The sequence below is a fragment of the Methylobacterium tarhaniae genome (assembly GCF_001043955.1).
Taxonomy (GTDB): Bacteria; Pseudomonadota; Alphaproteobacteria; order Rhizobiales; family Beijerinckiaceae; genus Methylobacterium; species Methylobacterium tarhaniae.
On sequence record NZ_LABZ01000129.1, the window covers coordinates 1 to 54,606 of the forward strand.

Annotated in this window: 52 protein-coding genes and 1 pseudogene (1 of these 53 only partly in view); 28 read left to right on the top strand and 25 right to left on the bottom strand. The window is 71.6% G+C overall.

Annotated features, from left to right (window positions below; genetic code table 11):
* Both VQ03_RS18325 and VQ03_RS18330 read left to right on the top strand, forming a co-directional pair.
* The coding region (locus tag VQ03_RS18325; protein ID WP_048452335.1) for a glycosyltransferase at nucleotides 1-276 on the top strand (276 nt) is incomplete at its 5' end.
* Between the two features lie 177 nt (nucleotides 277-453).
* On the top strand, nucleotides 454-1,986 hold the full coding sequence (locus VQ03_RS18330) for an undecaprenyl-phosphate glucose phosphotransferase (protein WP_048452336.1): 1,533 nt from the start codon (nucleotides 454-456) through the stop codon (nucleotides 1,984-1,986).
* Between the two features lie 68 nt (nucleotides 1,987-2,054).
* Here VQ03_RS18330 and VQ03_RS18335 read toward each other — a convergent pair whose 3' ends face one another.
* Nucleotides 2,055-3,872 (bottom strand): hypothetical protein, encoded by a 1,818-nt coding sequence (locus VQ03_RS18335; RefSeq protein ID WP_053078648.1) that lies wholly within the window; start codon nucleotides 3,870-3,872, stop codon nucleotides 2,055-2,057.
* Nucleotides 3,873-3,919: 47 nt separating this feature from the next.
* A complete protein-coding gene (locus tag VQ03_RS18340) occupies nucleotides 3,920-4,246 on the bottom strand; it encodes a HesB/IscA family protein (RefSeq protein ID WP_048452337.1) in 327 nt (108 codons plus the stop codon).
* Between the two features lie 109 nt (nucleotides 4,247-4,355).
* Here VQ03_RS18340 and VQ03_RS18345 point away from each other — a divergent pair, with 109 nt between their 5' ends.
* Nucleotides 4,356-5,612, top strand: coding sequence for a deoxyguanosinetriphosphate triphosphohydrolase (locus VQ03_RS18345; RefSeq protein WP_048452338.1), 1,257 nt, complete (start codon nucleotides 4,356-4,358; stop codon nucleotides 5,610-5,612).
* A 10-nt stretch (nucleotides 5,613-5,622) separates the two neighbouring features.
* Here the strand turns inward: VQ03_RS18345 and VQ03_RS18350 are convergent, their stop codons facing one another.
* Complete coding sequence (locus tag VQ03_RS18350) at nucleotides 5,623-6,045, bottom strand: GNAT family acetyltransferase (RefSeq protein WP_048452339.1); 423 nt, start codon at nucleotides 6,043-6,045, stop codon at nucleotides 5,623-5,625.
* Nucleotides 6,046-6,323: 278 nt separating this feature from the next.
* On the opposite strand from VQ03_RS18350, the gene VQ03_RS18355 reads away from it, so the two are divergent.
* Nucleotides 6,324-6,857, top strand: coding sequence for a DUF3060 domain-containing protein (locus VQ03_RS18355; protein WP_048452340.1), 534 nt, complete (start codon nucleotides 6,324-6,326; stop codon nucleotides 6,855-6,857).
* 12 nt (nucleotides 6,858-6,869) lie between these two features.
* Here the strand turns inward: VQ03_RS18355 and VQ03_RS18360 are convergent, their stop codons facing one another.
* Nucleotides 6,870-7,790 (bottom strand): LysR family transcriptional regulator, encoded by a 921-nt coding sequence (locus tag VQ03_RS18360; protein WP_048452341.1) that lies wholly within the window; start codon nucleotides 7,788-7,790, stop codon nucleotides 6,870-6,872.
* Between the two features lie 94 nt (nucleotides 7,791-7,884).
* On the opposite strand from VQ03_RS18360, the gene VQ03_RS18365 reads away from it, so the two are divergent.
* Together VQ03_RS18365 and VQ03_RS18370 are read left to right on the top strand one after the other, a co-directional pair.
* The gene (locus VQ03_RS18365) at nucleotides 7,885-9,384 is read left to right on the top strand and encodes a CoA-acylating methylmalonate-semialdehyde dehydrogenase (RefSeq protein ID WP_048452342.1); all 1,500 of its coding nucleotides are present in this window, start codon (nucleotides 7,885-7,887) and stop codon (nucleotides 9,382-9,384) included.
* 363 nt (nucleotides 9,385-9,747) lie between these two features.
* Nucleotides 9,748-10,890 (top strand): acyl-CoA dehydrogenase family protein, encoded by a 1,143-nt coding sequence (locus VQ03_RS18370; RefSeq protein ID WP_048452343.1) that lies wholly within the window; start codon nucleotides 9,748-9,750, stop codon nucleotides 10,888-10,890.
* 42 nt (nucleotides 10,891-10,932) lie between these two features.
* Here VQ03_RS18370 and VQ03_RS18375 read toward each other — a convergent pair whose 3' ends face one another.
* Both VQ03_RS18375 and VQ03_RS18380 read right to left on the bottom strand, forming a co-directional pair.
* Nucleotides 10,933-11,325, bottom strand: coding sequence for a helix-turn-helix domain-containing protein (locus VQ03_RS18375; protein ID WP_425350078.1), 393 nt, complete (start codon nucleotides 11,323-11,325; stop codon nucleotides 10,933-10,935).
* Nucleotides 11,288-11,587: a BrnT family toxin gene (locus VQ03_RS18380; protein WP_048452345.1), complete on the bottom strand. Its 300-nt coding sequence runs from the start codon at nucleotides 11,585-11,587 to the stop codon at nucleotides 11,288-11,290. The genes VQ03_RS18375 and VQ03_RS18380 overlap by 38 nt, the downstream gene beginning before the upstream one ends.
* A gap of 59 nt (nucleotides 11,588-11,646) precedes the next feature.
* Here VQ03_RS18380 and mmsB point away from each other — a divergent pair, with 59 nt between their 5' ends.
* The 3 genes from mmsB (at nucleotide 11,647) to VQ03_RS18395 (ending at nucleotide 15,691) form a co-directional block, all read left to right on the top strand.
* Nucleotides 11,647-12,534: a 3-hydroxyisobutyrate dehydrogenase gene (gene mmsB / locus VQ03_RS18385; protein WP_048452346.1), complete on the top strand. Its 888-nt coding sequence runs from the start codon at nucleotides 11,647-11,649 to the stop codon at nucleotides 12,532-12,534.
* A 380-nt stretch (nucleotides 12,535-12,914) separates the two neighbouring features.
* Complete coding sequence (locus tag VQ03_RS31090) at nucleotides 12,915-15,332, top strand: PAS domain-containing sensor histidine kinase (RefSeq protein WP_053078649.1); 2,418 nt, start codon at nucleotides 12,915-12,917, stop codon at nucleotides 15,330-15,332.
* Nucleotides 15,329-15,691, top strand: a complete 363-nt coding sequence (locus tag VQ03_RS18395) for a response regulator (RefSeq protein WP_157064159.1) — start codon at nucleotides 15,329-15,331, stop codon at nucleotides 15,689-15,691. The genes VQ03_RS31090 and VQ03_RS18395 overlap by 4 nt, the downstream gene beginning before the upstream one ends.
* 121 nt (nucleotides 15,692-15,812) lie before the next feature.
* On the opposite strand, the gene VQ03_RS18400 is transcribed toward VQ03_RS18395, so the two are convergent.
* The gene (locus VQ03_RS18400; protein WP_048452347.1) at nucleotides 15,813-16,727 is read right to left on the bottom strand and encodes an outer membrane protein; all 915 of its coding nucleotides are present in this window, start codon (nucleotides 16,725-16,727) and stop codon (nucleotides 15,813-15,815) included.
* Nucleotides 16,728-16,953: 226 nt separating this feature from the next.
* On the opposite strand from VQ03_RS18400, the gene VQ03_RS18405 reads away from it, so the two are divergent.
* The 3 genes and pseudogenes from VQ03_RS18405 to VQ03_RS18410 all read left to right on the top strand — a co-directional run bounded on the left by VQ03_RS18405 (nucleotide 16,954) and on the right by VQ03_RS18410 (nucleotide 19,408).
* A complete protein-coding gene (locus VQ03_RS18405) occupies nucleotides 16,954-18,390 on the top strand; it encodes a cobyric acid synthase (protein WP_048452348.1) in 1,437 nt (478 codons plus the stop codon).
* An 87-nt stretch (nucleotides 18,391-18,477) separates the two neighbouring features.
* Nucleotides 18,478-18,729: pseudogene (locus tag VQ03_RS35310) on the top strand (DUF1800 family protein); the annotation flags it as partial.
* Between the two features lie 100 nt (nucleotides 18,730-18,829).
* The gene (locus tag VQ03_RS18410) at nucleotides 18,830-19,408 is read left to right on the top strand and encodes a GNAT family N-acetyltransferase (RefSeq protein ID WP_053078650.1); all 579 of its coding nucleotides are present in this window, start codon (nucleotides 18,830-18,832) and stop codon (nucleotides 19,406-19,408) included.
* On the opposite strand, the gene VQ03_RS18415 is transcribed toward VQ03_RS18410, so the two are convergent.
* The 3 genes from VQ03_RS18415 to VQ03_RS18425 form a co-directional block, all read right to left on the bottom strand.
* Nucleotides 19,371-20,258, bottom strand: coding sequence for a PCC domain-containing protein (locus VQ03_RS18415; RefSeq protein WP_245292126.1), 888 nt, complete (start codon nucleotides 20,256-20,258; stop codon nucleotides 19,371-19,373). The two genes, VQ03_RS18410 and VQ03_RS18415, sit on opposite strands and share 38 nt — an antisense overlap.
* Nucleotides 20,255-21,853 (bottom strand): acyl-CoA synthetase, encoded by a 1,599-nt coding sequence (locus VQ03_RS18420; RefSeq protein ID WP_048452349.1) that lies wholly within the window; start codon nucleotides 21,851-21,853, stop codon nucleotides 20,255-20,257. The genes VQ03_RS18415 and VQ03_RS18420 overlap by 4 nt, the downstream gene beginning before the upstream one ends.
* A gap of 134 nt (nucleotides 21,854-21,987) precedes the next feature.
* The gene (locus VQ03_RS18425) at nucleotides 21,988-22,584 is read right to left on the bottom strand and encodes a ribonuclease HII (RefSeq protein WP_157064161.1); all 597 of its coding nucleotides are present in this window, start codon (nucleotides 22,582-22,584) and stop codon (nucleotides 21,988-21,990) included.
* Nucleotides 22,585-22,822: 238 nt separating this feature from the next.
* Between VQ03_RS18425 and VQ03_RS18430 the strand changes: the two genes are divergently transcribed.
* The 4 genes from VQ03_RS18430 (at nucleotide 22,823) to VQ03_RS18440 (ending at nucleotide 24,850) form a co-directional block, all read left to right on the top strand.
* Nucleotides 22,823-23,068, top strand: a complete 246-nt coding sequence (locus VQ03_RS18430) for a hypothetical protein (RefSeq protein ID WP_048452351.1) — start codon at nucleotides 22,823-22,825, stop codon at nucleotides 23,066-23,068.
* A gap of 158 nt (nucleotides 23,069-23,226) precedes the next feature.
* Nucleotides 23,227-23,379 carry a hypothetical protein gene (locus VQ03_RS33145; protein WP_157064162.1) on the top strand — a complete coding sequence of 51 codons (153 nt, stop codon included), beginning with the start codon at nucleotides 23,227-23,229 and terminating at the stop codon, nucleotides 23,377-23,379.
* Nucleotides 23,380-23,770: 391 nt separating this feature from the next.
* On the top strand, nucleotides 23,771-24,133 hold the full coding sequence (locus VQ03_RS18435; protein WP_048452352.1) for a DUF2794 domain-containing protein: 363 nt from the start codon (nucleotides 23,771-23,773) through the stop codon (nucleotides 24,131-24,133).
* Between the two features lie 210 nt (nucleotides 24,134-24,343).
* Nucleotides 24,344-24,850: a L,D-transpeptidase gene (locus tag VQ03_RS18440; protein WP_048452353.1), complete on the top strand. Its 507-nt coding sequence runs from the start codon at nucleotides 24,344-24,346 to the stop codon at nucleotides 24,848-24,850.
* A gap of 154 nt (nucleotides 24,851-25,004) precedes the next feature.
* On the opposite strand, the gene VQ03_RS18445 is transcribed toward VQ03_RS18440, so the two are convergent.
* The 3 genes from VQ03_RS18445 to VQ03_RS18455 form a co-directional block, all read right to left on the bottom strand.
* Nucleotides 25,005-25,343 (bottom strand): cupin domain-containing protein, encoded by a 339-nt coding sequence (locus tag VQ03_RS18445; protein WP_048452354.1) that lies wholly within the window; start codon nucleotides 25,341-25,343, stop codon nucleotides 25,005-25,007.
* Between the two features lie 69 nt (nucleotides 25,344-25,412).
* On the bottom strand, nucleotides 25,413-25,787 hold the full coding sequence (locus tag VQ03_RS18450; RefSeq protein WP_048452355.1) for a PH domain-containing protein: 375 nt from the start codon (nucleotides 25,785-25,787) through the stop codon (nucleotides 25,413-25,415).
* Nucleotides 25,788-25,798: 11 nt separating this feature from the next.
* Nucleotides 25,799-26,026, bottom strand: a complete 228-nt coding sequence (locus VQ03_RS18455; RefSeq protein WP_208605523.1) for a DUF1674 domain-containing protein — start codon at nucleotides 26,024-26,026, stop codon at nucleotides 25,799-25,801.
* Nucleotides 26,027-26,219: 193 nt separating this feature from the next.
* Between VQ03_RS18455 and VQ03_RS18460 the strand changes: the two genes are divergently transcribed.
* The 5 genes from VQ03_RS18460 to VQ03_RS18480 all read left to right on the top strand — a co-directional run bounded on the left by VQ03_RS18460 (nucleotide 26,220) and on the right by VQ03_RS18480 (nucleotide 34,436).
* A complete protein-coding gene (locus VQ03_RS18460) occupies nucleotides 26,220-27,569 on the top strand; it encodes an RsmB/NOP family class I SAM-dependent RNA methyltransferase (RefSeq protein WP_048452356.1) in 1,350 nt (449 codons plus the stop codon).
* 185 nt (nucleotides 27,570-27,754) lie between these two features.
* Nucleotides 27,755-29,467: a heparinase II/III family protein gene (locus VQ03_RS18465; RefSeq protein ID WP_048452357.1), complete on the top strand. Its 1,713-nt coding sequence runs from the start codon at nucleotides 27,755-27,757 to the stop codon at nucleotides 29,465-29,467.
* Nucleotides 29,468-29,614: 147 nt separating this feature from the next.
* On the top strand, nucleotides 29,615-30,775 hold the full coding sequence (locus VQ03_RS18470; RefSeq protein WP_048452358.1) for a GGDEF domain-containing protein: 1,161 nt from the start codon (nucleotides 29,615-29,617) through the stop codon (nucleotides 30,773-30,775).
* A gap of 142 nt (nucleotides 30,776-30,917) precedes the next feature.
* Complete coding sequence (locus VQ03_RS18475) at nucleotides 30,918-31,946, top strand: aldo/keto reductase (RefSeq protein ID WP_048452359.1); 1,029 nt, start codon at nucleotides 30,918-30,920, stop codon at nucleotides 31,944-31,946.
* 168 nt (nucleotides 31,947-32,114) lie between these two features.
* Nucleotides 32,115-34,436 (top strand): MHYT domain-containing protein, encoded by a 2,322-nt coding sequence (locus tag VQ03_RS18480; RefSeq protein WP_048452360.1) that lies wholly within the window; start codon nucleotides 32,115-32,117, stop codon nucleotides 34,434-34,436.
* Between the two features lie 467 nt (nucleotides 34,437-34,903).
* On the opposite strand, the gene rnhA is transcribed toward VQ03_RS18480, so the two are convergent.
* Nucleotides 34,904-35,608, bottom strand: a complete 705-nt coding sequence (gene rnhA / locus VQ03_RS18485) for a ribonuclease HI (RefSeq protein WP_048452361.1) — start codon at nucleotides 35,606-35,608, stop codon at nucleotides 34,904-34,906.
* 265 nt (nucleotides 35,609-35,873) lie between these two features.
* Between rnhA and VQ03_RS18490 the strand changes: the two genes are divergently transcribed.
* Nucleotides 35,874-37,274 (top strand): nucleobase:cation symporter-2 family protein, encoded by a 1,401-nt coding sequence (locus VQ03_RS18490; RefSeq protein ID WP_048452362.1) that lies wholly within the window; start codon nucleotides 35,874-35,876, stop codon nucleotides 37,272-37,274.
* 25 nt (nucleotides 37,275-37,299) lie between these two features.
* Nucleotides 37,300-38,142 (top strand): factor-independent urate hydroxylase, encoded by an 843-nt coding sequence (gene pucL, locus VQ03_RS18495; protein WP_048452363.1) that lies wholly within the window; start codon nucleotides 37,300-37,302, stop codon nucleotides 38,140-38,142.
* A gap of 289 nt (nucleotides 38,143-38,431) precedes the next feature.
* Here the strand turns inward: pucL and VQ03_RS18500 are convergent, their stop codons facing one another.
* Both VQ03_RS18500 and VQ03_RS18505 read right to left on the bottom strand, forming a co-directional pair.
* Nucleotides 38,432-39,568, bottom strand: coding sequence for a carboxylate-amine ligase (locus VQ03_RS18500; protein WP_048452364.1), 1,137 nt, complete (start codon nucleotides 39,566-39,568; stop codon nucleotides 38,432-38,434).
* Nucleotides 39,569-39,743: 175 nt separating this feature from the next.
* Nucleotides 39,744-40,526: a 16S rRNA (uracil(1498)-N(3))-methyltransferase gene (locus VQ03_RS18505; protein ID WP_048452365.1), complete on the bottom strand. Its 783-nt coding sequence runs from the start codon at nucleotides 40,524-40,526 to the stop codon at nucleotides 39,744-39,746.
* Between the two features lie 274 nt (nucleotides 40,527-40,800).
* Here VQ03_RS18505 and VQ03_RS18510 point away from each other — a divergent pair, with 274 nt between their 5' ends.
* Together VQ03_RS18510 and ubiA are read left to right on the top strand one after the other, a co-directional pair.
* On the top strand, nucleotides 40,801-41,283 hold the full coding sequence (locus tag VQ03_RS18510; protein WP_048452366.1) for a hypothetical protein: 483 nt from the start codon (nucleotides 40,801-40,803) through the stop codon (nucleotides 41,281-41,283).
* Between the two features lie 55 nt (nucleotides 41,284-41,338).
* Complete coding sequence (ubiA, locus tag VQ03_RS18515) at nucleotides 41,339-42,280, top strand: 4-hydroxybenzoate octaprenyltransferase (RefSeq protein ID WP_048452367.1); 942 nt, start codon at nucleotides 41,339-41,341, stop codon at nucleotides 42,278-42,280.
* Nucleotides 42,281-42,290: 10 nt separating this feature from the next.
* Here the strand turns inward: ubiA and VQ03_RS18520 are convergent, their stop codons facing one another.
* Nucleotides 42,291-42,809 carry a DUF6101 family protein gene (locus VQ03_RS18520; protein WP_083468086.1) on the bottom strand — a complete coding sequence of 173 codons (519 nt, stop codon included), beginning with the start codon at nucleotides 42,807-42,809 and terminating at the stop codon, nucleotides 42,291-42,293.
* 411 nt (nucleotides 42,810-43,220) lie between these two features.
* Between VQ03_RS18520 and VQ03_RS18525 the strand changes: the two genes are divergently transcribed.
* Nucleotides 43,221-44,033 carry an inositol monophosphatase family protein gene (locus tag VQ03_RS18525; RefSeq protein ID WP_048452368.1) on the top strand — a complete coding sequence of 271 codons (813 nt, stop codon included), beginning with the start codon at nucleotides 43,221-43,223 and terminating at the stop codon, nucleotides 44,031-44,033.
* A gap of 121 nt (nucleotides 44,034-44,154) precedes the next feature.
* Nucleotides 44,155-44,697, top strand: a complete 543-nt coding sequence (locus VQ03_RS18530) for an RNA 2'-phosphotransferase (RefSeq protein ID WP_048452369.1) — start codon at nucleotides 44,155-44,157, stop codon at nucleotides 44,695-44,697.
* Between the two features lie 108 nt (nucleotides 44,698-44,805).
* On the opposite strand, the gene VQ03_RS18535 is transcribed toward VQ03_RS18530, so the two are convergent.
* From VQ03_RS18535 to VQ03_RS18550, 4 genes are all read right to left on the bottom strand, one after another.
* On the bottom strand, nucleotides 44,806-45,078 hold the full coding sequence (locus tag VQ03_RS18535) for a hypothetical protein (RefSeq protein WP_048452370.1): 273 nt from the start codon (nucleotides 45,076-45,078) through the stop codon (nucleotides 44,806-44,808).
* Nucleotides 45,079-45,290: 212 nt separating this feature from the next.
* A complete protein-coding gene (gene clpA, locus VQ03_RS18540) occupies nucleotides 45,291-47,768 on the bottom strand; it encodes an ATP-dependent Clp protease ATP-binding subunit ClpA (RefSeq protein WP_048452371.1) in 2,478 nt (825 codons plus the stop codon).
* Nucleotides 47,769-47,789: 21 nt separating this feature from the next.
* Nucleotides 47,790-48,167 carry an ATP-dependent Clp protease adapter ClpS gene (gene clpS / locus VQ03_RS18545; protein ID WP_048433572.1) on the bottom strand — a complete coding sequence of 126 codons (378 nt, stop codon included), beginning with the start codon at nucleotides 48,165-48,167 and terminating at the stop codon, nucleotides 47,790-47,792.
* A 341-nt stretch (nucleotides 48,168-48,508) separates the two neighbouring features.
* Nucleotides 48,509-48,949 carry a phasin family protein gene (locus VQ03_RS18550; RefSeq protein WP_083468087.1) on the bottom strand — a complete coding sequence of 147 codons (441 nt, stop codon included), beginning with the start codon at nucleotides 48,947-48,949 and terminating at the stop codon, nucleotides 48,509-48,511.
* Between the two features lie 306 nt (nucleotides 48,950-49,255).
* Here VQ03_RS18550 and VQ03_RS18555 point away from each other — a divergent pair, with 306 nt between their 5' ends.
* Nucleotides 49,256-50,743, top strand: coding sequence for a D-alanyl-D-alanine carboxypeptidase (locus VQ03_RS18555; RefSeq protein ID WP_048452401.1), 1,488 nt, complete (start codon nucleotides 49,256-49,258; stop codon nucleotides 50,741-50,743).
* 164 nt (nucleotides 50,744-50,907) lie between these two features.
* Here the strand turns inward: VQ03_RS18555 and VQ03_RS18560 are convergent, their stop codons facing one another.
* From VQ03_RS18560 to egtB, 4 genes are all read right to left on the bottom strand, one after another.
* Nucleotides 50,908-51,642 carry a DnaJ domain-containing protein gene (locus VQ03_RS18560; RefSeq protein WP_053078651.1) on the bottom strand — a complete coding sequence of 245 codons (735 nt, stop codon included), beginning with the start codon at nucleotides 51,640-51,642 and terminating at the stop codon, nucleotides 50,908-50,910.
* A 53-nt stretch (nucleotides 51,643-51,695) separates the two neighbouring features.
* Nucleotides 51,696-52,397, bottom strand: a complete 702-nt coding sequence (locus VQ03_RS18565; RefSeq protein ID WP_048452372.1) for a vWA domain-containing protein — start codon at nucleotides 52,395-52,397, stop codon at nucleotides 51,696-51,698.
* Nucleotides 52,398-52,405: 8 nt separating this feature from the next.
* Nucleotides 52,406-53,386, bottom strand: a complete 981-nt coding sequence (gene egtD, locus VQ03_RS18570) for an L-histidine N(alpha)-methyltransferase (protein ID WP_048452373.1) — start codon at nucleotides 53,384-53,386, stop codon at nucleotides 52,406-52,408.
* A 62-nt stretch (nucleotides 53,387-53,448) separates the two neighbouring features.
* Nucleotides 53,449-54,606, bottom strand: partial view of an ergothioneine biosynthesis protein EgtB gene (egtB, locus tag VQ03_RS18575; RefSeq protein ID WP_048452374.1) — the 3' portion only. The gene runs 96 nt beyond the window's last position; only the last 1,158 of its 1,254 coding nucleotides appear in the window; its start codon lies off the right edge, out of view — the gene reads right to left on this strand; the stop codon is at nucleotides 53,449-53,451.

Below are 54,606 nucleotides of genomic sequence, written 5' to 3' on the forward strand. Positions count from 1 at the left end.
CTGGAGGCGGCGGCCGCCGCCCAGCCCCTGGTCTCGACGGATGTCGGGGGCATCCCGGAGATCTTCGGGCCCGCCGCCCCGACCCTGGTGCCGCCGCGGGACGCCACCGCCCTGGCCCGGGCGATCCTGAGCAAGATCGACCAGGATCCGGAACAGCGCGCCGGCGAGGCCGCGGCGCTCAGCGCCTTCGTCCGCTGCCGCTTCTCGATGAACAAGATGGCCGAGGACGGGCTCGCCGGCTACGCCGCCGCGCGGGCCCACCGTGCGGGCGGCTGACGCGTCGGAGGCCCGTCACGCGAACGGCCGGGGCGACCCATCCGGATCCCGACGATTTTCGACGAACCCGTCGCGGTCGCCTTAAGCCTTCCGTCAGGCCTTCACGGCAGGTTCGCAATTCTAACCCCCGGTCGATGCGGGGTTTTCTCCGCCGCGACCGAGACCGGAAGCCGCAGCATGAGTGCGTTCGACGTCCGCGACATCCTCAAGACCGTGGCGGCCGACCAGGCCGCGCCCGCGGGCCGTCTGCCGGACCGCGAGGCCGTGCCGCCCGCCGAGACGATGGCTCCGGTGCGGTCGGACCCGGCGGTCTCGCCGGTGGTCTTCACCGGCTGCGTCCGGGCGTTCGAGTTCTGCCTCGTGGCCCTCGCCGGGCTGTGCGCCCAGCGCTGGCTGCTCGCCGGCGTGGTCCCGCTCCATCTCGGCTACGTCGCGGCCATCCTCGGCCTCGCCGGTCTCACCGTGCTGGTGCTGCAGGCGCTCGGCGCCTACGGCATCCGGGCGTTCCGGGCCTTCTTCAGCGTCGGCGCGCGGGTCGTGCTCGGCTGGTCGCTGGTGATGCTGCTCGCCGCCACGGCCTTGTTCCTCGCCAAGCTCGGCGACCACTACTCGCGGCTCTGGCTGGTGAGCGTCTATGGCGGCGGCCTGGCGCTGCTGGTGACGGGGCGCCTCGTCCTGTCGCTGGTGGTCAGCGCCCAGACGCGCCGCGGCCGCTTCGACCGGCGCGTGGCCATCGTGGGTGGGGGCGAGCCGGCCGAGGCGCTGATCCGGGCGATCGAGGCGCAGGGCGATTCCGGCCTCAAGGTGGTCGGCCTGTTCGACGACCGCAACGACGGCCGCTCGGCCGACGTCGTCGCCGGCTATCCCAAGCTCGGCAATGTCAGCGACCTCGTCACCTTCGCCCGCTGCACCAAGGTCGACCTGATCGTGTTCACCCTGCCGATCTCGGCCGAAGCGCGCATCCTGCAGATGCTGGCCAAGCTCTGGGTGCTGCCGGTCGATATCCGCCTCTCGGCCCATGCCTCGAAGCTGAGGCTTCGCCCGCGCAGCTATTCCTATCTCGGCTCGGTGCCGGTGCTCGACGTGTTCGACCGTCCGATCGCCGACTGGGATGTGGTGGTGAAGGGCGTGTTCGACCGCGTGGTCGGCGCCCTGCTGCTGCTGCTGCTCTCCCCCGTGATGCTGGCGGTGGGGCTTGCCGTGAAGCTCACCTCGCCGGGCCCGGTCTTCTTCCGGCAGAAGCGCCACGGCTTCAACAACGAGGTGATCGAGGTCTACAAGTTCCGCTCGATGTATACCGACCAGTGCGACTACAGTGCCGCCAAGGTCGTCACCAAGGGCGATCCGCGGGTGACCCCGGTCGGCCGCTTCCTCCGCAAGAGCTCGCTCGACGAGCTGCCCCAGCTCATCAACGTGGTGAAGGGCGACCTGTCCCTGGTGGGGCCGCGCCCGCACGCCCTGCAGGCCAAGGCCGCCAACACCCTCTACGACCAGGTCGTCGACGGCTACTTCGCGCGCCACAAGGTCAAGCCGGGGATGACCGGCTGGGCCCAGATCAACGGCTGGCGCGGCGAGACCGATACCAGCGAGAAGATCCAGCGCCGCGTCGAGCACGACCTGTACTACATCGAGAACTGGTCGGTGTTCTTCGACCTGCAGATCCTGGCGATGACCCCGCTGGCCCTGTTCAAGACCGAGAACGCGTATTGAGAGAGGGCAAGGGGAGGGCGGCCTTGCCGCGCTCTCCCCCGACAGGCCCTCACGCGATCCGCGGATCGTCACTCCGCCGTGGCGTTCACCGTCAGGCGGTCGAAGATCTTGCCCGGGCTCGGGGCGGTGCTGAAATCCATGAGGCCGAGACCGGCCGGATCCTTGGCGGCGGCGCTGACCGAGAGGCGGCCGGGCTTCACCACGAAGCGGGACACGGCCTGGCCGAGCGCCTTGGCGGAGGGCGAGCCGCCGAGCACGGCGGGGATCCCCAGCATCGCGGCGGTGCCATATTCGCGCTGCAGCTCCTCGGGCTTGAGGCTCTGGGCCTTGGCCTGCTGGTCGACGAAGCGCTGGAACAGCCCGCCATTCTCCAGGGTGAGGGCCAGGGACTTGGCGCTGGCACCGAGCAGCGCCAGGGAGGAGACCATCGGCTCGGGGTCGAACACCTCCTTGCCGATGCCGCCGATCGTGCCGGTGATCCGGGCGGTGCCCATATCCTTGCCGGTGAGCGTCACGTCCCGGAGCGTCACCTCCCGGGCGGCCTCGTCCCAGCGGGCATCGACCTGGCCGGACAGGTCGAGGGCGGTGTAGCCGAGGCCGGACAGGTCGGCGAGGACCGGTGCCGTGCTGTCGGGCGGGACCGCGCAGGTGAGGCCGTCGAAGGTCAGGCGCGAGGCGGTCGGCACGCCGTCACGCGGCTCGCTCATGGCGAGGGCGCCGCTGCGCAGGGCGAAGCGCAGGGGCCCCGAGGCGTTCAGCGGATCCTGCGGCGAGGCCTGCGCCGGCAGATCGACATCGAGGTTGTCCAGGGCGATCTGCCCCAGAGCCGGGGCGTAGCGGCGCATCTCGGCCTGATCGAGCGGGCCGGCGGCGGCGCGGCGCAGGCCTTCCAGCACCGGCTTGAGCGACAGGCCCGACAGGGTCAGCCCCTTCAGGGCGACGCGGCCGGCCGGGGCCTCGACCGCCAGGCCTTCGGCCTTCACCCGGCCTGCGCCCTCGACCTGGCCGGTGCCGTAGGTCAGGCGGGCGAGGCTCGCCTGGACCGGGCTCGGCTTCGGTCCGCCGCCCGGCGCCGCGAAGGTGATGCCGCTGATCTCGAGGCCGCCGATGTCGATCCCGTCGAGCAGGTCGGCGGCGAGGCCCGACAGGCGCGACCGCTCCGGACCCTCCGGCTTGGCGTTGCCGGCCCCCTCCGCGAGGGCCCGGACCGATTCGCCCCACGGGATCGTGGTCGGCCGGCCGGAGAGGTCGCGGGCGTCGATGCGGGCGATGCGGAGGGCCGCCCCGTCGGGGCCGGTGAGCGCGATGTCCTCGGCGGTCACCCCGCCATAGACCCGGATCGGCGCGGCATTGGGGCCGCCGGGCTCGGTGAACAGGCGCGCGAGGCCCGGAAGGTCGACCTCGCGGGCGCTCAGGCGGCCATAGGCGCCGGCCGCGTCGGGGCCCGGCCCCTCGACCGTCAGGGTGGCGCCGCCGGCCTCCAGCGTGCCGATCCGGCCCGCCGCCACGTCCCGGGCGACGACGTCGTGATAGACCGCGACCTGCACGCGCCCGCCGGCCGGCTGCTCGACCCGCAGCACCGGGATCACGATCTCGCGGGCGGAGAGCTTGTCGAGCCGGGTCCGCCAGGGGGCGGGACCGGCCGGATCCAGGATCGCCCGCGCCTCGTCCCGCGACAGGGCGGTGCCGCGCAGCTCGAGCTTCGGCGCCTTCAGGGTGACGGGGCCCAGGGGCAGCACCACCTCGTCGAGGGCGACCGACGCGTCCTGCGCCAGCGCCGGGCCGGCGAGCCACGGCATCGTCGCCGGCAGGGCGGCAGCCAGCGTGGCGCAGGCGACGGCGCCGAGCGCGGCCCGGGCCACGCCCGTTGTCAGAGAGCGGGTCATGGCGGAACGTCCCGGAGGGTTGGCAGGCGAAAGGTCGGCAGGCGAGGTTACAGCGAGAACGAGGTGCCGCAGCCGCAGGAGGCCGTGGCCTGCGGGTTCTCGATCTTGAACGACTGGCCGATCAGGTCGTTGACGAAGTCGATCGTCGCGCCCTCCATGTACGGGAGGGAGGTCGGGTCGACCAGCACCGTGGCGCCGTCCCGCTCCACCGCCAGGTCGTCGGCGGCGCGGTCCTTCGCGATGTCGAAGGCGTACTGGAACCCGGAGCAGCCGCCGCCATTCACGCTGATGCGCAGCATCGAGCCGGGGGGCTCGGCGCCCATGATCTCGTTGATGCGGCGGGCGGCGCGGGACGTCAGGGTGATCGGGGTCATCGACGGCTTCTCGGGTGGGGGTCCGACGTGCGATGGCAACATAAGAAGTGACGCCGTGCACCGCAACAGCGGGGCAGGGCCGGTCTGGGCGCCGAGCGCGGCGCTCGGGATGGCGGATGGGGGCTGGAACGTGAGACGGACAGGCGAGCGCTGGCGGGCCCCCTACGGCAGCGATCCGTTCGCGTCGCGCGGGCGGCTGATCCCGGAAAGCCCCTCGCCGACCCGCACCGACTTCCAGCGCGACCGCGACCGGATCGTGCATTCGGCCGCCTTCCGGCGGCTCAAGCACAAGACCCAGGTCTTCGTCCACCACGAGGGCGACCATTACCGCACCCGCCTGACCCATACCCTGGAGGTGAGCCAGATCGCCCGGGCGCTCGCCCGGGCGCTCGGCCTCGACGAGGACCTGGCCGAGGCCCTGGCGCTGGCCCACGACCTCGGCCACACCCCCTTCGGCCATACCGGCGAGGACGCGTTGCACGCCTGCATGGCCGAGCATGGCGGCTTCGACCACAACGCCCAGGCCCTGCGGCTGGTGACCCGTCTGGAGCGTCGCTACGCCACCTTCGACGGTCTCAACCTGACCTGGGAGACCCTGGAGGGGCTGGTCAAGCATAACGGGCCGCTCCTGACCCGGGACGGCCGGCCGACGCCGCATTACGCCGCGAGCGGCATCCCGGTGGCGATCACCGAGTACAACGCCGTCAACGACCTGGAGCTGGCGACCCTTGCCGGCCCCGAGGCCCAGGTGGCGGCCCTCGCCGACGACATCGCCTACGACGCCCACGACCTCGACGACGGGTTGCGCGCCGACCTCTTCCGCCTCGACGACCTGGCGGAGGTGCCGTTCCTCGCCGGGCTCCTCGACGAGATCCGCCGCACCTATCCGGGCCTGGAGCGCTCGCGGGTGGTGCACGAGCTCGCCCGCCGGGTCATCACCCGCTTCGTCGAGGACGTGATCGTCGAGGCCGAGCGGCGCCTCTCCGCCTTGCAACCCGCGGACGCCGTCGCGATCCGCCACGCATCGGCCCCGGTGGTGGCGTTCTCCGCGGCGATGGCGGCGGCCGACCGCGACATCAAGACCTTCCTGTTCGCCCGGATGTACCGGCATCCCGGCGTGATGGCGGTGCGCCGGCGCGCCGCCTCGATCGTCGAGGACCTGTTCGCCACCTTCCGGCGCGATCCCACCCGGATGCCCGAGGAGTGGAGCGCCGGCCTCTCCGGCTCCGACGACCCGCGCACCCCCCGCCGCGTCGCCGACTTCATCGCCGGCATGACCGACAACTACGCGGTGAGCCAGCACCGCCGGCTGTTTCCCGAGACGCCGGACCTGCACTGGGTGATCTGGCCGGGGTTGGAGGGGTAGGGGGAGTCGATCAACCCTTCGCGATCACCTTCTGCAAGCACACCGCATGGGTGTCGCGGTATCCCAGGTGATCGTAGAACCCGAGCACGCCCGCATTCTCCCGGCGCACCAGCAGCTGCACCTTCCACACGCCCCGCGCCGCCAGCCAGGCCTCGCCCGCCTCGACCATGAGCCGCCCGAGCCCGCTGCCCTGGTGCCCGGGCGCCACCGCCACGTAGTAGAGCCAGCCCCGGTGCCCGTCCTCGCCGGCCATCGCGCTGGCGACGACGCGGCCATCCAGCTCCGCCACCAGCACGGTGCCGTGCGGCTCGCGCCGGGCGAAGGCGATGTCGGTGGCCGGATCGTTCCAGGGCCGCGCCACCCCGGCTTCGTGCCACAGGGCGATCACCGCCGGCACGTCGGCCTCCTCGATCTCGCGGATCGTCGGACTCATGGTCGGGTTCTCGTCTCCGGTGCCGGCTTGCCGGGCGCGGCCCGGCGATCGAGGCGCTACACCATCGCAGGAGCGACCGGAATGCCCCGGCCGGTCGACCTCTCGATCGGGACCGACGTTCCGGCGGACCTGCCCTCCCGGTGCCCGACCGTCGACACGCGGCCCCCGGGCCTGACGCAGCGGATCGGACCGCCCGCCTCGCCGTCGACGCCCGCGATTTGACCGCTCACGGCCGATTTGCTTGTCTCCGGGTTCCTTCAACGACCACGGACGAGCCGATGATCCGTCTCCTGCCCCTCGCCCTCGCGGCTGTCCTGGCGCAAGCCGGCCTCGCACGGGCCGATGCCCTGACGATCGAGGGCGTCGCGATCAGCCGCGACGTGGAATGCGAGGGGAAGGACGTCGGGATCTACGGTGCGCAGAACGAGATCGCGCTCACCGGCCGGTGCGGTACCATCACCGTGCACGGCTCGGGCCACACGGTCAGATTCGAGGAGGGGGCGGGCCTCGCGGTTTCCGGCATCGACAACAGGGTGACGGGCGGCCGGGCCCGGGAGATCGCCGTGAGCGTGACCCAGAATACTGTCACGGCGACGCTCGTGGGTGGGGAGAGTCCGGGCCGGCTGACGACATCGGGCTCCGACAACCGGGTCTCCCTCGTCCTGGCCGGTCCGACGCAGCTTCGCGTGGCCGGCGCCGACCACAAGATAGAATGGGTCCGCGGCGAGGGCGCCCCCAGCCCCGAGGTGACGGCCTCGGGCGTCAAGAACGTCATCAAGGGCAAGCCGGAGGCGGCACGCCCGGCTCCGTGAGCCGCGACCGCCTCAGCCTCCCGGCGCGAACAGGTCGCGCTCCGCCTCGACAACCGCGTAGATGTGCTCGGCCACGGCGCGGATGCGGGCGAGGTCGCGGCTGTCGGCGTGCATCATCAGCCAGAAGCTGCGGATGAGCGACACCTCGTCCGGCAGCACGCAGGCGAGGTCTCGGCGCCGGGAGGCCATGAAGCAGGGCAGCACCGCAATCCCCAACCCCGCCACCGTCGCCTGGAGCTGGGCGTTGAGGTTGGCGCTGCGAAGCCTCGCGCTCGCCCCGGGCGCGACCTGGTGCAGGTAGTCGAGTTCCGGCGAGTAGAGCAGTTCGTCGATGTAGCCGATGAAGCGGTGGCCTTCGAGGTCGCGGCGCGTCCGGATCGGCGGGTGCTCCGCCAGGTAGGCGGGGGCGGCGTAGAGCTTGAGCGCGTAGTCGGTGAGCTTGCGCCCGACGATCCGCCCCTCCGGCGGCAGGCTCAGCCCGATGGCGATGTCGGCCTCGCGCTTCGACAGGCTGAACAGCCGCGCGGTCGCCACCAGCTCGATGTCGAGGTCGGGATGGCGCTCGATCAGCGCCGTCAGGCGGGGCGCCAGGAAGGCGCTGCCGAAGCCGTCCGGCGCGCCGATCCGCACCGTGCCGACGAGCCGCGAGGCCGCGCGGCCGATCGCCGCCTCGCCGTGGATGATCGCCGACTCGACCGCGTCGGCGGTCGCGACCAGGGCGAGTCCCGCTTGCGTCGCGGTGTAGCCGGAGGCGCGGCGGTGGAAGAGTTTTTCGCTTAAGCGCCGCTCCAGCCGGTCGATCCGCCGGATCACCGTGGCGTGGTCGACCCCGAGCCGGCGCGCCGCCGCCGAGACCGTGCCGGCCCGGTGCACCGCCAGCACGAAGCGGTAATCGTCCCAGACGTCACTTTTGGGCCCGTCCCGTTCCCGCATCCGCGCACACCCGTTCCGCTCTCCCGCCCCTTCCGCTATGTGGATCGCCAGGGCAAGGTGGCCCCAACACACGATCGATCCAGGGAGGATCCTCATGGCGCGCGAAGTCGGGCACTTCATCGGCGGCGAGCACGTTCCCGGCCGCTCGGGCCGCTATTCCGACATCTACCAGCCGATGACCGGCGAGGTGATCGGGCGCCTGGCGCTGGCGAGCCAGGCCGAGATGCGAAGTGCCATCGAGAACGCCGCCAAGGCGCAAGTGGCGTGGGCCGCCACCAACCCGCAGCGCCGCGCGCGGGTGATGATGCGCTTCCTCGACCTCGTCGCGCGCGAGATGGACAGCCTCGCCGACCTGCTCGCCCGCGAGCACGGCAAGACCATTCCCGACGCCAAGGGCGACATCCAGCGCGGCGTCGAGGTGGTGGAGTTCGCCTGCGGCATCCCGCATCTCCAGAAGGGCGAGTATACGGAAGGCGCCGGCCCCGGCATCGACATCTACTCGATGCGCCAGCCGCTCGGCGTGGTCGCCGGCATCACGCCGTTCAACTTCCCCGCCATGATCCCGATGTGGAAGTTCGCCCCGGCCATCGCCTGCGGCAACGCCTTCATCCTCAAGCCCTCGGAGCGCGATCCGGGCGTGCCGATGCGCCTCGCCGAGCTGATGATCGAGGCAGGACTTCCGGCCGGCATCCTCAACGTCGTCAACGGCGACAAGGAGGCGGTGGACGCGATCCTCGACGACGACATCATCCAGGCGGTCGGCTTCGTCGGCTCCTCCGACATCGCCCAGTACGTCTATGCAAGGGCGACCGCGAGCGGCAAGCGCGCCCAGTGCTTCGGCGGCGCCAAGAACCACATGATCATCATGCCGGACGCCGACATGGACCAGGCCGTCGACGCCCTGATGGGCGCCGGCTTCGGCTCGGCCGGCGAGCGCTGCATGGCGGTGTCGGTGGCGGTGCCGGTCGGCGAGAAGACCGCCGACGCGCTGATGAGCAAGCTGATCCCGCGGGTCGAGAGCCTGAAGATCGGCCCCTCCACCGATCCGAGCGCCGATTACGGCCCGCTCGTGACGAAGGCCGCGCTGGAGCGGGTGCGCAACTACGTGGAGATCGGCGTGAACGAGGGCGCCAAGCTCGCGGTCGACGGCCGGGCCTTCAAGATGCAGGGCTACGAGAACGGCTTCTACATGGGTGGCTGCCTGTTCGACCACGTGACGCCGGAGATGCGGATCTACAAGGAAGAGATCTTCGGCCCCGTGCTGTCGGTGGTGCGGGCCAAGGACTATGCCGAGGCGCTGCGGCTCCCCAACGAGCACGAATACGGCAACGGCGTCGCGATCTTCACCCGCGACGGCGACGCGGCCCGCGACTTCGCCGCCAAGGTGCAGGTCGGCATGGTCGGCATCAACGTGCCGATCCCGGTGCCGCTGGCCTACTACACCTTCGGCGGCTGGAAGCGCTCGGGCTTCGGCGACCTCAACCAGCACGGCCCGGACGCGGTGCGCTTCTACACCAAGACCAAGACGGTCACCCAGCGCTGGCCGTCGGGGGTGAAGGAAGGCGCGCAGTTCTCGATGCCGGTGATGCAGTAAGCGAGTCGGGCCACGCGGGCGCCATTCGGCGCCCGCAAAGGACGCGGGTTTTCCCTTCCCCAACGGAACTCGGGCTTGCCCGAGTTCCGCATCCCTGTGCCCAAGTCGGGCAAGCCCGACTTGGGTCGGGGGAGGGTAGCGAGCGGAGCGAGCCGGGAGAGGGGACGCCGCTTCCGGAAATGACGGAACCGTTCTGACGGGCGCTCCCTGGATCAGCGTCGCGCTGCCCCTCTCCCGCCCGGCGCACGAGTGCTTCGCACTCGCAGCCGTGCGCCCTCCCCCGCAGAGGGGGGAGGCGAAATCGTCGCCTTTTCCGGCTCCGGGCAGAGATAAAAATCGACACAGAACGGGAGGAACCGCCACATGACCCTGTTCACCCTCCCCGAGGACCAGATCGCCATTCGCGACATGGCGCGCAGCTTCGCGGCCGAGCGGATCGCGCCGCATGCCCTCGACTGGGACGAGCGCAAGCATTTCCCCCTCGACGTGCTGCGCGAGGCGGCGCAGCTCGGCATGGGCGGCATCTACATCTCGGAAGACCATGGCGGCTCCGGGCTGACCCGGCTCGACGCCGCCCTGATCTTCGAGGCCCTGAGCCTCGGCTGCCCGACGGTGGCGGCCTTCCTGTCGATCCACAACATGGCCGCCTGGATGATCGACAAGTTCGGCTCCACGGCCCAGCGCGAGCGCTTCCTGCCGCCGCTCTGCCGCATGGACGATGTCGCGGCCTATTGCCTGACGGAGCCCGGCTCGGGCTCCGACGCCGCGGCCTTGCGCACCGCCGCCCGCCGCGAGGGCGACCATTACGTCCTCAACGGCGCCAAGCAGTTCATCTCGGGGGCCGGCGCGGCCGATCTCTACGTCACCATGGTCCGCACCGGCGAGGCGGGCCCGAAGGGCATCTCGACCCTGGTGGTGCCGTCCGACGCGCCGGGCCTGTCCTTCGGGCCGAACGAGCGCAAGATGGGCTGGAACGCCCAGCCGACCCGGGCGGTGATCTTCGAGGAATGCCGCGTCCCGGTGGAGAACCGCCTCGGCGAGGAGGGGATCGGCTTTCGCATCGCCATGGCGGGGCTCGATGGCGGCCGGCTCAACATCGGCGCCTGCTCGCTGGGCGGCGCGCAAGCCGCCCTCGACAAGAGCCTCGCCTACATGGCCGAGCGCAAGGCCTTCGGGAAGCGCCTCGACGAATTCCAGGCGCTGCAATTCCGCCTCGCCGACATGGCGACGGAACTGGAGGCCGCCCGCGCGCTCCTCTACGGCGCCGCCGCCGCCCTCGACCGGAAGGATCCCGACGCCACCCAGCGCTCCGCCATGGCCAAGCGATTCGCGACCGATACCGGCTTCCGGGTCGCCAACGAGGCGCTGCAGCTTCACGGCGGCTACGGCTACCTGTCGGAATATGGCATCGAGAAGATCGTTCGCGACCTGCGGGTGCACCAGATCCTGGAGGGCACCAACGAGATCATGCGGGTGATCGTGGCGCGGGGCCTGGTGGGGAACTGAGACTTGGGGAACTGAGACGTGGGGAACTGAGACTTGGCCGCGTCACGCCGGGTGCGCCGCGAGGGCCCGACGGACCCCCTCGGGATCGTGCGCGATGACCGTGAGATATGCCTGGGCGGGCTGGTCGGGGACGGAGCGGCCCTGCTCCCAGTCCTGCACGGTATCGAGCGGGATGTGATAGCGCGCGGCGAATTCTTCCTGGGTCAGCGCGAGGGCCCGCCGCAAGGTTCGGATGCGAGGCAGGCGTCGGGCGCTGGCAAGGCCGTCCGGAGTGGTCGGGCGCGAATCCGGATCGGCCGCTGCAGCGACTGCGACCTCCTCGTCGGTCATCGAGCGCAGCGGAGCGGGCGCGAAAGCCGTCTCGCTTCCATCCGGCTGGCACCGCACGACGGTGCCGTCAGGACGAATTCTCGCGGAAATAATGCTCTCGCTCATGTCGCTCTGCCCGTCGCGCGGAGATCAAGCGGATCTCCTCACCCCGCTCCGTATAGGTCACGAACAGGATGACGCCGTCACACATGCCGAGCATGTTGATGCGCTCCTCTCCATAAGCTTCCCTGTCGTCGATCTGCTCGACGGCGAAGGGGTCGCGAAATGCTTTGGTGGCGGTCTCGAATGCGACGCCGTGACGGCGCAGATTCGAAGCCGCCTTCCGCTCATCCCAGGTGAATTCACTCCAGGTGAATTCACTCGCCATGGATGTACGGATTCCCCGCAACCGGTTCAACCAACCATAGGGCAACGAGGAAAACAATGATGACGCAGATCGCCTTCCTGGGCCTCGGCAACATGGGCGGCCCGATGGCCGCCAACCTCGTCGCGGCGGGCCACGTGGTGACGGGCTTCGACCTGATGCCGGAGGCGCTCGAGGCCGCCCGCGTGGCCGGGATCGCGGTGGCGGAGAGCGCCCAAGCCGCCGTGAAGGGAGCCGAGGTGGTGGTCACCATGTTGCCGGCCGGCAAGCACGTGCTCTCGGTCTACGACGCGGTGCTGCCGCACGTGGCCGCGGGCGCCCTGCTGATCGACTGCTCGACCATCGACGTCGCCAGCGCCCGGGCGGCGCATGACAAGGCGAAGGCCTGCGGTCTCGCGAGCCTCGACGCCCCGGTCTCCGGCGGGGTCGGCGGCGCCAAGGCCGCGACCCTGACCTTCATGGCCGGTGGCGCGCCGGAGGCGTTCGCCCGGGCCGAGCCGATCCTCGCGAAGATGGGCCGCAAGGTGGTGCATTGCGGCGAGGCGGGTGCCGGCCAGGCGGCCAAGATCTGCAACAACATGATCCTCGGCATCTCGATGATCGGCGTCGCCGAGGCCTTCGTGCTGGCGGAGAAGCTCGGCCTGTCGCATCAGGCCCTGTTCGACGTCGCCTCGACCTCGTCGGGCCAGTGCTGGTCGCTGACCACCTATTGCCCGGTCCCCGGCCCGGTGCCGGCCTCGCCGGCGAACAACGACTACAAGCCCGGCTTCGCCGCCGCCTTGATGCTGAAGGATCTGCGCCTCGCCCAGGAGGCTGCCGCAAGTGCCGGGGCGGCGACCCCGCTCGGCGCCCAGGCCGAGGCGATCTACGCCGCGTTCGAGGCGGCCGGGCAGGGCGGCACCGACTTCTCCGGCATCGTCCGGCACCTGCGGGAGGCGGGACGGGACTAAGCAGGGTTGCATGGCGCAACTCTGCTCGGGTTCCTGGTCTCGCATCGATGTCGCCGCCGGACCGGCGACCGCTTCAGTACCGGCCGTTCGCGGCCGGCGCACCGGAAGATGCCGGGCGGACGCATCGACGGATCGTCGCCGGCGCCAGGCCCGTGGGGCAGACGGCCCTGGGATAGACTTAACAGAGGACAGAGATCCTATCTTGCTTTCGGTATAGGGCTGGTCCCACAGAGTCGGGCGAAAGCGCGTCGATGTGTGGAGACGAACGGGGGCCGCCCACCGATTGGCGTTCTGAGACTTGGCTTTGCCATGCCGGGCCAGCCGGCGCATCGCCTGTCCGCGACCGTCCCCGCGAGGCGTGGCCCTTCGGCGCCGGGGAGATGGCGGGACGGATCCGCGCCCATGATTGGTCGAGCACGCCGCTCGGTGCCCGTGAATCGTGGTCGGACCGCCTCACGCTGATGGTCGAGCAGGTGCTCGCCAATCCCCTCGTCGCGACGCTTGCCTGCGGCCCCGCGCACGTCCTGATCTACAACGACGCCGCGTCCCGCCTCTACGGCGACCGGCACCCCTCCGCCCTGGGCCGCCCGCTTCCGGACAGCTTTCCGGAGGGCTGGGCCACCGTCGCCCCCTACTACGCGCGCGCCCTCGCCGGCGAGACCGTGCGCGTGGTCGGGCAGCCGCTCGATACCCGTGGCGAGGGAGCGGCGACCGAGGTCTTCGACGCCTTGCTCGTGCCGGTCCGGGAGGCGGATGGCCGGGTCGCCCACGTTCACATGACCGGCATCGAGATCGCCGGCGGCCTGCGCTCCGAGGTGAGGCGCCGCGAGAGCGAGGCGCTGCTGGCCGCCGCCTTCGAGAGCGTGCCGGCCGGGGTCGCCGCCATCGATACCGGGGGACGGGTCGTCCTCGCCAACGCCGAGTTCCGCCGCTTCCTGCCGACGGGCGTGATCCCGTCGCGCGATCCCGAGCGGGGGTCCCGCTGGCGGGCCTGGACGGGGCAGGGCGACAGGCTCGACCCGTGCGACTATCCCGGCGCGCGCGCCCTGCGCGGGGAGCGGGCGATCCCGGGACAGGACATGCTCTATACCGACGACGACGGTCGCGAGATCTGGACCAACGTCGTGGCGGTCCCGACCTTCGGCCGAGCCGGCCAGGTGAACGGCCTCGTCAGCGTGATCAGCGACATCGACGAGCGCAAGCGGAGCGCCGAGGCGCTCCGGCAGGGCGAGGCCTGGCTGGTCGGGCAGAAGGAGGCGTTCCAGGCCGCGATGAACGGCGCGCCGCTCGAGGCCTCGCTGGACATCCTGATCCGCACCGCCATCGAGCAGGCGGGCGACGGACGCCGTTGCGCCTTCTACATCGCCGATCTCGAGGGCAAGGCGCTGCGGCACGTGGTCGGCATGCCGGAGGCCTATGCCTTGTGCGTGGACGACTTCGCGATCTCGCCCGAGTCGCTGGCCTGCGGCCTCGCGGTGGCCCGGGGAGAGCCGGTGATCACCCCCGACGTCGCGGACGAGCCGCGCTGGGCGCCGTGGCTGCGGATGGCGCGGGACGTCGATGACCGCGGCTGCTGGTCGTTCCCGGTCGAGACGACGGCGGGCAAGCTCGTCGGCAGCTTCGCCATGTATTTCCGCGAGCCGCGCCAGCCGACCCGGCGCGACCGCGACATGGCCGCGGCCCTGACCCAGACCGCAGCGATCATCATCTCGCACCATCACGAGACCGAGGAACGCGCCCAGGCCGAGCAAGCCCTGCGCGCGAGCGAGGAGCGCCTGATCGGGTTCGGCGAGGCCTCCTCGGACGTGCTCTGGATCCGCCATGCCGAGACGCTGCAATGGGTCTACCTCACCCCCGCCTTCGAGGCGATCTACGGGCTCGGCCGCGAGGCGGCGTTGCGCGGCGACAACATGGCGGGCTGGCTCAACCTGATCCTGCCCGAGGACCGCGAGCACGCCCTTGCCAACATCCGGCGGGTGCTCGGGGGCGAGCGCGTCGATTTCGAGTACCGTATCCGGCGGCCCGGTGACGGCGCGGTGCGCCGCCTGCGCAACACCGACTTTCCCATGCGCGACGCCACGGGCGCGGTGCGCTGGCTCGGCGGCGTCGGCCGCGACATCACGGAGGAGCGCGAAACCGCCGAGCGCATGGAGGTGCTGGTCGCCGAGTTGCAGCACCGCACCCGCAACCTCCTCGGGGTCGTCAAGTCGCTCTTCCAGGAGACGATGCGCAGGAGTGACACGCTCGCCACCTTCAACGAGCGGTTCGGCGAGCGGCTGGACGCGCTCGCCCGGGTCAACGCCCTGCTCGCCCGCTCGGGCCAGCCGGGCATCACGATCGGCGAGCTGGTCCACGCCGCGCTGGACGCCCTCGGCGGGGGCACGATCGGGGAGCGCATCCGTCTCGAAGGCCCGGAGGTGAAGCTGCGCAGCTCGGTCGTCCAGACCCTGGCGCTGGCTCTGCACGAACTGGCCACCAACGCCCGCAAGTACGGCGCCCTCGCGACGGAGCGGGGACGCCTCGCGGTGACCTGGTCGGTGCGCGAGGCGGAGGAAGGGGCGCGGCTGGTCGTGGACTGGACCGAGCGCGGAGGCCCCCCGCTCGAGAGCCGGACCGAGCCGGGCGGCTACGGCCGGGAATTGATCGAGCAGGCGCTGCCCTACGCGCTCAAGGCCCGGACGCACTACACGCTGGGCGAGACCGGCGTGCATTGCTCCATCGACCTGCCGCTCGCCAAGGTGCCAATCGCCAAGATGTCACTCGCCGAGCGGCCGCCACGAGAGGGAGGGCGATCATGACCGTGCCGCAGACGCTGCCGGGCTACAGGGTGCTGCTGGTGGAGGACGAGTACTTCATCGCCATGGAATTGGCCGACCTGTTCCGGCGCCGCGGGGCCGACGTGGTCGGGCCGGTGCCGAGCGTCGACGAGGCGCTCGATCTCATCGCGGCCAATGCGCGGCTCGACGGCGCGGTGCTCGACATCAACCTGCACGGCGAGATGGCCTACCCGGTCGCCGACATGCTGGTGGCGCGCAAGGTCCCGTTCGTGTTCGCCACCGGCTACGACCGCGAGACGCTGCCGCCGCGCTTCGCCCAGGCCCGCTTCTGCAACAAGCCGGTGGTGGTGGAGCAGGTCGTGCAGGCGTTGCTCGGTTGAGCGACGCGCCTCCGCTCGGCGGCGTATCGACGGCAAAAACGGCCGCCGGGCATGTGCCCGGCGGCCGTCGAGACGGGCGGGCCCTCGCAGGCCCGCCTTATCGGCTCAGGTGATCGTGCGATCAGAGGCCGTTGAACTTGTAGCTGAACCCGGCGCGGACCAGGTTGCCCTCGGTGTGGAAGCGCGAGGTGTAGGAGCCGCGCGGCTGGGGGCCGACGCCGCCATTCACCACCAGCGCGGTGTTGTTGACGAGCACGTTGCGGCTGCCGAGGTCGTAGTGCAGGTACTCGGCCTTGATCGTCACCGCCTGGGACTGGATGCCGAGCAGGCCGAGCAGGCTGAAGCGCGACAGGAACGAGTCGGTCGGCAGGGCGTATTCGATGCCGCCGCCATAGGCGTAGCCGGTCTCGAGGTCGTTGTAGCGGCCCGCATAGGCCAGGGCGAGCGGCGGGTTGGCGCCGGCCGTGGTGTAGAAGTTGGCGCGGTAATCGACGCCGCCATAGGCGAAGCCGCCCATGCCGTAGACGAAGACGCGGTCGAAGGCGTAACCGACGCGACCGACGACGGTGCCGAGCCAGGACAGCTCCTGACGGAAGGCGCTCGGGTCGGAGAAGCCGTTATTCGCGGCGAGCTGCGGGCCGAGATAGAAGGTGTTCTTGTGGATGTCGGTCCAGGCCCAATCGGCCTGGAGGCCGACCACGAAGCCCGAGCCCGGCGTGAACTGGTAGTTGTAGCCGAAGCCGCCGCCGATATTGGCCAGGCCATCCTGCTCGTTGCGCACCACCGGCGGGCGACGCAGGGTCGTCACGTTGCCGATCGTGTTGGTGGGCACCAGATCGTTGCCGATCGTGTTGATGCGCTGCCGATCGGTGAAGGTGTAGTCGGTGTGCAGGCCGGCATAGAAGCCGGTCCAGGTGAAGACCGGCACCGGCGTGAAGACCGGCGGCGGGGCGACGCGGGCCGGCAGGTCGGCCGCGGAGGCCGCTCCGGCGAGGAGCGACGTCGCGGCGCCGGCGAGCATGAGCTTCTTGATCACTGGAATACGCCCCGGTTTGAGCGAAAATGTGTCCGGAGGCTAGCTTGAGCGTGGCCCGGCGCCTATGACCGCCGCGCCACACCCGGCCGGCGACCGGCATAGTGTCTGGATTTTTTCCGTGCCCTTTCGCACGGTCCGGCCCGAGGCGGCCGCCGAACCCCGAGGAACGATGCCCGCGCAGCATGATGCAAGACCTCACGGCACGGGATCCCGCTCCCGCGCCCTGATGATCCAGGGCACCGGTTCGGATGTCGGCAAGTCGCTGATCGTCGCCGGGCTCGCCCGGGCCTATGCGCGCCGCGGCCTGCGGGTGCGGCCGTTCAAGCCGCAGAACATGTCGAACAACGCCGCCGTCACGCGGGATGGCGGCGAGATCGGCCGCGCCCAGGCGCTCCAGGCCCGGGCGGCCGGCGTGCCACCCTCCGTGCACATGAACCCGGTGCTGCTGAAGCCCCAGAGCGAGACCGGCTCGCAGGTGGTGGTGCAGGGCCGGATGGTCGGCACCGCGCGGGCGCGCGAGTACCAGGAGTGGAAGCCGCGGCTCCTCTCCGCCGTCGTCGAGAGCTTCGGGCTCCTGCGCGCCGAGTCCGACCTGGTGCTGGTCGAGGGCGCGGGCTCGGCCTCGGAGGTCAACCTGCGCCGGGGCGACATCGCCAATATGGGCTTCGCCCGCGCCACCGGCACGCCGGTGGTGCTCCTCGGCGACATCGACCGCGGCGGGGTGATCGCGAGCCTCGTCGGCACCAAGGCGGTGATCGACCCGGAGGACGCCGCGATGGTGCGGGGTTTCCTCGTCAACCGGTTCCGCGGCGACCCGGTGCTGTTCGCCGACGGGATGAGCCTGATCGCCGCCCGCACCGGCTGGGAGGCGCTGGGCCTGATCCCGCATTTCCCCGAAGCCGCGCGCCTGCCGGCCGAGGACGTGCTGGGGCTCAAGGGCGCCGAGCGGCCGGGGGCCAAGGTCGTGGCGGTGCCGGTCCTGCCCCGCATCGCCAATTTCGACGACCTCGACCCCCTGCGGGCCGAGCCCGGGGTGAGCGTGGTGCTGGTCGAGCCCGGCCGGCCGATCCCGGCCGAGGCCGACCTCGTGCTGCTGCCCGGCTCCAAGACGACGATCCCCGACCTCGCCTTCCTGCGCGGGCAGGGCTGGGACATCGACATCCTGGCCCATCGCCGCCGCGGCGGGCGGGTGCTCGGCCTGTGCGGCGGCTACCAGATGCTCGGCACGACCCTGAGCGATCCGCTGGGGATCGAGGGAAAGCCCGGGACTGTGGCGGGGCTCGGGCTCCTCGACGTCGCGACGGTGCTGACCGCCGAGAAGCGGCTGGCGGCGGCCGGCGGCGTGAGCCTGCCGGACGAGACCCCGTTCACCGGCTACGAGATGCATGTCGGCGAGACCGGCGGGCCCGATTGCGGCCGGCCGCTTGTGCGCCTCGCCGATGGCCGCCCCGACGGCGCGGTCTCGGCGGACGGGCTCGTTTGCGGCACCTACGTGCACGGCCTGTTTTCCGACGAACGGCAGCGTGCCCTGTGGCTGGGCCGCCTCGGCGCCGCGCCGGGGCCGGAGGCCTACGAGGCGGTGATCGAGCGCGTGCTCGACCGCCTCGCCGACCATCTCGAGGCGCATGTCGATTGCGACCGGTTGCTCGCCCTGGCGACGTAAGTTCCGGTCTGCACGACATCACGGGAATGTCTTGAATCTGAACACTGATCGGGTCACCCCGGGGATCGCCGCGGGCGAGGGGCCGGGATGATCCTGGAGAGTCGATCATGGCTCCATTCTGTCCCGGGCGTATCCTGGGACACCTTCGGGCCTAACCTTGTGAAACCGTCATCGCCCGCTCCGCCCCCGGCCCTGGTGGCGCGCCTCGCCCGGGCCTTTCGCGATCAGGATGGTGACCTGTCGCGGCTGGCGCTGGCGCTGACCGAGGCGCCGGAGGCCTCGGACCCGGTGCAGCGCAAGATCCGCTCGCCGCAGGGATTCCTGGTCGCGGCGATGCGCAGGCTCTTCCTCGCGCCTCCTCCGTCCCGGGCGGTCCCGCCGCCCGCGGGAAGGAACGGGCCGTGTTGCCGCTGGGGAAGATATCTCTATCGTGACCGCCATGTCCGGCTTCCCCCTGCCCATCCTCGACACGTCCCGTCTCCGCCTGCGCCTCGTGGCGCCCGAGGATGCGGAGCCCACCGCCGCCCTCATGACCCCGGCGGTGAGCCGGTGGCTCGCCTCCTGGCCGTCGCCCCTCACCGTCGCGATGGCGCGGGAGCGGATCGCGGCGGCGAGGGCGCTGGCGGAGGCGGGGCAGGCATTCTCCCTTGCGGTGACCACCCGGAGCGATGATGCGCTTCTCGGCTGGATCATGCTCCACCGGGCCGGCGACGATCCGCGAACGGCCACCCTCGGCTACTGGCTCGGCGAGGCCCATCATCGCCGCGGCTACCTGCCCGAGGCGGCGCGGGCGGTCGTCCCGGCCGCCTTCGCCTGGCTCGACCTCGACCGGATCGAGGCGAGCGCCCATCCGGAGAACGCCGCCTCCTTCGCGGTGATGCGGGCCTGCGGCCTGACCTTCCGGCGCGAGGCGGTGATGCACGCCCCGGCCCGCCAGCGCGACGAGACCGTGCACGTCTACGGCATCGACCGCGACGGCCTCACCCCGGCAGGGCCTCCAGGCACAGCTCGAAGGTGATGCAGGCGGCGTTGGCACCGCGCCGCAGCACCCCCTCGTGGATGGCGCCCGCGACATCCACCACGGCGATGTCGAGATGGGCGCACGGGGACCCGTCCGGCCCCGGTGCCACTCGGCCGTCGCGGATCAGCACCTCGCTCGCATCGGTCGGGATCACCCGCCCGTCGGCGAAGGCCGGCCGCACGATGCTGCCGATGCCGCGCACCCGTGCCGCCGCGAGGCCGTGCGCCCGGGCTGCCGCCTCGATCGCGGCATGGATCTCCTCGTTCGGCTGGATCTTCAGCAGCAGGCAGCCCGGCGCCGGCGCCTGCAGGGAGGCCGGAGTGAAGAGCGAGAAGTTGGTCTCCGCATCCGGCTCGACCCGCCAGGCCGCCCCCGCCGTCCCCCAGGCCTCGGCCCGGACGGCTTGCGCGACGACCACCTCCGCCGGCAGGAGGTGGCCGGCGCGGCGGCGCCCGTCGGCCTCGATCCAGGTGCCGTGGACGTGCAGGAAGGCCGCGCCGTCGCGCTCGCCGAAGGTGGCGCTCGCCCGCTCCAGCCGCGTCTCGCCCGGCGGCCGGAAGGTCTCGCTGTAATAGGCCGCGAAGCGCGGATCGGCGGAGAGGGCCGGCATCACGTAGGCGAAGGGCGAGAAGCTCCCGCCCGAGAGGTGCACCACGCCGCCCCGCATCCCGGCCTCGGCGAGCGGCCCGGCGACGGCGTCGAGGAGCGTGCGCCCCGGCGCCAGCGCGACGACGCCGTGGATCAGGCCGCCGCCGGAGGCCAGCCAGCGCTCGGACCGCACGGGGCCCGGCTGCGCCAGGGTGGCGAAAGGGGGGGCGGCCCCGGGCCGGCTCAGGGTCGCCGTCACGCCTGCGCCCCCTGGTCGAGGAGGCCGGCCGCCTCCAGCTCTTCGCGCACCATCTTCTTGGTGATCTTGCCGTAGCCGGATTTCGGCAGCGACGCGCGCAGGATGACCCGCCGGGGCAGCTTGTAGCGGGCGACCTTGTCGAACAGGAACGCCATCACGTCCTCCTCGGTCAGCGCCATGCCCTCCCGGGGCACGCAGACCGCGATGCCGATCTCGCCCCAGGTCGGGTCCGGCACGCCGAGCACCGCCGTCTCGGCCACCGCCGGATGGGCCAGGATCTTCTCCTCGATCTCCCGCGGGTAGATGTTCGAGCCGCCCGAGATGTACATGTCGGAGGCGCGACCGGTGATGTAGAGGAATCGCTCCGCATCGAGGAAGCCGAGGTCGCCGGTGCGGAACCAGCCGTCCCGGAACGCGTCCGCGTTGGCCTTCGGGTTCTCCCAGTAGCCGGCGAAGACCGCCGGGCCGCAGACGCAGATCTCGCCGGTCTCACCCGGTCCGACCTCGCGCCCCTCCGGGTCCTGGATCTGCACCTGCATCCCGGTGCGCTCGAAGCCGCAGGTGCCGATCTTCACCGCCGGCCCGTCCTCCGCCTCGTGCAGCGCAGGGGGCAGCACCGTGATGTTGCCGGTGACCTCGCCGAGGCCGAAATACTGCACGATCACCTTGCCCAGGGCGCGCAAGGCCCGCTTCTGGTCCTCGCGGTACATCGGCGCGCCGGCATAGATGATGTAGCGCAGCGAGGAATGGTCGTTGGCGTCGACCGCCGGGTGCTCGACCATCATCTTCAGGATCGTCGGCACCGTGAACATGTTGGTGATCCGGTGGCGCGCCACCAGGCCCCAGACCTCGGCGGCGTCGAAGCGCTCGGAGGCCGGCAGCACCGAGGTCACCGCGCGGGCGACCTGGGCCACGGCATGCACCCCGGCCCCGTGCGAGAGCGGCGCCACCACCAGCGAGGCATCGGTCTCCGGGCTCGTGCCCGGCATCAGGTCGCAGAGGTGGTTGGTGATGACGAAGGCCATCTGGCCGTGGGTCAGCACCGCGGCCTTCGGCTTGCCGGTGGTGCCGGAGGTGTAGAAGAACCAGCACGGGTCGTCGTGCTCGACCGCGGCATTCGCCACGGACCGGCCGGCGCCCTCCGCCACGACATCCTCGTAGGCCTCGCCCTCGGCCGGGCCCCCGCCGATGACGATGACGCGGCTCAGGTCCGGGCAGGCCGCCCTGACCGCGGCGACATGGTCCGGGTAATCGGCGTGGCACAGGAAGGCGGTCGCGCCCGATTGCTGCGCCAGATAGGCGACGTCGTCCGGCATCAGCCGGAAGTTCGTCGGCACGAAGACCGCGCCGAGCCGGAACGCCGCGTACATGATCTCCAGGATGGCGTTGCCGTTGCGGGCATGGACCAGCAGCCGGTCGCCCTTGCGCACCCCGCGGGTGGCGAGCGCCGCGGCCAGGCCCGAGACCCGGGCGTCGAAGGCGCTCCAACTCCAGCTCCGCTCGCCCCACACGATGGCCGGGCGGTCCGGGTGACGCGCGGCGGCCTGGGTGAGGGAATGGGCGAGGTTCATCACCCGGCGCGACATCGGCCTCATCGGGCAGCCCTCCGGCTCGTCGTGATCACGTCGGTCTCCTCCCTGATGGCAGCGGCCGTTCTGCTCGTCGCGCGTCGCAGGACCTTACGACGCTCCGGGCGGGAAGCGGAAGCGCGGGGCGTGCATGCGCCGCCTCACGCGGTGCGAGACTTGAAGCTGAGCCGGTGATGCCGGGTGAGGCCCCGGGCCGTCATCGCGGCCCGGTGGGCGGCCGTGCCGTAGCCGACGTTGCGCTCCCAGGCATAGGCCGGGTGGCGTCGCGCCAGCGCCCGCATCAGCCGGTCGCGCGCCACCTTGGCGACGATCGAGGCGGCGGCGATCTGCGGCACCAGCCGGTCGCCGCCGACGAAGGCCCGGCAGGGCAGGGGCAGGCCGGGGGGCACGTCGCGCCCGTCCACCGCGACCTCGGCCGCGAGGCCGAGACGCCCGACCGCCCGACGCATCGCGTCGAGGGTGGCGGCCCGCACGTTGATCCGGTCGATCAGGTCGCGCGAGGCTCCGGCGAGCGCCACCCGCCCGGCCGCCGCGATCTGCGGCGCCAGGCGCTCGCGGGTGGCGGCGTCGAGGCGCTTGCTGTCGTCGAGGGCTTCCAGGAGGTCGCCCGGCAAGGCGGCGGGATCGAAATGGACCGCCGCCACGATCACCGGGCCGCAGAGCGCGCCGCGGCCGACCTCGTCGCAGCCGATCAGGACGGGGTAGCGGGCGGCGTGGCGGGCATCGAACGGGCGCATCGCGCAGATGTGCGGCCGTTTCGGTTTCGAAATTCCTTTCATGCAACCCTTGGGATTTGCTTCCCGGCGGCTCGGCGCGATGATCGGCTCCCATGACGGCGCGCCGACGGCGCCGGATCCGGGAAGGGGCATGCGGGAGCCTGCGCGGCGATGACGCGCTCGCGTCTGGCACGCGGTGTGCCGCTCCCGATCTCCGGCCCCGCCCGGCCCGGATTCAACCGCTGGAGGTATGCCGCCCATGAAGGTCGTCCTCGCCCTCGCCGCGCTCTCCCTCGTTCAGCCGACGCATTCCTGGTACCCCTACGAGTGCTGCTCGGACCAGGATTGCGAGCCGATCTCCGATGCCGTCGAGGTGCCGGGCGGCTACGAGACCCACGGGATCTTCGTGCCGCTGGCGAAGGTGCGGCCGAGCCAGGACGGCCGCTTCCACTGGTGCCACCGCGGGACCACGGTGCTCTGCTTCTTCGCGCCGCTCGCGGGGTAGGACCGCTCCGGGCCGGGAACCCCTCGGCTGAAGGACGTCTTGGCTGAAGGACATCTTGGCGGGCGGAAGGCTTGCTGGCACCACGAGGCGGCGGGCGCGTTCCCTTAGGGCAGTCGCCCGCAAGACCCGCAGGGCAGTCGCCCGCAAGAGGAGGATGCATGACCACGCCGCCGCGGCAGAACCCCTTCCTGGCGCTCGCCTTGCCCATCGCGCTCCTGGCCGGAGCCCTGACGATCGGGTTCTGGACGCTCGACCACATCCGGGTCGCCCGCGCCCGCGCGCTCACCGCCCAGATGTGGTCGCAGCCCTGAGCCGCCGGCTCAAAAAAGGGACCGCGCTCCGAAGAGGCGGTCCTGAAGTCTTTGGGTCTCGAAACCTCTGGAGGAGGCCCGGCCCGCCGGCATCGCGGGGGCTGGGGGGCTGGGAACCGGAGCGGCCGACGAGCCGGGCCAAGAGGTCGGTTCTTCCCTACGCGCGCATCAAGGCCGGCGCGCGGCGTGATTGTGGCGCTTTGTGGGCGGTCTGGCCCGTTTCCGGATATTTCTGATTCGCATCGTCGAGTTACTGCCGCCCTGTCGCTCCCGCGCAACCCTTGCGGGGCCGTTGGCGTGATCCCATCATGGTCGCAGGCGGGTCGTTCGCCGGCTCGTCACCTCCGCGTCCGGTCCCGGGCGCGAATCACCCCGACAAGCAGGAGACACGATGAGCGAAGGAGAGACGGCCGAAAGCTGGAGCGCCGGCGCCCACGTGGTGCCTTTCCCGCGCGCCGCACCGCAGGTGTCATTCCATCGCGACGAGCTGCGCATCATCCTGAACCTCTACGGCCGCATGGTCGCCGAGGGCGAGTGGCGGGACTACACGATCGACTTCACCCGCGAGAAAGCGGTGTTCGCCATCCACCGCCGCACCTCCGAGCGGCCGCTCTACCGCATCGAGAAGGACCCGCGCCTCGCCCGCCGCCAGGGCGCCTATGCGGTGATCGCCGAGACCGGGCGCATCCTGAAGCGCGGGCACGACCTGGCCCAGGTGCTGAGGGTTCTGGAGAAGCCGCTCCGGGTGGTGTGAGGATGCCCGAGGCCCGGTCCCGGAGGGCGAGAACGGCCGGACCCTCCCCTTGACGAGGCGGGAGGGTTCGGGGCGGCGCAAACCACCCCTTAACGCTCCCGGCTCGCATCCTGGCCTTCACCCTCCGGCAAGCATCTTTGCCAACCGGAACGACAGCTTTCCCGGCGGATTATCACGTGGCTCATAAGGTCACGCTCGAGGACCGCAGGGATGCACAAGCAGAGTGGATGGGCCGCGGCGATGGTCGTCGCGGCGGCGATGGCGGCTGGTCCGGCCGCGTCACGGGAGCTGGTCGCCTTCGACGCCGCGGCCGAGCCCGGCACGGTGGTGGTGCGCACCGCCGAGCGGCGGCTGTACTTCGTCAACGGCGACGGGACGGCGATCCGTTACCCGGTGGCCGTCGGCAAGGCCGGCAAGCAATGGACCGGCTATGCCCGCGTCGACGGAAAATACCTGCGGCCGGCCTGGTCGCCGCCCGACGAGGTGAGGCGGGACAATCCCCGCCTGCCGGACGTGATCGCCGGCGGCTCGCCGAGCAACCCGATGGGCGCGGCGGCCCTGACCCTCGATCGCGGCGAGTACGCGATCCACGGCACCAACCGCCCGGGCTCGATCGGCACCTTCGCATCCTATGGTTGCATTCGCATGTACAACCAGGACGTGGCGGACCTCTACGGTCGCGTCCAGGTCGGCGCGACGGTGGTGGTGACGCGCTGACGGTTCGTCGAACGAGGCCCGCTCGATCCGTTCGCGAATCCGACGAGCGCGGGATCCCCCTCCGGACGGTCCCGGGCTTGCCCGGGATCGCTGCGAGGTGTGGGAGAGGGAAGAGGCGTTCGAGCTTTACCGAACAGAACGCGCGGACATCGTCTCAGCCCTCGCGCCCGTGCACCTGCGCCGGCGGCGCGGTCGCCTCGATGGCGGTGAAGGTCTCGAGGATGCGATAGGTGTGCTCGGCGCCCGCCGGCACCAGCCAGGAATCGCCCGGCTCCAGCCGCACGGTCTGGCCCTCGACCACCAGCTCGGCCCGACCGGCGATGACGTAGCCGACGGTCTCGTAGTCGCGGGCGGCTTTCGGCTTGTCGTCGGTCGGAGGCTCGTCCGCCCAGAGCCGCATCGACACACGCTTGCCCGAGGCGAGGTAGCGCTGGCCACCCGGTCCCCGGGGTGACTGCCCACCGGACACTTTCTTGATCGTCGTGTCGCCCATGGTTCCCGCTCCTGTCGGAGGTCTCGCGACCCCAACGGGAGCGGAGGACGGGCGTTCCTGATCTCGAGGTCAGCGGAGCGTCGCGGCGATCGCCCGCTGGATGCCGCGGATGTCGGCCCCGCGCTTGAGCGTGCGGGTGATCGGGTCGGACCGGCCCGAGATCCAGATCGTCAGCTCCGAATCGAGGTCGAAATTGCCGGCATTCTCGATCGCGTAGGAGGTGATCGCCCGGTAGGGCACCGTGAGATAGGAGACCTTGCGCCCGGTCACGCCCTGCTTGTCGACCAGGATCATCCGCCGGTCGGTGAAGACCATCAGGTCGCGGATCACCCGGAACGCCACCTGCACGGTCTCGCCCGGGACCAGCATCCCGTCGAGTTCCTGGGCCACCGCCTCCGGCGCCACGTCGCTGCCATGGCCGAGCAGGCCGTCGAGCAAGCCCATGTCGGTCCTCCTCAGAAGTCGGTCGCCAGACCCTTCACTTCCCAATCGTCGTAGCGCACCGGCTCCAGGCCGCCGCGCCCGTTGATCTCGCGCTCGCGCCGGATCTCCTCGGCCCGGGCGTCGATCTCGGCCCGACGGGCCTCGGCCTCGGCGAGGGCACGCTGCGCGGCCGGGGACAGGGGCTTGCGGGGAACCGCCTCGCTCTCGCTCATCCGGGGAAGCGCCTCGCTCTCGCTCATGGGTCGACTCTCAAAGGTCCAAGCTCGTGCCGCGGCGCTTGCATCTCGGGCGGCCGGATGCCACCCCGGCGCAAAGGCCGGCGCGTTCCCCCGAGGTGGAGGGCGCCGGCGGCAGCGTCAAGATCAGGCCCGTGGATGGGCGAGGCTCGCGCGGGCTGTTTCGAGGCCCGCCCGCGGGCGCGGTGGAGTGAGGATGGACGGACAGCACAACGGGGTTGCGGGACCGGAGGTCGCGGGCTTGCCGGCGCGGCGTCTCGCCTGGGGGATCGTGGCGGACCTGCTCGGCAAGAACCGCGGCACGGCGCTCGATGACGTCATGGAGCCGGCGGCGCACCGGGCCGCCCTGCCGCCCCAGGATGCGGGCCTTGCCCGCGCCATCGCCACCACGACGTTCCGGCATCTCGGGGTGATCCGCCACGCCCTCGGCCAGCGCCTGGCCAGGGGCCTGCCGGAGGACCAGCCGGGGCTCGTCGCCCTGCTCGCCACCGGCGCGGCGCAGATCCTCTACCTCAATGTCCAGGATCATGCCGCCGTCGACCTGGCGGTGCGCCTAGCCAAGGCCGAGCCCGGCCTGCAGCACCTCGCCGGCCTCGCCAACGCGGTGCTGCGCCGGATCGCCCGCGAGCGCGACGCGATCCGCCAGGAGGGCGATGCCGAGCCTCTGCGCCTCAACACGCCGGATTGGCTCGCGCGGCGCTGGGTCGCGGCCTATGGCGAGGCGACCGCGCACGCCATCGCCGCCGCCAATGCCCGCGGAGCGGGGCTCGACCTCACCCTGCGCCCCGGTGCCCCGGTTCCTGAGGGCCTCGACGGGCGGCGCCTGCCGGGCGGTCTGAGCCTGCGCCTCGACGATGCCCGCACGCCCGTGCCGGACCTGCCGGGGTTCCAGGACGGCGCCTGGTGGGTGCAGGACGCCGCGGCAGCCCTGCCGGCCCATCTCCTCGGGGCGCAGCCCGGCGAGCGGGTCGCCGATCTCTGCGCGGCGCCCGGCGGCAAGACCGCCCAGCTCGCCGCCGCGGGCGCGGCGGTGCTGGCGGTCGACCGCTCGGCCCCGCGCCTGCGCCGCCTCGAGGCGAACCTGGCCCGGCTCGGCCTCTCGGCCGAGGTGCGGGCCCTCGACGCCCTTGCGCTGCCGGAGGATCAGCCCTTCGACGCGGTGCTGCTCGACGCGCCGTGCAGCGCCACCGGCACGGTGCGGCGCCACCCGGACGTCGCCTGGTCGAAGCGCGAGGGCGACCTGCCCCGCCTCACTTCCCTCCAGGCGAAGCTCCTCGACAAGGCGGCGCGGCTGGTCCGCCCGGGCGGACGCCTCGTCTACTGCACCTGCTCGCTGGAGCCGGCGGAGGGCGAGGTTCAGGCCGAGGCCTTCCTGAAGCGCCATCCGGACTTCGCCCGCCGCCCGATCGCGCCCGAGGAGGTGGGCGATGCCGCCCTCGTCACCGCGTCGGGCGACCTGCGCACCCTGCCGTCGCACTGGCCGGAGGAAGGCCGCGGCGGGCTCGACGGGTTCTACGCGGTGCGGCTGGAGCGCCGGGGCGCGTGAGGAATCTGTTCACGGGCCGGTCGAGCGGTTTGACCGGGCGATGATCCTTGACCATTCCTTGACGGGAGGGGCCGCCCGATGCCGGCCGCCCGAGCGGACTTGCCTTGGCGCGCCGACGCTCCGTCCACTCGGGCTTTCGTTGTGTCGCAGGTTTTCGTCGCGAAACCTGCGTGGCAGGAGGTGGCGTGGGTTGGGGGCCTGACCGCTGGCGATTCTACCGGCTCGTCGGGCACGAGGCGGGGCGCATCCTGCGGGGTGCCGCCGTGCGCGCGACCTCGCGGCCCTCGGCCCTGGCCCGCCTGCGCCCGACCGGCCTGGTGATCGCGCCGCAGGACCTGCGCACCAGCGACGCCACCATCGCGGCCGACATCTATGCCGGGCTGTTCGTGTTCGCCGGCCGGGCGCTCGCCACCGGCGGGCGCTCGCCGTTCGATTTCGCGCCCCCCTCGGAGCAATGGGGCGAGGAGCTCTACGGCTTCGGCTGGCTGCGCCACCTGCGCGCCGCCGAGAGCGCGCTGTCGCGCGCGAATGCCCGCGCCTTCGTGCAGGACTTCATGGCCGGCCGCGGCGACCAGGTCCTGGCGCAGCGCCCCGCCGTGACGGCCCGGCGGCTGATCTCGCTGCTCTGCCAGTCGCCCCTGGTGCTGGAGGGGGCTGACCACGCCTTCTACCAGGCCTTCCTGAAGCTGATCGGGCGCTGCACCCGCACCCTCGACCGGGCCCTGCGCCGGGGCGTCATGCCCCGGGACCGCCTCGTCGCCGCGGTGGCGCTCGCCTATGCGGGCCTGTGCTGCGAGGGGTTCGAGCCGGTCCTGCGGCGGGGCACGCGGCTCCTTCAGCGCGAGCTGACCCGCCAGATCCTGCCGGATGGCGGCCATCGCAGCCGCGATCCGGGCTTCGCCAAGGACCTGCTCCTCGATCTCCTGCCTCTGCGGCAGAGCTTCCTGAGCCGCGACATCGCCCCGCCGGAGGCGCTGCTCAACGCCATCGACCGGATGCTGCCGCTCCTGCGCCTCCTGCGCCACGGCGACGCCTCGCTGGGCCACCACAACGGCATGGGGGCGACCGCCGCCGACCAGCTCGCGACCCTGCTGGTCTATGACGGCGCCCTGGCCAAGCCCCTGATGCACGCGCCGCATTCCGGCTACGCCCGCCTCGAGGGCGGGGGCGGCACCCTGATGGTGGCCGATATCGGCCCGGCCCCGCCGCCGGCCTATTCGGCCGCGGCCGGGGCGGGCTGCCTGTCCTTCGAGCTGTCCTGCGGGCCGCAGCGGCTGGTGGTGAATTGCGGCCTGCCGGCGACCGGCGAGGAGATGCGCGAACTCGCCCGCACCACGGCCGCCCATTCCACCGCGTGCCTGGCCGATTCCTCCTCCTGCCGCTTCCTCGCCTTGTCGCAGCCGGGACTGATCCACCCGCTCTCGACCTGGCTGAAGCGCCGAATGGGCCCGATCGTCGTGCGAGGCCCCGCCGAGGTCACGGTCGAGCGCGGCACCGACGCGGCGGGCTCCGGCGTGCTCGCCGCCCGTCACGACGGCTACGCGCCGACCCTGGGCCTCCTCCACGAGCGGCGCTGGCGCCTGCACCCGGATGGCGACCTGCTGGAGGGCCATGACGGGTTCGTGCGCGATGCCAGCGGCCGGGGCGGCCAAGTCGAGGCGGCGATCCGCTTCCACCTCCACCCCACCGTGCGGGCGAGCCGGGTCGGGCGCGGCGTGCGGCTCGCCGGGGCCGGCGCGCCCTGGCTGTTCGAGGTCGACGAGATCGATCCGGTGATCGAGGAGAGCGTGTACTTCGCCGCCCTCAACGGCGCCCGCCGCACCGAGCAGATCGTGCTCCATCTCACCGTCGCGGACGGCACCCGGGTGGCGTGGCGCTTCCGCCGCCTCGTGGATTGATTCCACGCGTCAGCGCCTGGAGCGGCGCGCTGATCGATCGTTTACCGGGACTCTCCTCCATTCGGGGGTTTCGCTGTTGCGAATGACCATTCTTCGCACCAGCAGCTGTGTTAGAAAGCGGTGCCGAGTCGGCGCGGAGACTCACGGATGACGCTGGACGCGCCGACCCTGGTGATCGTGACCGTCTTCGTGATGGTCGTGATGGGCGCGCTGTACCTCCTGTCCTGGAGCCAGGCCCGCCGGACCCTGGCCCTCGGCTTCCTCGGCGCCGCCCAGCTCCTCGGCGCCGTCGCGGTCATCCTGTTCGGCCTGCGCGGCCTGATCCCGGACTGGCTCTCGATCGGCCTTGCCAACGCGGTGATGCTCACGGCCTCCGGGCTGATCTGGGGCGGCGCCCGCTCCTTCGAGGGACGGCGCGTGCCCTATCTCTGGATCGCCGCCGGGCCTCTCGCCTGGCTCGCCGCCTGCCTGGTGCCGCCGTTCTACGCCTCGCTCGGCGCCCGGGTGATCCTGTGCTCGGCCATCGCCGGCCTGTCCTGCGCGCTCGCCGCCCGCACCCTCTGGCACAATCGCGGCGAGAGGCTGCCGTCCCGGGCCCCGGCGGCGATCCTGCTCGCCAGCGAGGCGCTGCTGATCTGGGCGCGGATTCCCGCCACCCTGGTCCTGCCGGCGCCGCCGACCGGCATGCCGGGCCAGACCCTCTGGGTCGCCATCCTGTGCTTCGTCGCCCTGCTCTACACGGTGGCGGTCTCGGTGCTGTTCATGGCGCTCGCCAAGGAGAGGCTCGAGGCCGAGCAGCGCCGCGCCGCCGAAACCGATCCGCTCACCGGAATCGCCAACCGCCGGGCGCTGGCCGCCGAGGCGCAGCGCATTCTCGCGGCCGGGCCCGCCGCCCTGCTGCTGTTCGACCTCGATCACTTCAAGCGGGTCAACGACACATTCGGGCATGCCGCCGGCGACGCGGTGCTGGTCGGCTTCTGCGCCCTCGCCCGCCAGATCCTGCCGGCGGGCACCGCGTTCGGACGCCTCGGCGGCGAGGAATTCGCCTGCCTGCTGCCCGGTGCCGGCGCCGCCGAGGCGGCATCCGTCGCCGAGACCGTGCGGGTCGCCGTCTCGGCGATGCGCCCGGACCTGCTGCCGGGCCTCGCGGTCACGGTCAGCATCGGGGTGGCCAGACGTGCCGGCGGTCCGGGCACGGGCGACTTCGAATCCCTGCTCGGCCTCGCCGACCGGGCGCTCTACCAGGCCAAGGCGCAGGGCCGCGACCGGGTGGTCCTGGCCGGGCCGGGGTTGCGGCAGGTGGCGTGACGGGCGCCACCCCGCGTCAAGCCTCCCGGCGCGCAACCGGCCCGACGCCCCGCCCGGGTTGTCGTCCCTTGTCGGTCTCCTAAGACAACCCCCATCCCACGCACCCGGGCGCGTCGCCCGGCGCCAGATGAGGGCTCAACCCATGGAATATCGGCAGTTCGGGCGGTCCGGCCTCAAGGTTCCGGCCTTGAGCCTCGGCACCGGCACCTTCGGGGGCAGCAACGAGTTCTTCCAGCGCTGGGGCCAGACCGACGTCGCCGAGGCGAGCCGGATGGTCGATCTGTGCCTCGATGCCGGCGTCAACTTCTTCGACACCGCCGACATCTACTCGCAGGGCGCGTCGGAGGAGATCCTGGGCCAGGCGCTCAAGGGCAAGCGCGACCGGGCGCTGATCTCCACCAAGGCGACCTTCCCGATGGGCGAGGGCCCGAACGACAAGGGCTCGTCGCGCTATCATCTGGTGCGCGCCTGCGAGGCGAGCCTGCGCCGGCTCGGCACCGACCACATCGACGTCTACTTCATGCACGGCTTCGACGCGCTCACGCCCGTCGACGAGACCCTGCGGGCGCTCGACGACCTCGTCCGGGCGGGCAAGATCGGCTATATCGGCGCCTCGAACTTCTCCGGCTGGCAACTCATGAAGGCGCTCGGCACCTCCGAGCGCTACGGGCTCGCCCGCTACGTCGCCTATCAGGGCTATTACTCGCTGGTCGGCCGCCATTACGAGTGGGAGCTGATGCCCCTCGGTCTCGACCAGGGCGTCGCCCTGATGGTCTGGAGCCCTCTCGGCTGGGGCCGCCTCACCGGCAAGATCCGGCGCGGCGCCAATACCAGCGGGCGCATCGCCGCGGGCGGCGCCGAGGGCGGGCCGCCGGTCGCCGACGAGGCGCTGTTCCGGATCGTCGACGTCCTCGACGAGCTCGCCGCCGAGACCGGGCGCAGCGTGGCGCAGGTGGCGCTCAACTGGCTGCTCAGCCGCCCGACCGTCGCCAACATCGTGGTCGGCGCCCGCAACGAGGAGCAATTGAAGCAGAATCTCGGCGCGGTCGGCTGGAGCCTCGACCCGGCCCAGGTCGCCCGCCTCGACGCGGCGAGCCAGGAGACGCCGATCTATCCTTACTGGCACCAGAAGGGATTCGACGAGCGCAACCCGAAGCCCACGACCTGGTAAGCCCGCAAGCCGAAACTGCTCAAATGCAGTTGCGCAACTCCTGTTTCGTGCGTCGCGCCAGGGGGCGGGCTGCAGTATGAGATGAGGCGTATAGCCTCCGGCTCGGCCGGGCCGGGGGTTTGGGCGGTCCCGGTTCTGCGGCCGCCCGCCCGAGCCTTGAGGTTCCCGATGGCGCATGCCGGCGTCCACGATCCCGTCCTGGTCTTGCTCTCGGTCGCGATCGCGATGCTGGCTTCCTTCGTCGCGCTGGATCTCGCCGGCCGGATGACGGCCGCGACGGGCTGGGCCCGGCAGGCCTGGCTGATGGCCGCCGCCCTGGTGCTCGGCGGCGGCGTCTGGTCGATGCACTTCGTGGCGATGCTGGCCTTCCGGCTGCCGGGCCTCGAGATCACCTACGACCTCGCGCTCACGCTGATCTCCCTCGCGGTCCCGGTCGCCGTGACGGCGGTCGGCCTCGCCATCGCCCGGGGGCGGAGCGCCGGTCGGGCATCGGTGCCGCTCGCGGGATTCGTGACCGGCCTCGGCATCGCCTCGATGCACTATACCGGCATGGCGGCGATGCGCCTGCCGGCCCACCTGCACTACGACCCGGCCTGGGTCGCCGCCTCGGTGCTGATCGCGGTCGGCGCGGCCACCGTGGCGGTCCGGCTGGCCCTCCACGAGAGCCGGCTCGCCCTGCGGGCCGTCGCCTCCGGGGTGATGGGGCTGGCCATCGCCGGCATGCACTACGCCGCCATGCAGGGCCTCATCGTCTCCCATCCGGCCGACATCGGCCAGGTGGACGCGGCGGCGGGCTTCGACCAGGGGCGCCTCGCCGCCGGCGTCGCGGCGGTGACCTTCCTGGTCCTGGCGCTGGCGCTCTCGGCCGCCGCGATCGACCGCCGGGTCTCCCAGCGCGCCGCCCGCGAGGCCGCGGCCCTGCGCGCCAGCGAGGAGCGCTACCGCCTGCTCCTCGAGAGCGTGACCGACTACGCGATCTTCATGCTCGACCGCGACGGCGTGGTGGCGAACTGGAATACCGGCGCCCGCCGGATCAAGGGCTACGAGGCCGAGGAGATCGTCGGCCAGCATTTCTCGCGCTTCTACACCGCGGAGGACCGGGCGGCGGGCGTGCCGGCCCTCGCGCTGGCCGCCGCCGCTTGCGGCAAGTTCGAGGCCGAGGGCTGGCGGGTGCGCCGGGACGGCACGCGCTTCTGGGCCAGCGTGGTCATCGATCCGATCCTCGGCGAGGACGGCCGGCTCGTCGGCTTCGCCAAGGTCACCCGCGACATCACCGAGCGCAAGCGGGCCCAGGAAGCCCTGGAGCAGGCGCAGGGCGCGCTCGCCCAGGCCCAGAAGATGGAGGCCCTGGGCCAGCTCACCGGCGGCGTCGCCCACGACTTCAACAACCTGCTCATGGCGGTGCTGGGCAGCCTGGAGATGCTGCGCAAGCGCATGCCCGACGATCCCCGCCTGCTGCGCCTGCTCGACAACGCCGTGCAGGGTGCCGAGCGCGGCGCGGCGCTGACGCAGCGCATGCTCGCCTTCGCCCGGCGCCAGGACCTCACGCCCGAGCCCGTCGACCTCGCGCGCCTCGTGCGCAACATGACCGACCTGCTGCAACGCTCGATCGGCCCGGCCGTGCGGATCGAGACGCGCTTTCCCCCCGGGCTGCCGCCGGCCCTCGTCGATGCCCATCAGCTCGAGCTCGCGCTCCTCAACCTCGTGGTCAACGCCCGCGACGCGATGCCGGAGGGCGGCACCGTGACGATCGCGGGGCGGGCGGCCGAGGAGGAGCCGGACGCGGCGGGCGGGACGGCCCGCATGCTCGGCCTCTCCGTCACCGATACCGGCACCGGGATGGATGCGGCGACCCTCGCCCGGGCACAGGAGCCGTTCTTCACCACCAAGGGGGTCGGCCGCGGCACCGGCCTCGGCCTGTCGATGGTGCACGGCCTGGCGGCGCAGTCGCGTGGCCGCCTGGTGCTGCGCAGCCGGCCCGGCGCCGGCACCGTGGCGGAGATCTGGCTGCCGGTGGCGGAACCGGCTTCCGTGCCGGAGCCCGGGGCGGCACCGGCCCGCGCCTCCCTGGGCGCCAGCCTCGCCTCGCAGGTGGTCCTCGTCGTCGACGACGATCCCCTGGTGCTCGAGAACACCGCCGCGATGCTGGAGGATCTCGGCCACCGGGTGATCGAGGCCCGCTCCGGCCAGGAAGCCCTCGAGCTGATGCGCCGCGCCCGCACCCTCGACCTGGTGCTCACCGACCACGCCATGCCGGAGATGACCGGGCTCCAGCTCGCCGCGCGCATCGCAGCCGAGCGCCCGGGCCTCAGGGTGATCCTCGCCACCGGCTATGCCGACCTCGCCCCCGACGAGGCCTGTCGCTTGCCGCGGCTCGCCAAGCCCTACGACCAGGCGACCTTGGCGCGGATGATCGAGACGGTGGTGCGGGGAGCGGAGCCGGAACCGTCGCAGGACGGGACCGTGGTGCCGTTTCCGAAGAGCGCGTGAAGCGGGCGGTGGCGGCCTCTCCCACCCGCGACCTCAGGACGAGGTCGCGGGTGGGAGAGATGATCGCTGCGGGTGTGGCGTCATGCGGTTTCCGATCGATCGCTTCGCGATGCGGAAACCGGCTTCGCTCAAGCGTGTGGAGCCCTCGGCTCCACCGCGCGGGCTTGCTGATACTGTTTCGAACGGATCGTCCGGAAACAGCATCGTATCAACGGCCCAAGATGCTGACGCATCGATTCGATCTCGGGCAGGCCCGAGCATCAACCTCGATCTCGGGCAGGCTCGAGATCGACGCGGCCGTTGACCCGCCTCGAATTGTCGGCACCAAGCCCAGACATCCGAGACCTTGGGCTTGACGAAAATTCGACCACGGAACCAGAGGTCGTTTTCTTTCGACCGTTGATATCACTTCCGTGTGCCGTCCGGGGCGTCCACTCGGAACGCGTCGGCCGTCGAGGCAGGCGGCGTCACGCCGCCGGCGCCTTCCGGGCCTTCGCTTCGCGCAGCAGCGCCAACCCCTCGGGCCCGAGATCGAGGGCGAGCCGCAGCACCTCGTCGGCATAGGCCTGCGGCGTGGTGCCGGCCTGCTTGGCCGCCCGCGAGAGGCGCAGGCCCAGGGCCCCGTCCACCGGGATCGAGGTGCCGCGGGGCGCCGGCTCCGCCGGCGGAGCGGAGGACGGTGACGCGGGAGCCGGGGAGGCGGCCGGCATCCGGGCCGGCGCGATGTCCGGTCGCGGCGGGAGCCCGAGGGCCTGGCGCCGCCCCTGCGCCGCCAGCCGGTCGGCCCGCTCGTTGCCGGCCTCGCCGGCATGGCCCTTCACCCAGACCCAGCGCACGTCGCGCCGCGCCGCCAGCTCGTCGAGGCGCTGCATCAGCTCGACGTTCTTCACCGGCCCGGTGGTGGTGCGCCAGCCCTTGAGCTTCCAGCCCCGGATCCACTCCGTGACCGACTTGACCACGTACTGGCTGTCGCAGCGCATCTCGATCGCGGCGCCTTCGGGGAAATGCTCCAGCGCCCGGATCGCCGCGGTCAGCTCCATGCGGTTGTTGGTGCTCTGCGGGTCGCCGCCGCACAGCTCGACGGTGCCCTCCGGCGCCTGGATCACCACGCCCCAGCCGCCCGGGCCGGGATTGGGATCGCAGCCGCCGTCGGCATACACGATGGTTCGCATGGCTGTCTTTTCACTCGAACGTCACGATGGAACGCGGTCGCGCCCGGGCCCGTGGCGACGGATGCCGGATGCCGGCCGCGTGGGCACCTTCGGCCCGGAATGGTGAACAAATACCCAGGCGGCCCGGTCCGCAACCCGGGCAGCCCCTGGCACGACGCTTGCGCCTCCCGGAGGATGCGCGATGATGAGTCGCCGACCGGACGCAGGGGCGTCGCAGTCGGTCCGCCCGCGCTGCCTTCGCATCGTCAAAGAAGAGACGCGCCTCATGCCAGTCGAGCCCGCCGACCCCGTCGAGGAGATGCTGCCGCCGGCCCGCCTCTTGCCCCTCGCGGTGCAGCACGTGCTGGTCATGTATGCGGGCGCGGTGGCGGTGCCGCTGATCATCGGACGAGCCTTGGGCCTCCGGCCCGAGGAGGTCGCCTTCCTCATCAGCGCCGACCTGTTCGCCTGCGGCCTCGCGACCCTGATCCAGTCCGCAGGATTTCGCGGCGTCGGCATCCGCCTGCCGGTGATGATGGGCGTGACCTTCGCGTCGGTCGGCCCGATGCTGTCCATGGCGGCCGCGCCCGAGGTCGGGCTCCTCGGCATCTACGGCTCGGTGATCGGCGCGGGCGTCTTCGGCCTCCTGGTGGCCCCGTTCGTCAGCCGGCTCCTGCCGCTGTTCCCGCCGGTCGTCACCGGCACCATCATCCTGGTCATCGGCATCTCGCTGATGCGGGTCGGCATCAATTGGGCCGGAGGCGGCCAGCCGACGCTGACGAAGATGATCGACGGCGTCCCCGCCGCCGTGCCGAACCCGAACTACGCGCAGGCCGGCGGCCTCGGCATCGCGCTCCTGGTGCTCCTGACGATCTTAGGGCTGATCCGCTGGGGCAGGGGCTTCCTCGCCAACGTCGCGGTGCTCCTCGGGATCGTCGCCGGCTCGGTCGTGGCGGCGTTCCTCGGCCTCATGCATCTCGACAAGGTCGCGGCGGCACCGTGGTTCGCTCCCGTGATGCCGTTCCATTTCGGCTGGCCGCAATTCCACCTCGTGCCGATCGCCACGATGTGCGTGGTGATGATCGTGGTGATGATCGAATCGACCGGCATGTTCCTGGCACTCGGCGAGATCACCGGCCGGCCGGTCTCGCAGAAGGACCTCGCCCGGGGCCTGCGGGCCGACGGGCTCGGCACGCTGCTCGGCGGCATCTTCAACACCTTCCCGTACACCTCGTTCTCGCAGAATGTCGGCCTCGTCGGGGTGACGGGGGTACGCTCGCGCCACGTCACCGTGGCGGGAGGCCTCATCATGCTGGCCCTCGGCCTGGCTCCGAAGATGGCCGCCCTCGTCGAGGCGGTGCCGCAGGTGGTGCTCGGCGGGGCCGGTCTCGTGATGTTCGGCATGGTGGCGGCCACCGGTGCGCGCATCCTCGCGGGGGTCGACTTCCGCGGGCAGCCGAAGAACCAGTTCGTGGTGGCGATCGCGGTCGGGTTCGGCATGATCCCGCTCGTGGCGCCGACCTTCTTCCGCAACCTGCCCCACGCGCTGCATCCGCTGCTCGAATCGGGCATCCTGCTGGCCTCGATCGCCGCGGTGCTGCTCAATGCCTTCTTCAACGGCCTCGGCAGCCCGGAGCGGGCGGGCCGGGAGGCCTCTGCTGCGGCCGCCGCTGCCGAGCACGTCTGATCCGAGATCTTTTCACGAGGGAACGATGACCCTGCTGCACAAGACCTACGGCAAGGGCCGGGTGCGGGTGATGCGCGTCCACCGCGACGGCAACCGGAACGAGGTGCGCGAGCTGACCGTGAAGGCGATGCTGACCGGCGCCTTCGACCGCACCTTCACCCATGCCGACAACAGCCAGACCGTCTCGACCGATACGGTCAAGAACGTCGTCTACATCGTCGCCCGCGAATGCCCGACCCTGCCGGCGGAGGCGTTCTGCCGGGCGGTGGCCCAACGCCTCCTCGACAGCTACCCGCAGATGGAGACGGCGACCGTCACCGGCCACGAGACCCGCTGGAACCGCCTCTCCGTCGACGGCGCCGCCCACCCCCACACCTTCACGCTGGACGGCAACGGCCAGCCCTTCGCCCGGGTGGTGCTGTCCCGCGACGACGCGGTGGTGGAATCCGGCCTGTCGGGCTTCACCTTCCTGAAGAGCACGGAATCGGGCTGGGCCAACTACGTCAAGGATCCCTACACCACGATCCCCGAGACCCACGACCGCATCGCCGCCACCAGCATGGAGGCGACCTGGGCGTGGGCCTGCGAACCCGCCGATTACGAGGCCGCCAACGCCCGGATCCTCGACACGCTGCTGCGGGTCTTTGCCGGCAGCTACAGCCACAGCCTGCAGGACAGCCTCTACCGCATGGGCACGGCCGCCCTGGAGGCGGTGCCGGAGATCGAGACCATCACGCTCGCCTGCCCGAACAAGCACTACCTGCTGGCCAACCTGAGCCCCTTCGGCCTCGACAACCCGAACCAGGTCTTCATCGCGACCGACGAGCCGCACGGGCAGATCGAGTGCACGGTGGGGCGACGAGGGTGAGCCGGGGTTTCTAAGGGCCTGTCCGACTCGTCCCGCCCGTCATCTGGCGCGGATGCCGACATGTCTCCACGTCGCCCCGGGGATCGACGAAGTCGAGAGCCCGGGATCCATAACCGCTGACAGTCCAGGATCAAGCGACCAACGCTCCGCCCCGTCCGGAATTGTCGGCGTTCATGGATCCGGGTTCCGCTGCGCGGCCCCGGGATAATGATGGAGCGCTTCAATTCTGTCGTTTCGATCAAGCAGGCTCCGAGACCGTTGCCAGCAGCCGAACCGCGCAGGCCGCGTGTCAATGCCGCGTCGGGTTCGCCCCCACCGTCTCGGCCGTGAGCCAGTCCACCACCTCCGCCAGGGCCTCCCGGGGCGGCAGGCCGCGCCCTTGCGCCTCGGTGAACAGGGCGAGCTGGCGGTCGGCGCTGGTGCCGCGGGCGACGATCCAGCGGGCGAGGTCGAGCTCGGCCTCGCAGGCCAGCGCCCGCGCATCCTCGGCGACCAGCGCCAGGGTCTCGGTGAGCACCGTCGCCACCGGCCGCGCCGCCCGCGTCGTCTCGCAGACGAAGCTGCCGTGGATGCCGTAGCGCTGGGCCCGCCAGCAATTCTCCGCCGCGATCGCCTGCGAGGCGCCGGTGAGGTCGCGGTGGAGGTCCGGATTCCGGGCGAGATGCCGCACCAGGCAGCGGTAGAGCGCCGCGATGGCGAGCGCGTCGTCGAGGCGGGTGCAGCTGTCGGCGATGCGCAGGTCGAGGCTTGGGCCCGTGGGCGAGGGGCAGATCACCCACCAGACGTGGCGAGGATCGTCGATGGCGCCGGCCCCCACCACCGTGTCGAGGTAGCGGGCGTAATCCTCCTCGTCGCGGAAGAGCGGCGGCAGGCCGCTGCGGGGCAGCTCGCGCGCGGCGGCGAGGCGATAGCCGAGGAGCCCGGTGCGCTGCGCCTGCCAGAACGGCGACGAGGTCGAGAGGGCCAGGAGCAGGGGCAGGTAGGGCTGCACCCGGTTCATCAGGTCGACCCGCGACACTCCCTCCGGCACGCCGACGCCGACGCTGAGGCCGCAGACCACGTTGCGGCTGCCGACCATCTGCAGGTCGCGCAGCACCCGGCCGCGGGCGGCCTGCTCGCGGGGGCGCACCCGGCTCCACAGGGCGAGCGGGTGGGTGCCCGAGGCCATCAGGGCGAGGCCCCGGGCGATGGCCAGCGCGCCGAGCTCGCTGCGCAGGGCGGCGAGCGCGCGCCTGGCCTCGGCGAGGTCGCTCACCGGATCGGTGGCCCAGACCAGCTGGGGCTCCATCAGCTCGGTGCGCACCTGCGGGTAGGCGGCCCGGCAGGCGGCCAGGAAATCGCGGGTGCGGGCCCGGGCGGCGTCGCGCTTGCCCGCATCGTTGATGAACACCTCCTCCTCGAGGCAGACGTCGAAATCCGCTCGCATACGCAACACCTCCGGCAACAGCGGGCCGCGACGCGCCGACGGCCGTGAGCCGCGAATCGGCTTCGGCCGCGGGGCGGCTCCGTCATTCAGCGCTTGGAATGCGGCACGAGCCCGGCCATGCGGGTCGGGCGGCGCCGCGGAATCGGGTGGGCGAGCCCTACGGTCAGGCCCCCGGTCAGGCTCCCCGCCGCCCGTCGCCGAGTACGGCCTGGACCAGGGCCAGCACCGCCACGGCGGCGGTGTCGGCGCGCAGGATCCGCGGACCGAGGGAGAGACGGACGGTGTTGGGACGGTCGGCGATGAGGGCACGCTCCTCGGGCGTGAACCCGCCCTCCGGCCCGATCACGACGGCCAGGGGAACGGTGCCCCCCGATACCGCGCATCCTCCGGCCGCCGCACCAGCCTGTGTCAACGCCGCGACCGGATCGGCGACCGGGGCATCCTCGTCGCAGAACACCAGCAGGCGCCCGGGCGCGAGGGCGGCCACGGCCTCGGGCAGCGGTGCCGCGTCGCGGATCTCCGGCAGGCTCAGGATCCCGCATTGCTCGGCGGCCTCGATCGCGTTGGCGCGAAGCTTGTCGAGCTTGATCCGGTCGCCCTGCGTGCGCCGCGTCAGAACCGGGTGGATCAGGCTCGCGCCCATCTCCACCGCCTTCTGGGCGACGTAGTCGAGGCGCGCGGCCTTCAGGGGGGCGAAGAGGTAGTGCAGGTCGCCCGGCACGGTCTGGGGCCGGATCCGGTTCCGCAGCACCAGGTCCGCCGCCTTGCGGCCGGTGGGCTCGATCTCGGCCCGCCACTCGCCGTCGCGTCCGTTGAACACCAGCACCGGCTCGCCCGCCGCCCGTCGCAGCACCGAGAGCAGGTAATTGGCCTGGGCCCGGTCCAGGGTGTGCCGCGCGCCCTCGTGCATCGGGATGTCGAGGAAGAGCCGGGGTGCGTTGAAATCGTAGGCCGCCATGGCCGCCCTGCTCGCCGAGACGGGGGCGGGATGTCAATGACCCCGTCGGCCGCAAGCCTCTGTGGCCTCCGCGCAACAAGGGCGCGCGACCGTGGCCGGATCGGGGGCCGGGGCCCGCCTGCCGCACGATGGCGCCACATTCCTGTGCAGAAAGCGCAGCAAGGCCGGGAGCGGCAAGGAATTCTTACGTATGCCGGGCGCGCCGCCGAGAATGCGGCCGGGCCGGGATTGTCGGGGCCGGGACCGTGGGGCCGGAGCTTTGGGGGATTGGGAGATGACTCGCATGCGTGTGACCGTGGCGGCGCTGGCCGGAAGCCTGCTCGGCGCGACGCTCCTCGGCGGGGCCGCCCGGGCCCAGGGCGCCGATTGCTCGGCGATCCAGAAGACCCTGACCGAGCGCAAGGACATCGTCGGCAAGGTCAATTCCGCCTCCCAGGGCAAGAAGGCGAAGATCACCGCGGCCGCCGCCTGCACCCTCTTCACCAAGCTCCAGGCCAACGGCACCGAGGGCCTGAAGTGGATCACCGCCAACAAGGATTGGTGCTCGATCCCGGATTCCTTCGTCGAGGGCTTCAAGGCCGATCACGGCCGGGTCTCGACCCTGCGCACCAAGGTCTGCCAGGCGGCGGTGCAGCAGGCCGCGATGGAGAAGAAGGCCCGCGCCATGGCGGCGCAGCAGCAGCAGGGCGGGGGCGGCGGCCTCCTCGGCGGGCCGGGCCTGACCGGCAGCTTCCGGGTGCCGCAGGGCGCGCTGTGAGCCGGATGCCGATGACGGCTCGGACCCATCGCGCTCAGGCAAGACCCGCCCGAGCATGAATCCCGTCCCCGACCGCCCGGTCGCCGATGCGGTCACCGGGCACTGGGTCGACCGGCACGCCCCCGAGGCCGTGCGCCCCTACCTGCGCCTCGCCCGCATCGAGCGGCCGATCGGCTGGTGGCTGCTGCTCCTGCCGTGCTGGTGGTCGGCGGCGCTCGCCGCCATCGCGGCGGGCCGGCCCGGCCCGAGCCTGTGGCACCTCGCCCTGTTCCTGATCGGCGCCGTCGCCATGCGGGGGGCGGGCTCGACCTACAACGACATCGCCGACCGCGACCTCGATGCCCGGGTCGAGCGCACCCGCCTGCGGCCGCTGCCCTCCGGGCGCCTGCGCGTGCGCCACGCCCTGGTCTTCCTGGTGCTGCAGGCCCTCGTCGGCCTCGCGGTGCTGCTGCAGTTCAACCGCACGGCGATCCTCGTCGGCATCGCCTCGCTCGCGCCCGTCGCCATCTACCCGTTCATGAAGCGGGTGATGCCGGTGCCGCAACTGGTGCTCGGCCTCGCCTTCGCGTGGGGCGCCCTGATGGGCTGGGTGGCCCTGTTCGGCCGCCTCGACGCCCCGGCCTACTGGCTCTACGCCGGCGCCATCGCGTGGGTCATCGGCTACGACACCATCTACGCGGTGCAGGACATCGAGGACGACGAGATCGCCGGCATCAAGTCCTCGGCCCGCTTCTTCGGCACCCGGGTGCGGCTCGCGGTGGCGGCCTGCTTCCTGGCCTGCGTCCTGTTCATCGGCATGGCTCTCTCCGGGGCCGGGGCCGGTCCGATCGGTCTTGCCGGTCTCGCGCTGTTCGCCGGCCACCTCGCCTGGCAGGTCGGGCGACTCGATCCGCGTGACGGCTTGGAGGCGCTGCGGCTGTTTCGCGCCAACCGCGATGCGGGGCTGATCCTGTTCTGCAGCCTCGCCCTGGATGCGATCTGGCAAGGGCTGATGTGACCGGGGCCGCTCAGACGCAGTCGCCTTCCGTCAGCAGCCTCTCGTCGCGGTAGACCAGCGGGCGCAGCGGCAGCCGGCCGGTCTTGCGGCGGGTGAGGAAGCGCGGACGGCGGCCGCTCAGCAGGCCGTGCCGGCGGCGGATCCGCACCGCGCCGAGCTTCACCCGGCCGATCTGCTGGCCCATCGGGGAGACGGCGCCGTCCTCCTGGATCACCACCAGGGGTAGGCCCGTTTCGGCGCCGAGCCGGCGCCACACCGCCACCACCTCGTCGTCGCCGTACGTGCCGAGGCGCATCAGCGGGTCGCCGGTGCGGTCGAGCACCATCACGGCGAAGCGGTCCTCGCCGGCTGCGTCGCTGGCATCGCCGTCGAGGCAGAGCGCCAGGCTGCCGGCAGCCGAGGCGCCGGGCAGGCGGCCCACGATCGGCAGGGGCGACGGCTCGGCCTGGACCGGGCCGCGATGGATGACCGGGAGCCCGACATCGCGACGGGCGGCCTGGCGGTTCGACGAAGGGAATCTGGTGACCATGGATCTGCTCGACGCCCTGTTCGCGTGAGGCGGCGACCTCTGTCGTGTCGTCCGCTGTTGTCACGACTTTGGACCCGCCCCGGCTCAGAACGCCTTAAAAGGCAGCGTTAAGCGATGGTTGTGGCGGCACAGATGCGCCGAATGCTCAACGGATCCTTGTCCCGAACCGATTCATTTATCGTTCACCGCCAGGACATGGCATCGGTGCGGTGCGAAACGCTTCGCTAAGACAATGCGGCATCGCTGCCACCGCGTCCCGGCCAAGGCGTCCTTGTGGGGTGCGGTGGCGGCGCCTACAACGGGGGAACGCCGTTGTCCCGTGCGCAAATCGGTGCCCGCCGCGGCGCTGCCGGGCGCTCCCATCGAACCTTCCTCCTCGAACCCCTCCTCCTCGAACCCTGGCGGCCGACCATGCCTCTCCCCGACGACGTGCGCCCGCTTCTGCCCCAGATCCGAGCGATCATCCGTGAGGCCGCGTTGCTGGCGCTGCCGTATTTCCGGCAGGGCCAGCGCACCAGCGCCCGGGTCTGGAGCAAGGCCGGCGGCTCGCCGGTCACGGAGGCCGACGTGACGGTGGACACCTTCCTGAAGGTGCGCCTGAGCGAGCTGATTCCCGGGGCGGCCTGGCTGTCGGAGGAGACCCGCGACGACCCGGTCCGCCTCGCCCACGACCTCGTCTGGATCGTCGATCCGATCGACGGCACCCGCGCCTTCCTGTCGGGCGATCCCGACTGGTCGATCGCCGTGGCGCTGCTCGCCCATGGCGAGCCGGTCCTCGGCCACGTCGCCGCGCCGGTCACCGCGACGCTCTACGAGGCCGTGGCCGGGGAGGGCGCGACGAAGGACGATGTGCCGATCCGTGTCTCCGCCCAGGAGGGTCTGGCCGGCGCCCGGGTCACCGGCCCGAAGCCGATGGCCGACCGGCTCGAGCGGCAAGCCGGTCTCGCCGGCACGCCGGGCGCGCTGGTGCGCCTGCCTCGCATCCCATCGCTCGCCCTGCGCCTGGTGCGGGTCGCCGAGGGCCTGGTCGATGTCGGGCTGGTCTCGTCGGACGCCCGCGACTGGGACCTCGCCGGCGCCGACCTGATCCTGCGAGAGGCCGGCGGAGCCGTGCTCGGCCTCGACGGCCGCGCCCCGGTCTACAACCGGCGCGAGCCGATCCACGGCGAGCTGGTCGCCCTGCCGCAGGGCTTGCGGGAGGCGGTGCTGGCGGGGCTTGCCTGATGTCCCTCGCGATCGTCTGCGCGACATAGGAATGGGCCGCGGACCATCGTGCGAACCCCGGGGATGATCGGAGCCGGCCTCGGCCGTTGCCCTCACGGTCGATCGGCGCCACCTTGCGGGCATGACCCGCGACGACACCGCCCTCTCCAAGACCCTGTCCTACTGGCTGCGTCACAAGCCTGAATCGGCCGACCTCGACCTCGACCCTGCCGGCTGGGCGAGGGTCGATGCCGTGCTCGCGGCCTTCGAAGCCGGGGGCCGACGCGTCGACTGGGAGACCCTGCTGCGCGTCGTCGAGACGAACGACAAGGCGCGCTTCGAGCTCAGTGCCGATGCCGGGTCGATCCGGGCGCGCCAGGGCCATTCGGTGACGGTTGCCGGCGACTGGAGCCGGTCCGATCCGCCCGACCATCTCTGGCACGGCACCGTCGAACGGGTTTGGCCGGCGATCCTGGCCGAGGGCCTGCAGCCGATGGCGCGCCACCACGTCCATCTCTCACCCGATCCGGACACCGCCGCGCGGGTCGGTGCGCGCCGCGGCCGACCGGTGGTGCTGCGCGTCGCGGCCGGGCGCCTGGCGGCGGCGGGGCACCCGTTCTGGGTGACGGGCAACGGCGTCTGGCTCGCCGAGCATGTCCCGCCGGACGCGATCACGCGTAGCTAGAGCGGCGCTCGATCATGGTGCAATCGGGCGCGGCTCCCGGTCTTCGAGTTCGTCGCATCTTCTACGACGAACCGGGATCCGCTTCGTCGGAAAACGCTCCGGCCGCCGCTACCGCGCCTCCCGCTTCTCCAGCGCCGTCTTCACCTGCTTCAGCTGGTCGAACACCGCGCTCGGCGTGGTGCCGAAGAACGCGAAGCCCGCATTGATCGCCCAGTAGCCGGCGATCAGGATCAGCGGCACCAGGATCCACCCCAGGATCTCCTCGCCGATCTTGCGACGACGACGGCGCTGCCGGCGCTTCTCGCGCCGGGTCAGCTTCGGGGAGGGCGGGATCACCGTCGCGGCCGGGGCGAGGGGGCCCTCGTTGAGATCTCCGCTCATGGGAACACTCTCATGGGGATCGTCTCACGTCTCCTGGCGCAGGGGCATGCCCTTGCATGTCCATCACGGGGCGAACCGCTCGAAGGGCAGCCGCTCAAAAGCGCATCCCGGCGGGGAGGCCCCGCCGGGATGCGCGCGTCTCAGGGGAGCCTCATACACGGGAGGCGGGCCGGGATCGAGAGGTCAACCCTCGATCCCCGATCCCCGCCGGGTCAGGCCCGCACCAGCGGCACCTTCGGCACGGTGCGGACCCCGCCCTCGCCGCCGCCCGAGCCGCCGTCCTTCGGCTTCTTCGGCGCGGCGCGGGGGCGCTTCTGCTTCTTCGCGGCGTTCTTGGCCGCCTTCTTGGCCGCGATCGTCACGTCCTTCTCGGGCCGCGGCGTCACCGGGCCGGCCGGGAAGACGAAGCCGAGGCTCGGCTTCTCGCCCTCGGGCCGCTTGACGATCACCCGGACCGCGCCGCCGTCCTTGAGCTTGCCGAACAGCACCTCGTCGGCGAGCGGGGTCTTGATGGTCGACTGGATCAGGCGGGCCATCGGGCGGGCACCCATGGCCTCGTCGTAGCCGTTCTCGACCAGCCAGTCCCGCGCCTCGTCCGACAGCTCGATGGTGACGTTGCGGTCGGCGAGCTGGGCTTCGAGCTGGAGCACGAACTTGTCGACGACCTTGGCCACCACCTCCTTCGGCAGGTGGCCGAAGGACACGGTCGCATCGAGGCGGTTGCGGAATTCCGGGGCGAACAGGCGGTTGATCGCCTCCTGGTCGTCGCCGGTGCGCTTGTTCTGGGTGAAGCCGAACGCCGCCTTGGCGAGGTCGGCCGCGCCCGCATTCGTCGTCATGATGATGATGACGTTGCGAAAATCGACCTGCTTGCCGTTATGGTCGGTCAGCTTGCCGTGGTCCATCACCTGCAACAGGATGTTGAACAGGTCCGGATGGGCCTTCTCGATCTCGTCGAGCAGCAGCACGCAATGCGGGTGCTGGTCGATGCCGTCGGTGAGCAACCCGCCCTGGTCGAAGCCGACATAGCCCGGAGGGGCGCCGATCAGCCGCGAGACGGTGTGCCGCTCCATGTATTCCGACATGTCGAAGCGCAGCATCTCGACGCCGAGGCTCGACGCCAGCTGCTTGGCCGCTTCCGTCTTGCCGACGCCGGTCGGTCCGGCGAACAGGTAGGCGCCGATCGGCTTGTCGGGGTCGCGCAGGCCCGCCCGGGCGAGCTTGATCGAGGCGGTCAGCGCGTCGATGGCGGCGTCCTGGCCGTAGACCACCCGCTTCAGGTTGTCGGTGAGGTGGGCGAGCACCTCCGCGTCGTCCTTCGAGACGGTCTTCGGCGGGATACGGGCCATCGTGGCGATGGTCGCCTCGATCTCCTTCACGCCGATCGTGCGCTTGCGCCGTCCCTCCGGCACCAGCATCTGCGAGGCGCCGGTCTCGTCGATCACGTCGATCGCCTTGTCCGGCAGCTTGCGGTCGTTGATGTAGCGCGCCGACAGCTCGACCGCGGCCTTCACGGCCTCGGTCGTGTACTTGAGCTTGTGGAACTCCTCGAAGGACGGGCGCAGGCCCTTCAGGATCTCGATCGCGTCCGGGATCGACGGCTCGTTGACGTCGATCTTCTGGAAGCGGCGGACCAGGGCCCGGTCCTTCTCGAAGTACTGGCGGTACTCCTTGTAGGTGGTCGAGCCGATGCAGCGCAAGGAGCCCGAGGCCAGCGCCGGCTTCAGGAGGTTCGAGGCGTCCATCGCGCCGCCCGAGGTCGCACCGGCGCCGATCACCGTGTGGATCTCGTCGATGAACATGATGGCGTTCGGATGCGCCTCGATCTCCTTCATCACCTGCTTGAGGCGCTCCTCGAAGTCGCCGCGGTAGCGGGTGCCGGCGAGCAGCGTGCCCATGTCGAGGGAGAAGACGGTCGCGTCCGCCAGGACCTCCGGCACCTCGTGCTGGATGATCTTGCGGGCCAGCCCCTCCGCGATGGCGGTCTTGCCGACGCCGGGATCGCCCACCAGCAGCGGGTTGTTCTTCTGCCGGCGGCACAGCACCTGGATCGTGCGCTGGACCTCGTTCTCGCGGCCGATCAGCGGGTCGATCTTGCCGTCGCGGGCCTTCTTGTTGAGGTTGACGCAGTAGGCGTCGAGGGCGTCGCCCTTCTTCTTCTGGCCGCCGCGCTCCTCCTCGGCCCCGCTCGGGCGCTCGGTCGGGCCGTCCTCGTCGGCGCCGCGCACCGGCTTGCCCTCGGACAGGCCGGGGCGCTTGGCGATGCCGTGGCTGATGTAGTTGACCGCGTCGTAGCGGGTCATGTCCTGCTCTTGCAGGAAGTAGGCGGCGTGGCTCTCGCGCTCGGCGAAGATCGCCACCAGCACGTTGGCGCCGGTGACCTCCTCTCTCCCTGAGGACTGCACGTGGATCACCGCGCGCTGGATCACGCGCTGAAAGCCCGCCGTGGGCTTGGCGTCCTGCCGCCCGTCCCCCGTGAGGTTGGCGAGCTCGGTGTCGATGTACTCGACGAGATTGCGCTTCAGCAGGTCGACGTCGACGTTGCAGGCCCGCATGACGGCGGCCGCGTCCTGGTCGTCGACCAGGGCCAGCAGGAGATGTTCGAGCGTGGCATATTCGTGCCGGCGCTCGCCCGCCAGCGCCAGGGCGCGGTGAAGAGCTTGTTCAAGGCTGCGTGAGAAGCTGGGCAAAGCGGGCCTCTTAGCTGGTGCCTATTTCTTTTCCATGACGCATTGCAGAGGATGTTGGTGTTTCCGCGCAAAGTCCATGACCTGCGTCACCTTGGTCTCGGCGACCTCGTAGGTGAATATGCCGCACTCGCCGACGCCGTTCTGGTGGACGTGCAGCATGATGCGGGTCGCGTCCTCACGCGATTTGTTGAAGAAGCGCTCGACCACGTGGACCACGAATTCCATCGGGGTGTAGTCGTCGTTGAGGAGCAGCACGCGGTAGAGGTTGGGCCGCTTCGTGCGCGGCTTCGTCCGCGTGATCACGGCGGTTCCCGATCGCCCGTCGCCGTTGCCGGGGGCGCGGGGGTTGGCCGCGACCGGCCTGGTGGAGGGTTCTCCCTGCCTCGGGACCTGAGCCATCTGAATCGTACCGACCTCGCTCTGGCGACCGCGCCGAGCCGCCCCGGCCCCCTCCGGCAGGGAGCGCGTGCGGTGGTGCGGATCGGCAGCCTATCACGTCGGCTGCCGGTGCCGAGCCTAATCTATAGGCCGAGCCGTCGCTTCGCCAGTCGGCTGCGCGCTCTTGTCGTGCAAGGTCCCATCGCAAGCCCCATCCCGCTCCCCGCGCGCGGGGAGCCCTGATCCCGCTCCCCGCGCGCGGGGAGCCCTGAACGCACGCGACCGGCACGGGATCCCGTGCCGGTCGCGGTGAAGGTCTCGATGGGGGAGGGGCGGCCGCGGAAGGCCGCCCGCCGTCGCGCTTACGCGGCGTTCTGGATCTTGGTGGTCTCGGTCTCAACCTTCTTCAGGCCGTCCTTGGCGGCCGCGAAGGCGCGGTCCTGGGCCTTGGCGACCTGCTCCTGGGCCTGGGCGACGAAGCCCTCGAACGGCTTCGCCATCTCCTTGGCGAGGTTCTGGTAGAGCTCGGTCATCTTGGTGGTCTGGGCCACGAGGCGCTCGTAGGAGGTCTTCACGTACTCGGTCTGGATCTCGAGCGCCTTGTCGAACGAGCGCACGCCGGCGAGCTTCTCGAGGGTCGCGGTGCCGTGCTCGAAAGACTGCTTGGCGAAGTCGGTCGCCTCGACGGCGATCGCCTGGCTGGCCTTCGACAGGGTGCCGAAGCTGCGCAGCACCGCGTCCATGCCGTCCTTGCCGAACTTCTGGGCGGCCTCGGCCTGCTGGCTGATGGTCTGCTGGTTCATGATGTGGTGGCACCCCGGGCGGGCGCCCCTCCTCGCGCGGCGGTCGGGCTCGACGAGGCACCCGCGCGTCGCGCCCCGCTGACCGCAATATGTGCACCGCACAAAATTCGTCAAGCCCGGATGGTGCGCCGCACAATCGGTCGAATTCGAGCGTTGGAATTCGACTCCGATTAACCGGGGCGTAACCGCGCCTCCCTAGCCTGATTGACAGTGATGCCGCTGCGCCACGCCCTCCCGGGCGGCGCCGGCGGTCCGGGCGCCGCCACGTCGCGGGTGCCCTCGTCAATCGAACGAGGTATGTGCGTGATGCGTTGCGTTCACGGCCAATCTGGACCCGCGCTGCCGGCCGTGCTCGCCGCCGCGGCGGTGCTGACGGCGCTCACCGCCTCGCCCGCCGAGGCGCGCCGGCGCGCCCATCACGGCGGCGGCGGTGGCTACAACCCGCCCTACGCGGCGATGGTCGTCGATGCGAAGACCGGCCGCGTGATGCACGCGGTCAACGAGGACGCCCTGCGCCATCCGGCCTCGATCACCAAGGTGATGACGCTCTACCTGCTGTTCGAACAGCTCGAGCGCGGCAAGATGGATCTCGACACCCCGCTGCAGATCTCGGCCAACGCCGCCCGCATGCCGCCCTCCAAGCTCGGCGTGCGTCCGGGCTCGACCGTCACGGTCGAGGAGGCCATCAAGGCGCTGGTGACGAAGTCGGCCAACGACATCGCCTGCGCCATCGGCGAGAACATCGCCGGCTCCGAGCCGGCCTTCGCCGAGATGATGACCCGCAAGGCCCATGCCCTCGGCATGACGCGCACCCACTACGCCAACGCGTCGGGCCTGCCGGATTCCGACCAGATCACCACCGCCCGCGACCTGACGATCCTGGCCCGCGCGATCCAGGACCGGTTCCCGAAATATTACCGCTACTTCCAGACCCGCTCCTTCGCCTTCAAGGGCCGGGTGATCGGCAACCACAACCACCTGCTCGGCCGGGTCGAGGGCGTCGACGGCATCAAGACCGGCTACACCCGCGATTCGGGCTTCAACCTGATGACCTCGGCCCGCACCAGCGACCGCCACATCGTGGCGGTGGTGCTCGGCGGCAAGTCGGTGGCGAGCCGCGACACCATCATGGCCAAGCTCGTCCGGGCCAACCTGCCGGTGGCCTATGCGGGTGCCCGCACCTCGGCCCCGGTGGTCGAGGTGGCCGAGCGGCCGCGCCCCGCGGTGGTCGCCGAGCGCCCGGTCGCGACCCGCACCCTCGTGGCCTCCGCCGACGACGACGCGGTCGAGACCACGAACTCCACCGGCCAGCCCCTCGACATCGCGCCCCGCGGCGGCGCCACGCCGCAATCCTCGCCGAAGTGGCGTGCGGGCGCCGTCGGCGCCGTGCCGGCCAGCGCCCAGGCCTACGCCGCCGCCGGCGCCGCGCCGGCCTTCCCGGGCCCCGGGACCAAGTACGCCTCGCGCCTGCCGGCCTCCGAGCCCGGCGAGGCCCGCGCGCCGGCCCCGCGCGAGGCCGCCGCGCCCGCCGCCAAGCCCGTCACGGTGACTCCCTGGGTGATCCAGCTCGGCGCCATGGACGACGAAGGCAAGGCGAAGTCGATGCTCGCCGATGCGCGCCAGCGCAGCGGCGGGGCGCTCGGCAAGGCGGCCCCCTTCACCGAGCGGGTGACCCATGGCGGCACCACGCTGTTCCGCGCCCGCTTCTCCGGCTTCTCGGAGGCGGAGGCCGCGCAGGATGCCTGCCGGGCGCTCAAGCGGAACGGCTTCACCTGCTTCGCAACCCGGAGCTAGCACGGGGTTCGCTCTCCCCAGGCGATCCGGGGGAAGTCCGGGATCGCCCGGGGAGGGAGGCGCACACGATCAAAGCCTGTGCGCCTGTCTGTAACAAAGCATTCTCGAATACATCCCCGCCGCGGCACGTCCTGTCGCGGTTTCGTCGACACGCGCGTGGAGTATCAGCGATGTCGGTTGAGCAGAAAGTCCTTGGCCGCGTTGACGCGGGCCGCCAGGTAGTCCGACCCGCCCTGGTCCGGATGAAGCCGCTTCATGAGGGTCCGGTGCGCCCGGCGCACCTCCTCGAGGGGCGCCCCGCGCTGAAGCCCCAGGATCTGATAGGCCTCCTCCTCCGTCATCGGCCCTGGCTGCGCCGGACCGCGCGCCCCCGGGTCGCGATCAGCCTCAGCGTCTACGCGCCATCCGGCAAACCGGCGGTCCAGATAAGCCTCTAGCAGCCGGGCCCCGTCCGGATCGCTCGCGCGGCACTCCGACAGGAGCGCGGTGAGGCGCGGCAGCGCCAGGCCGTCGAGGGCCTGGCCCGCCAGCGACCCGGCCAGCACCGTGCCGCGCATCGCGCCGCTGGCGTGATCCAGCTCCATCTCCAGTAGGGCGGAGCGGACCCGCGACGTCGCGTCCGAGCGGTGCGGGGCGGTGCGGCCGAGGCCGAGCTTGCCGAGCCCGAAGGGCAGGGGCGAGCCCTGGCGCCAGCCGAGGAGCCAGGCACCGCCGAGGCCGAGCGCGCCGGCCATGTCGAAGCGCCCGCGCAGGAACAGGAAGGCGGCGGCCGCCAGCGCCAGCCAGCCGCCGGCCTGGCGGATCACCCGCGCAATCATCGTGGGGTTCGCCGTCGCGTAGTGGCGGCCGAGCCACCACAGGCCGACGAGGACGAGGACACCGAGGCCGAGGGCGATCATTCGTCGTAGGTCACTCTCGGTTCACGCGCTGCCCGGCGCGGGAGACCTCCGTCTTACCCGCGTGTCATGCCGGCGAGGAGCCGGCGCGCCGCCGCATCCTCATGCGCGGCCAGGCGCAATCCGTCGAGTCCCCGGGTGGCATAGATCGCCGCGGCGCGCAGCAGCGCGGCGAGCACCCCCGGCGCCGTGAGATCGAACCGGGCCGCGGCCCCGCCGCTCAGCCGGGCGATCTCCGAGAATCCCGCGGCGACCGCCGGATCGGGTCCCTCGTGGAAGCAGAAGGCCGGCAGCCCGAGGAGGCCGAGCTCGCCGGCGACGCCGCAGAGGTCGTCGAGATCCTCCTCGATCGCGTCGCCGACCAGCACCAGGGCCTTGACCGGACCCCGCCCGGCCTCGTTGCGGGCGTGGCGAAGCACCCGGCCGATCTGGGTCCGGCCGCCCTGGCAGGTCACGCCCTGCATGAGCCCCGTGAGCGCCCGGGCATCGGCGACGAAGCGGGAGGCGCGGCATTCCGAGAACCCGCGGAAATAGACGAGCTGCACCGAGAGCCCGCCGAGCCGGGCCGTCGCCTCGAACATCCCGGCCTGGACCCCGCAGGCGAGGTCCCAGGTCGGCTGCCGGCTCATCGTGGCGTCGAGGGCGAAGATCAGCCGCGGCGCATCGCCGGAGGGCGGCGCCACCTCGCGCGCCGTCCTGAGGAAGGCGTCGACCGCGTCGCCCTGCGCGCGGTCGAGGTCGCGGCCGGATCCACCCATGATGCCGTTCAGTGCCGCCGGATCGTGCTGGCGGTGAGCGCGTGGACCGAGAAGAGCCCGTCCGGATCGGTCCAGACGCGGGCATGCTCCCAGCCGGCGGTGCGGGCGAGCGCCCGGAAGCCCGGCACCGTGTACTTGTAGCTGTTCTCGGTGTGGATCGTCTCGCCGGAGGCGAAGTGGAACGGGATCCCCGCCACGGTGACGAGCTGGCTGCGCCGGCTCACCAGATGCATCTCGATGCGTCCCAGGTTCTCCTCGAAGAAGGCCTGGTGGGCGAAGCCGTCGAGGTCGAAATCGGCGCCGAGTTCCCGGTTGATGCGAGTGAGCAGGTTCAGGTTGAACGCCGCCGTCACCCCGGCGGCATCGTCGTAGGCGGCGTCCAGCACCGCCTTGTCCTTCACGAGGTCGATGCCGACGATCAGCGTCGCACCGGCGCCGAGCGTCCGGGCGAAGCTGGCGAGCAGGCCGGCCGCCATCTCGGGCTCGAAATTGCCGAGGGTCGAGCCCGGGAAGAAGCCGGCCTTGGGCGCGTCCTTCAGGTCGTCCGGAAGGTCGAACGGCTTGGTGAAATCCGCCGCCACCGGCTCGATGCGCAGGCGTGGGAAATCGCGGCCGAGTTCCTCCGCCTCGCTGCGCAGGAACTCCGCCGAGACGTCGACCGGCACGTAGGCGCCGAGATCGGCGAGGTGCGGCAGCAGGCGGCGCACCTTGGTGGTGGACCCGCTGCCGAACTCGACGAGGGCCGCGCCGGGCGGCAGCCCGGCGCCGATCTCGGGGCCGTAGCGGTCGAGAATCGCGAGCTCGGTACGGGTGGGGTAGTATTCCGGCAGGCGGGTGATCGCCTCGAACAGCTCCGAGCCGCGCCGGTCGTAGAAATACTTGGCCGAGAGGGATTTCTGCGGCGCGCGCAGGCCCGCGATCACGTCCTGGAGAAAGCTCCGGTCGATGCGGGCGGGGGGGGGCGCGAGATGGGGAAGCGGGGCTGTCACGGGCAGGAACTCCGAGTTCGGGCGGGCACCCTGAGGGCACCCGGATCGAGGCACGGCACGCCTCACGCGCCGTATTGAGATAGACGCAGGCCCGTGAACTGCCAGCGCTGGTGGGGATAGAAGAAGTTCCGGTAGGTCGGCCGGCTGTGTCCGTGCGGCGTCGCCACCGAGGAGCCGCGCAGCACGAACTGGCTGACCATGAACTTGCCGTTGTATTCGCCGAGCGCGCCGGGCAGCGGCCGGTAGCCCGGATAGGCGCCGTAGGCGCTGCGGGTCCATTGCCAGACATGGCCGAAACCCGCGTCGAGGGAGTCCGAGGCCGCCTCCCACTCGGCTTCCGTCGGCAGGTCGCGCCCGGCCCAGCGGGCGAAGGCGTCGGCCTCGTAGTAGCTCACATGCGTCACCGGCAGGGACGGATCGACGGGCCTCAATCCGGCGAGCGTCATGCTCGACCAGACGCCGTCCTGGCTCCGCCAGTAGCCCGGCGCCTCCCAGCCCTCGGTCTGCGCGGCCACGAAGCCGTCCGAGAGCCAGAGCTCGGGCCTGGCGTAGCCGCCATCCTGCATGAATTCGAGCCATTCGCCGTTGGTGACGAGGGCGCGATCGAGGGTCACGGGCCGCAGCAGCACGTCGTGGCGCGGCTCCTCGTTGTCGAAATGGAAGCCCTCGCCCGCATGGCCCATCTGACCGACGCCGCCCGCCAGGGCGACCTGTCCGGGCCGCTGCGACAGGGCGGGCCAGCGCCAGCCCTCGTCATAGGCCGGCAGCAGCGGGTTCTGCGCGAAGGCGTGCAGGATGTCGGTGAGCATCAGCTCCTGGTGCTGCTGCTCGTGGTGCAGGCCGATCTCGACGATGGCGGCGATCTCGGGGAGCTGCCCCTCGGGGGCGCCCGCGATCAGCTCCGCCACCGCGCGGTCGACATGGGCACGGTAGGCGGCGACCTCGTCGCAGGTCGGCCGGGTGACGAGGCCGCGGCTGATCCGCGGCGCCCGCGGACCCGCCTGCACGTAGTAGGAGTTGAACAGGTAGAAGAAGCGCTCGTCGAAGACGGTGTAGCCCGGCACGCGCTCCTTGAGCAGGAACTGCTCGAAGAACCAGGTCGTGTGGGCGCGGTGCCACTTGGTCGGGCTCGCATCCGGCATCGACTGGATCTGCTGGTCTTCCGGAGAGAGCGGAGCAGCCCGGCTTTCGGTCTCGTCGCGCACGTGGCGGAAAGCCGC

Bases quoted from the DNA above. Each gene is read 5' to 3' on its own strand.
- VQ03_RS18510 (WP_048452366.1), top strand. From the start codon at position 40,801: ATGACTCGCATGCGTGTGACCGTGGCGGCGCTGGCCGGAAGCCTGCTC.
- VQ03_RS18560 (WP_053078651.1), bottom strand. From the start codon at position 51,642: ATGATCGCCCTCGGCCTCGGTGTCCTCGTCCTCGTCGGCCTGTGGTGG.
- mmsB (WP_048452346.1), top strand. From the start codon at position 11,647: ATGACGCAGATCGCCTTCCTGGGCCTCGGCAACATGGGCGGCCCGATG.
- VQ03_RS18500 (WP_048452364.1), bottom strand. From the start codon at position 39,568: ATGCGAGCGGATTTCGACGTCTGCCTCGAGGAGGAGGTGTTCATCAAC.
- VQ03_RS33145 (WP_157064162.1), top strand. From the start codon at position 23,227: ATGACCACGCCGCCGCGGCAGAACCCCTTCCTGGCGCTCGCCTTGCCC.
- VQ03_RS18535 (WP_048452370.1), bottom strand. From the start codon at position 45,078: ATGAGCGGAGATCTCAACGAGGGCCCCCTCGCCCCGGCCGCGACGGTG.
- pucL (WP_048452363.1), top strand. From the start codon at position 37,300: ATGACCCTGCTGCACAAGACCTACGGCAAGGGCCGGGTGCGGGTGATG.
- VQ03_RS18455 (WP_208605523.1), bottom strand. From the start codon at position 26,026: ATGAGCGAGAGCGAGGCGCTTCCCCGGATGAGCGAGAGCGAGGCGGTT.
- VQ03_RS18520 (WP_083468086.1), bottom strand. From the start codon at position 42,809: ATGGTCACCAGATTCCCTTCGTCGAACCGCCAGGCCGCCCGTCGCGAT.
- VQ03_RS18330 (WP_048452336.1), top strand. From the start codon at position 454: ATGAGTGCGTTCGACGTCCGCGACATCCTCAAGACCGTGGCGGCCGAC.
- VQ03_RS18380 (WP_048452345.1), bottom strand. From the start codon at position 11,587: ATGGCGAGTGAATTCACCTGGAGTGAATTCACCTGGGATGAGCGGAAG.
- VQ03_RS18530 (WP_048452369.1), top strand. From the start codon at position 44,155: ATGACCCGCGACGACACCGCCCTCTCCAAGACCCTGTCCTACTGGCTG.
- VQ03_RS31090 (WP_053078649.1), top strand. From the start codon at position 12,915: ATGGCGGGACGGATCCGCGCCCATGATTGGTCGAGCACGCCGCTCGGT.
- VQ03_RS18440 (WP_048452353.1), top strand. From the start codon at position 24,344: ATGCACAAGCAGAGTGGATGGGCCGCGGCGATGGTCGTCGCGGCGGCG.
- VQ03_RS18430 (WP_048452351.1), top strand. From the start codon at position 22,823: ATGAAGGTCGTCCTCGCCCTCGCCGCGCTCTCCCTCGTTCAGCCGACG.
- VQ03_RS18375 (WP_425350078.1), bottom strand. From the start codon at position 11,325: ATGAGCGAGAGCATTATTTCCGCGAGAATTCGTCCTGACGGCACCGTC.
- VQ03_RS18565 (WP_048452372.1), bottom strand. From the start codon at position 52,397: ATGGGTGGATCCGGCCGCGACCTCGACCGCGCGCAGGGCGACGCGGTC.
- VQ03_RS18550 (WP_083468087.1), bottom strand. From the start codon at position 48,949: ATGAACCAGCAGACCATCAGCCAGCAGGCCGAGGCCGCCCAGAAGTTC.
- rnhA (WP_048452361.1), bottom strand. From the start codon at position 35,608: ATGCGAACCATCGTGTATGCCGACGGCGGCTGCGATCCCAATCCCGGC.
- VQ03_RS18365 (WP_048452342.1), top strand. From the start codon at position 7,885: ATGGCGCGCGAAGTCGGGCACTTCATCGGCGGCGAGCACGTTCCCGGC.
- VQ03_RS18335 (WP_053078648.1), bottom strand. From the start codon at position 3,872: ATGACCCGCTCTCTGACAACGGGCGTGGCCCGGGCCGCGCTCGGCGCC.
- ubiA (WP_048452367.1), top strand. From the start codon at position 41,339: ATGAATCCCGTCCCCGACCGCCCGGTCGCCGATGCGGTCACCGGGCAC.
- VQ03_RS18370 (WP_048452343.1), top strand. From the start codon at position 9,748: ATGACCCTGTTCACCCTCCCCGAGGACCAGATCGCCATTCGCGACATG.
- VQ03_RS18555 (WP_048452401.1), top strand. From the start codon at position 49,256: ATGCGTTGCGTTCACGGCCAATCTGGACCCGCGCTGCCGGCCGTGCTC.
- VQ03_RS18505 (WP_048452365.1), bottom strand. From the start codon at position 40,526: ATGGCGGCCTACGATTTCAACGCACCCCGGCTCTTCCTCGACATCCCG.
- VQ03_RS18345 (WP_048452338.1), top strand. From the start codon at position 4,356: ATGGCGGATGGGGGCTGGAACGTGAGACGGACAGGCGAGCGCTGGCGG.
- VQ03_RS18350 (WP_048452339.1), bottom strand. From the start codon at position 6,045: ATGAGTCCGACGATCCGCGAGATCGAGGAGGCCGACGTGCCGGCGGTG.
- clpS (WP_048433572.1), bottom strand. From the start codon at position 48,167: ATGGCTCAGGTCCCGAGGCAGGGAGAACCCTCCACCAGGCCGGTCGCG.
- VQ03_RS18395 (WP_157064159.1), top strand. From the start codon at position 15,329: ATGACCGTGCCGCAGACGCTGCCGGGCTACAGGGTGCTGCTGGTGGAG.
- VQ03_RS18410 (WP_053078650.1), top strand. From the start codon at position 18,830: ATGTCCGGCTTCCCCCTGCCCATCCTCGACACGTCCCGTCTCCGCCTG.
- VQ03_RS18360 (WP_048452341.1), bottom strand. From the start codon at position 7,790: ATGCGGGAACGGGACGGGCCCAAAAGTGACGTCTGGGACGATTACCGC.
- VQ03_RS18425 (WP_157064161.1), bottom strand. From the start codon at position 22,584: ATGCGCCCGTTCGATGCCCGCCACGCCGCCCGCTACCCCGTCCTGATC.
- VQ03_RS18405 (WP_048452348.1), top strand. From the start codon at position 16,954: ATGATCCAGGGCACCGGTTCGGATGTCGGCAAGTCGCTGATCGTCGCC.
- VQ03_RS18420 (WP_048452349.1), bottom strand. From the start codon at position 21,853: ATGAGGCCGATGTCGCGCCGGGTGATGAACCTCGCCCATTCCCTCACC.
- VQ03_RS18475 (WP_048452359.1), top strand. From the start codon at position 30,918: ATGGAATATCGGCAGTTCGGGCGGTCCGGCCTCAAGGTTCCGGCCTTG.
- VQ03_RS18460 (WP_048452356.1), top strand. From the start codon at position 26,220: ATGGACGGACAGCACAACGGGGTTGCGGGACCGGAGGTCGCGGGCTTG.
- VQ03_RS18525 (WP_048452368.1), top strand. From the start codon at position 43,221: ATGCCTCTCCCCGACGACGTGCGCCCGCTTCTGCCCCAGATCCGAGCG.
- VQ03_RS18445 (WP_048452354.1), bottom strand. From the start codon at position 25,343: ATGGGCGACACGACGATCAAGAAAGTGTCCGGTGGGCAGTCACCCCGG.
- VQ03_RS18355 (WP_048452340.1), top strand. From the start codon at position 6,324: ATGATCCGTCTCCTGCCCCTCGCCCTCGCGGCTGTCCTGGCGCAAGCC.
- VQ03_RS18470 (WP_048452358.1), top strand. From the start codon at position 29,615: ATGACGCTGGACGCGCCGACCCTGGTGATCGTGACCGTCTTCGTGATG.
- VQ03_RS18450 (WP_048452355.1), bottom strand. From the start codon at position 25,787: ATGGGCTTGCTCGACGGCCTGCTCGGCCATGGCAGCGACGTGGCGCCG.
- VQ03_RS18340 (WP_048452337.1), bottom strand. From the start codon at position 4,246: ATGACCCCGATCACCCTGACGTCCCGCGCCGCCCGCCGCATCAACGAG.
- VQ03_RS18490 (WP_048452362.1), top strand. From the start codon at position 35,874: ATGCCAGTCGAGCCCGCCGACCCCGTCGAGGAGATGCTGCCGCCGGCC.
- VQ03_RS18480 (WP_048452360.1), top strand. From the start codon at position 32,115: ATGGCGCATGCCGGCGTCCACGATCCCGTCCTGGTCTTGCTCTCGGTC.
- VQ03_RS18435 (WP_048452352.1), top strand. From the start codon at position 23,771: ATGAGCGAAGGAGAGACGGCCGAAAGCTGGAGCGCCGGCGCCCACGTG.